Genomic DNA, 57,671 nt, shown 5'->3' on the forward strand with positions numbered 1-57,671 from the left:
TTGCCGAATCCTGAAGTTAAATATTCATATAATGTCATCTTTATAACCTCTTTTAATTATAATTTTTTAATCTATATTTATCTCTAAAACTTTATTAAGGCAGAACCCCAAGTAAGACCAGCACCAAAAGCAGTTAATAATACATAGTCTCCTTCTTTTATGGCTCCATTTTCAAATGCTTCTGTAAATGCTATACCAACACTTGCAGCAGATGTATTTCCGTATTTTTGTATATTCACATAAAATTTATCATCTGTAAGAGACAAACTTTTAGCAACAGCATTCATTATTCTAGTATTTGCCTGATGTGTTATTATAAGCGATAAATCTTTTAATTGTAAATTGGCATTTTGTATGGTTTTATTGATAGTATGATCAAAAGTTTTAACTGCTTTTTTAAATACTTCAGTGCCTTCCATATATATAGTATTTGTTTTATCTAAAACATTTTCTTCTGTAATAGGCGAAACACTTCCGCCTCCTTTTACTATAAGTATGTCCGGATTAGATTCTGAGCCTATATCAGTAGCTATAATACCTTTGCCGTCATCTGAAGCCTCAAGCAATGCACTGCTAACTCCGTCCCCAAATAGTATAGCAGTGCTTCTGTCTTCCCAGTTGAGTATATCCGAACATTTTTCTGCTGCTATTATCAAAACTTTTTTGCATTCACCGCTTTCTATAAGTGAAGCTGCAGTATTCAAAGCATATATATATCCAGAACATGCTGCGGATATGTCAAATGAAAGGCATGAGTTTTTTATATTAAATGCCTTTTGTATAAGTCCTGCTGTAGAAGGAAAAGTGTATGACTTTGTAGAAGTAGCAACTATTACAGCATCGGCATCTTCTATTACAGCTCCCTTTTCTTTAAGTTTTTCTACAGCTTTAACGGCCATATCTCCAGTGCTTTCATCTTTATCTGCTATTCTTCTCTCTTCTATTCCAGTTCTTGTAACTATCCAATCATTATTGGTATCAAGTGTTTTTTCTAAATCATAGTTTGTAACAACTTTTTCAGGCAAATATGATGATAAATATTTTATACTAGCTTTCATATTATTTTACTCTCTTAATTGTATTTTTTAATATAAAAATAAACAGCAATTAATTTTTATCTTTTACCAAATATATCATAGGTACACTTATTACAGTAACCGCATATTTTACAACAAAGTTAAATATAAATATTCCAACCAAAGCATCAAAAGGCAAAGCACCCCAAAATGCTATAATTACAAATACCAAGTTATCTACTGGTATACTGAAAGCATTACTTATTAATACTCTAAGCCATTGATATTTTTTTGTAATTTTAGTAACGAATAGATGATATATTTCTGTATCTACAAGCTCTGATAAAGTGGAACCTAGTATTGAAGCTATTGATATTCTAAGTACAGGACTTAATGTTGCTTTAAATGCTTCATTAAACTGCCAGCTTGCATCTGCAGGTATTTGAGAGACTATATAAAAATAAATAGGAGAGAAAATATTAATAATAGCGGATACTATTATTAGTTTCTGAGTATTTTTCTTTCCTATAGTTTTATGAGCCATATCTCTAATTGTAAAGGCTAAAGGATATAAAAAAGTTCCTCCGTCTACTGCAAGTTTAAGAACATTCGCTATTTTTACGCTTGCTATATTTGATATCATCTGACATGCTATATATGAGCAGATTACAAGTATGCTTATAAATGAAATATTATATTCTTCTTTTTCTGTATTCATAATTAAAATCCATCATTTTTTATTAATAAGATGATATATAATATATTAAAAATAAATTTTAGTCTATATGCATTTTATTAAGTTTTGACAAATTAATAAAATTAGTATATGATAAAGTCCGTCAAATTTTTTAGTGAGCATTTTAATATATTATGAAAAAACAAAAAAATGAAGAAGCAGTAAGACTTGTTAAAGTAATATTAGAATCTGGTTTTGCAAGCAGAAGAAACTGCGAGAAAGCCATAATGTCTGGAAGAATAAGAGTAAATAATGAGGTTATATTAGACCCTGCATATAGAGTAAAAGAATCTGACAGTGTTTCTATAGACAGAAAATTAATAGAAAGACAGAGAAAAAGATATATGGCATTATATAAGCCTCTAGGTGTTGTAAGCACTACAAAATATTTGCCAGGAAGAAGAATAATTACAGAGTTTTTTAAGGGTATAAAAGAAAGATTATTTTATGCTGGAAGGCTTGACTCCGAATCAAGAGGCATTATGATAATTACCAATGACGGAGAGTTTGCAAATATTATTACTCACCCATCTTATGAGATATTAAAAGTTTATGATGTTACAGTTAATGGAAAAATAGATTCAGAAAAATTATATGAAGCAAGCAAAGGTATTACAATAAAAAATATAACTTATTCGCCTTTTAAGTTTAAAATATTATCCAAAGGAAGAGTTCAGAGTAAAATACGTCTTACTATCAATGAAGGTAAAAACAGAGAGATAAGAAAGATATTTGATTATTTAGGATATAAGGTTATAGACTTGGAGAGAATATCTGTAGGCTGTGTAAGCAAGTATGATGAAACTTCCGGAACATTAGAGGCAGGTCATATTAGAGATCTTACAAAAAAAGAAATAGAGTTTTTCTTTAAACAGAAAGATAAAAAATTAAAAGATATAGAAAATATTTTTGCCAATGTTTCAGAATATGATGACAATATTATAGATGATGATTATGCAGAAGATAATACCTACTCTGATATATCTAACAAAACAGAACAAGATGAAAAAAAAGAAAAAAAGCATGATAAATCTAAATGGGCTAAAGCAAAGCCTAAGAAAAAAAGATTAGTTACAAAAAGGGAAAATACATATAAGGCTAAAACAAATAAATCAAAAACTCTGAAATCTGCTAATAAAAAAAATAATTTTAATAGTTTTGAAAATAAAGAGTATAAAAAGAATGATTCTAAAAAAAGAAGTTTTAATAAAGAGAGAACTGATAAAAGTTTTAATAAAAAACAAATTAATAAAAAGAATACTAACAAAAAAAGAATATAATATTACAGCTTAAAAAATTTATTATTTAAATATTTAAAAATTATTTTTTATAATCATTTTATATTATTTTCTGAAATAGAAATAAACTTTAATTTTTTTAGCTTTATCAATTCTTCCGGAATATCATCTAATTTATTTGAATCGAGTATAAGTTCTTTGAGTTTTTTTAAGTTTTGTATTTTTGTATCTATTTTTTTTATTTTATTAAATGAAGCGTCTATAAACTTTATATTATAAAGCTCATATATTTCATCAGGCAGATAAGAAATACTGCAGCCGCTTATATCAAGTTCTTCAAGTTTTTTTAGCATTTTTATATTTTTATTTAATTTATACATATTGTTATAAGAGATATTAAGAGATTTTAAGTTTGTAAGCTCAAAAATTTCTTTATTAAGATATTTTATTTTATTAGATGATATATCAAGTTTTTTTAAGTTTTTTAAATTAGCTATTTCTTTTGGAATATTTTTTATATAATTCATAGATAAGTACAGATTTTCTATATTTTCAATTTCAAAAAACTCCAAAGGAATATCAGTTATATCTAAATTGCTTAAATTTAATTCTTTTATATTATCAAAATCTTCTTTTTTTATATTTACTATATCATAAGCATCATTTTCTTTAGCCCATTTGATTATATATTTAAAATTACTTTTAGTCATATTAAAGCCGTATTATTATTTAATCATTTATTATTATATTAGCAGGCATATATGACAAAAATTGACGTATCAACACATATTTCATTATATTTTTTATATGTTTTCGGAATATAAAAACTCATAAAAATAAGAAGGATAATCAATCTCAAATTCAAGAACTTCATTGGTGATAGGGTGAGTAAACTCTATTTTTTTAGCAACAAGCATAAGGGATTTATATTTGTTTGAGCTTTTCGAGTATATTTTGTCGCCTGCTACTGGAAAGTTTTTGTATGATGAATGCACTCTTATCTGATGAGTTCTTCCAGTTTTTAAATCTATTTCTATAAGCGTATGATTTTTAAATCTTTTTAATACCTTTATATGTGTAAGAGCTTTTTTACCATCTTCTCTTACGGTCATTTTTTTTCTGTATACCTGATGCCTTCCTATAGGCAGATTAATTTCTAAATAATTATCTTTAAGCACTCCTATAACTATAGCATGATATATTTTTTTTATTTTTCTATTTTTAAATTGCTCTTGAATACTTGATACAATATCAGCATTTTTCCCTATAATCATAATTCCGGAAGTATCTTTATCAAGCCTATGTATTATTCCAGCCCTGCTTTTATTGCCTATAAAATCAAAGTCTTTTATATTATAAAGCAAGGCATTAACCAAAGTTCCAGTAATTTCTGAAGCCGAACAATGCACACTCATTCCTGCAGGCTTATTTATTACAAGAAGGTATTTATCTTCATATATTATGTCTAAACTTATATTTTCAGCTTTAGGATTTTCTATGTCTATTTCTTTATCGCTGTTTTTTATATCAACTTCTATTTTATCATTTATTTTAAGAGCATATGAAAGTTTTTTTTCGATTCCGTTTACTTTGACAGAGTTTAAATAATTTTTTACTTGGCTTCTTGATATATTTAATTTTTCGCTTATAAATACATCGAGTCTTTTTTTGGCATCTGCTTCTTCAATTATAAAGTATTTATTATTATCAGATTTTTCTCTGTTCATAATTGATTATTTTATCTTTATTCATTATTTTTATCTTTGTTTTTATCAAAATCTTCTTTAAAGAAAAACACTCCTATAGCTATTATACATATTCCTATAGTAATAGAAGCATCGGCTATATTGTAATTATAAGGAAATCTTATAGTTTCATTAAAGCCCATACTAATAAAGTCAGTAACATATCCTCTCATAATTCTGTCTATCAAGTTGCCCATAGCTCCTCCAAGAACCATAGTAAAACCAATCATAGAGAGTTTCTGCTTTTTTACATTTATAGATATCATTATGAAAAATACTACAATCATAGCCAAAAATACAATAACTTTGAGCAGTTCTGGTATTATATGCTGTATAGATTCTGGTACGCTGTTAAGAAAACCGAATGATACGCCGTAATTTCTAGTGTATATAAATATTAATATATCACCTATTACTCTTTGTACCATTATTTCCTGAAGGTATTTATCTATAAAATATTTTGATACTGTATCTGCTATAAATATTAGCAAAGCTGCTAAAAAATATATTTTTTTTTGTTTTATCTCTTGTGCTATTTTTTTTAATTTTATCATACGGCTTTAACTCTTTTAATATATTTTATTTTTACTGCAATATATAACTTGAATATAATATAAAAAGTGATTTTTTCAAAATAATAAACAATAATAATTTATATCAGCAAAAATTACAAGTTTGATTTATATATAATATGCTCATATATTTTACAATTATTTTATATCATTATTCTAAACATTTGTTACTATTTACAATTTTTTTTATTTTATGTTATAATATAATGAAAAATATATTTTATTAATGATTTAAGTATGGATTTAAAAATTAAAGCTAAAAAGATTAAATACTCTAAAGTTCTTGTTATAGGCGATTTAATGCTCGATAAGTTTACATACGGAGATGTTATAAGAATATCTCCTGAAGCCCCAGTTCCAGTGCTGCATGTTAATCATGAAGAAAATTATTTGGGAGGTGCTGGAAATGTGGCTAGAAATATTGCAGCTTTAATAGGGGAAGATAATAATGACAGCATTTTTATGATAGGCGTAATAGGAAAAGATAATTCTGCTGATACTATTATAAAAAGTATGAATAAAGCAAATATATCTACCAAAGGCATAGTGGAAGATGATTCCAGAGATACTATAACAAAAACAAGAATAGTAGCAAATACTCAGCAGATAGTACGTATAGATAATGAAAGTACAGAGCCTTTTTCAGCCAACATAATGAAAAAAATAGAAAAAAACTTTACTGATAATGTAGATAATTATAATGCTGTAATAATAAGCGATTATGCTAAAGGTATTATTACAAATAAGCTTGCAAAAAAGATAATAGATACATGCAATAAAAAGAATAAGCCTGTATTGGTAGATCCTGCTATAAAGCATTTTTCATTTTATAAAAAAGCCACACTTATGACGCCTAATTTGAAAGAAGCTGTTGAAGGTATGGACAGTAAATTTCCTTTTTATGAGTTTAATCCTGAAGCTATAAATATACTAGGAAATGATATAATAAAAAAATTATCCCTCTCAAAACTGATGATAACTTTAGGGGCTAATGGTATGGCTTTATTTGATAAAGATATAAAAGCACCTAATAAAAAAACTCCATTTATAATACCTACAAAGGCAAAAAGCGTGTTTGATGTTTCTGGGGCTGGAGACACTGTTATATCTGTACTTGCTATGTGTTTATCGGTGGGATTATCTTTTAAGGAGTCTTCTGAAATAGCAAATGCTGCTGCTGGTGTTGTTGTAGGAAAAAGAGGAACTTCTACTTTAACATTAGATGAGCTTATGGAAGTACTATAATAAGTTTTTTATATAAAAATTGGAAATATTATTTTATTATGAAGAGAAAAATTATATTATTATTATTTATACTATCATTATTTATTGTTTCCTGTCTGCCTAAGCCTTTAATAGTGCCTGCTAAGGTTGTTACAGAGATTACTCTGGGTAAGGATATAGGCGTTTACAGCAATGAGTTTGTAAATTTGGACAGCCCCAAAATATATAAAGTTGATAATGAATATTATTTCGGAGATTTTTATACAGTTAAAGATGATACTGTTTATGCTTTAGATGTATCTAATTCAAGAATGGTTATAGCTTCTGGAAGCAATGTAAGGTATTTTCCTTTGGAGTATAATAATCTTGAAACTTCAAAAATATCTCTTATAGATTCTAATGCTAATATTTATATAACAGGCTACAATTTAAGATATGTAGGAGATATAGTAGTAAGCAATGTTATGATGAGTCTTCCATCTGAAAGTCCTACAACTGAGGGCGATGATGCTCCGCGTATAGAAACCTATACCGTTAAAGTAACTAATACTAATTATACTAAAGTAGGTTTTGTATCTTTAAATAAAATATCTTCAAATGGTAATACATTATACAGCATAGATACCGTTATTGATAACGAATACGAATCTTTAGTCAAACTAATAACATTAACCAATCATAAATTTGCTCTTCTTAAAAGAGATAAAGATAAAGTTCCATTGCTAGATATATATGATATGAATACCGGAAAGATGGAAAAAAGATTTTCGCTTAAAGATGTTGAATACACTGATAAGGCAGCTATGTCTTACCGAGAAATAGTAGACTGCGTATATGTACCGGATAAAGAAGTTATAGCAATTCTTACTATGAATATCGCAGAAGGTAAGCATCAGGAGGATATTATATACACATCAAAGCTGGATAATTTTAATCTTAAAGAAACATATAAAATACCAAACAGAGATAACTCTCTTGCAGTAGGTATATCAAGTACTGGAAGAGTTACATATACAGGTATGGATAATGGAATGTATTTCTTTATACGTACTAATCCTTTTTTGTCGCAGAATTACAGCAAGGAATATTTAGGTACTGACGGATTTAATAAGTTACGCGGAATACATATGTTTGATGATTCTATTTACGGCTTTATGCTAGAAGACGGCATAATTAGATTTCAGAACTATTAATTATTATAATTATTTCAAAGCTAAATTAATTAGTATTAGCAATATTTTTATTGTTTTATTTTTTATAAAATTCTTAATTTAGATTATTAAACAAAGAAAAAAGCATTACCTAAAACAGATAATGCTTTTCTTAAATTTTGTATTTTATAATTTTTATATATTTTCTGATTCGCCTGAAGAGGTATTATTAGAATTAAATTTGTCCATATCCGCTTCTTTACATATTTTTCCAGTAACAGCAGCAGTAATCATACCATCATTAACATTAAGCATAGTTCTTCCCATATCGATAAGAGGCTCTATTCCCAAAAGTATAGCAACAAGCCCTACAGGAAAACCCAAAGCAGAAAGAGTTATCAAAGCAGCATTTGTAGCTCCTCCCCCCACTCCAGCAATACCGAAACTTCCTATAGCAATTATAACAACAGCTTTTATTAAAAATGATGGCTCAAGAGGATTAATACCTAAAGTAGGTGCTATCATAGCAGCAACCATAGCAGGGTAAATACCAGCACAGCCATTTTGCCCTATAGTAACAGCTAGGGAAGCAGAAAGATTTGAGACGCCTTCGGATATTCCCATTTTTTCCTTTAATGTAGAAACTGTTAAAGGAAGTGTTCCGGCACTTGTTCTTGATGAGAAAGCAAAAGCTAAAACTGTAAAAGCCTTAGAATAATATTTAATAGGATTATATCCAAATATAATAAGTATTATACTATGAACTATAAGCATTATTATAATAGCAACATAAGAAGCTAATAAAAATTGTCCTAATTGAGCAAATGCTTTTAAATCGCTTGCAGCCATAAATTTGGCCATAAGAGCAAGTACGCCGTAAGGAGTTAATTTCATAACAAATGCTACTATCTTCATCACAACATCATGCAAAGCCTGCATCATTTTTTGAAAAAATTCAAATACTTCTAGCTTTTTCTTTCTAAGTCCCAAAGCTGCAGAACCTACCAATGCCGCAAAAAATACAACAGAAAGTGTAGGAGATCCTCCCATACCAGCTAAAGCTGCAAAAGGATTTGTAGGTATTATTTCAAGTAATTGCTGAGGAACCGGTCTTGATGTGAATTGTTCTAATTTACCTTCATAATTAGAAGCTCCCTGAGATATATCGCCTACTATAGACTGAAGTTTTGAAGCATCAAGCCCAAAGCCTTTAGCTGTAAAAAATCCTACTAATGCTGATATAGCAGTTGTTACCATAAGAACAGCTATAATTATTAAAGTCATTTTTCCTACATTACTTCCGCCTTCTTTTATATTGATAATAGCCATAGTAATAGATACAAATATCAAAGGCATAACAAGCATTTGAAGCAGTCTTACATATCCGTTTCCTACAACATTATACCAAATAATTGTTTGATTAACTACTTCCATATCATAAACTTTTCTAAGTATAAAACCTAATATTAATCCAGCTGCCAAAGCTCCTAGTACTCTGTATGTGAAATTGACATGCTTTTTCTGCATTACATAAAGCACAGCAATTATAGCAAACAGCACAATGATATTAATTAAAACATAAAGTCCCATATATAATTACTTCCTTAAATAAATATTTTTTTAGAGCATATACTATAATATATATTTAAAAAAAATGATATATTTTTATCAGCAGTTTTATACACTTTCAATACAATAAATATTTATTGTCTCTATAAAAATATTAATTAAACTTTATTCATAATCTAATTAACCCGCCCGCCCGCCCCAAAAGTATTAAAAACGATAATTTTTTATTAAGTATAAAATTCTTTTTTAACAAAAAATATAAAATCACTAAATAATACCATAATATAGAAATTATAATGCATATGAAAAATCCCCGCCATTATAACATGACAGAGATTTTTATTATTTGTTTTTTAATTTCTATTTACTCATTCTTTTTAAATATTCCCTGAAGCATTAAAGCCAAAGCTCCGTCTCCTGTTACATTGCATGCAGTTCCGAAACTATCCTGCAAAGCAAATACCGCAAGTATCAAAGCTGTTCCATCATTATTAAAGCCCAAAACAGAAATAATTATACCCAAAGAAGCAACAACAGTTCCACCGGGTACACCGGGAGCACCTACAGCAAATATACCAAGAAGTATTACAAACAATATCATAGTTCCTACAGCAGGCAAATGACCGTATAATATTTTTGATATAGTCATAACAAAAAAAGTTTCTGTAAGCACAGAGCCGCATAAATGTATAGTTGAACCCATAGGTATAGCAAAGTTTACTATGTCTTTATCTAAAGCATCAGATTTATTTGCACATTTTAATGCCACTGGCAAAGTAGCAGCTGATGACATTGTACCTACTGCTGTAAGATATGCAGGTCCATAATGCTTGAATACTCTTGCAGGATTTTTTTTGGATATTATACCTGCTATAGAATATAATATAGTAAGCCATATAAAATGTCCTACTATAGCTATTAATATTACTATCAAAAATACAGGCACACTTTTTATAATAGTTCCTTCATATGCCAAAGTAGCAAAAGTACTTCCTATATAGAATGGAAGTATAGGAACTACAACTTTATTAACCAAAAATAACATTATATTATTAAGTTCATCTAATAAGTTCTCAAAATATTTTGACTTAGTTTTTACAACAGCAACACCTCCGCATATAGCCAAAAATAAAGCTGTGATTACTGGAAATACCGGATTGATATCTAATTTAAATATTATTTCAGGCAATTCTCTTAATCCCTCAACATTTGAAGGTATATTCAAATTAGGAATGATAATATATCCGGCAATAGTAGAAAATAAAGCAGCACCTACTGATGAAGTATAGGCAAGAGCAAGCATAACCCCAAGCATTTTATTAGCCTCACTTCCCATCCTGGTGATAGCAGGAGCAATAAATCCTAAAACTATCAAAGGCACCATAAATGATATTACCTGATTAAGCACATATTTAATAGACTGTATAACATTAATAATAGGAGCATTAGAATATGTACCTATTATAATGCCTATTACTATACCTATGAATAATTTAATTAAAAGATAGTCTTTTTTTGATTTTTGTTCTAACTCTTCCATAAAAAATATTTATCCTTGAATTTATTTTATAGTTATAGTATATGCAATTTGAAAGAGCTTTGCAAAAATATAATAATAATTTTATTAATTCTACAGAAATTAGAATCTGGCACTTAAATAAGGCATAGGGTTTTTATGGTCTCCGCCCACTCTTACCTCAAAATGACAGTGTATTCCAGTAGTACGGCCAGTATTTCCTATTAATGCTATTTTCTGACCGCGTTTAACTTTCTCGCCGTAATCTACTAACAATTTAGAATTATGCCCGTAAGCTGTCTGAAATCCATTAGCATGTGTAATAAGTACAAACCAGCCGTATCCGTTTCTCCAGCCTGAAAAAGTAACAGTACCATCAGCAACTGCTAATATAGGAGTTCCATAAGGACCTGCTATATCTACACCATAGTGATAGCTTTTCTCCTGATTAAAAGGAGAAAGTCTAGCTCCGAAACCGCTTGATATACGGCCGCCTCCTGCAACCGGCCAGCCTAATGGTATTTCTTTATGTATTCTAGGAGATACTTCCATAAATGCCAAAATATTTTTTTGATAGGCATCAACTTCTGTAAGCATTTTATTTATATTGGCAGATTCAGTATAATTAATATTATTGTTGTTATTAAATGCAGATGCATCATTATAATCTATTGCATAAGATATTGTTCTCATAATATTATTATAGTCGGATAATGCCTTTGAAAATCTAGTTAATGACTTTTTATAATCTTCTATAAGCGTATAAGTTTTAGCCTCTCTGGCAGAGAGAGTATTATAAAACTCTCTAGCCTGTTTCTGCTTATTATAGGCATCATATCCGGTATATACTAATGATAAAAAAACAAAAGTTAAAAACATTATCATGAAATTATTGATAGGAAGTCTTACAGCATGTTCCTCATCATCATAAAATATAAGTATGCTTCTTTCATGATTACCTTTTCTTTTTACTGCCTCTATAATTGAAGAAAAGAAATGCCTTATACCGTAAGTAGAATTATATATTTTTTGAAATAGTCTTTTACTTCTATTAAACTTTACTTTGGATTTAGGTGCTTTATATCTTGCCGTTTTTAATTTTACATTTTTTTTATAGCTTATATCAAAATGGGAAGTTTTATCATTTATAGAATCATTAGATGTAGTTTTGAAATTACTGACGAACTTATTTGCAAGTCCTTTCACATCTTTTGAAGTTTCTTCCAAATAGTATTTATCCAACTGAGCATTAGATTTTTTTTCTTTTATTGTATTATCATCTGCTATTAAAATAATACTCCTCCTTAAAAATCATCAAACAATCCCTTATCTAAATTATCGTCAAGTATTGATGAAAGATTTAAATATGAATAAGCCTTATTAGTTGCTACTCTTCCTTTAGGCGTTCTTTTTATAAATCCAGACTGTATCAAATAAGGCTCTATAACGTCCTCTATAGTTTCTATCTGCTCGGATAAAGAAACTGAAAGAGTATCAACTCCTACAGGTCCGCCGTTATAGTGTTTAATAATAGTATTTAAATAAAGTTTGTCAAGTGCCTCAAAACCATTTTTATCTATACCTAGTTTCTCTAAAGAATTACTGGCAAACTCTTCATCTATTTTTAAAACATCATGTACTGTAGCAAAGTCAAAAACACGCCTTAAAAGCCTATTAACTATTCTAGGTGTGCCTCTTGACCTTGAAGCTATTGAAAGAGCTGCAGAATCCGTTATATCTATATCCAAGAATTTGGAGCTTCTCTTTACTATATTTGCCAAATCTTCATTAGTGTAAAACTCAAGACGCTCTACTATTCCAAATCTGTCATAAAGAGGCGTACTTAATAAACCGCTTCTGGTTGTAGCTCCTATCAAAGTAAAATGAGGAAGTTTTACCCTAAAACTTTTGGCACTTGTACCTTCTCCAACTTTTATGTCTACAAAAAAATCCTCCATAGCAGAGTAAAGCACCTCTTCTACAACAGTTCTAAGACGGTGTATCTCATCTATAAAAAGTATATCCTTCTCGCCCAAAGTTGTAAGTATAGATGCCAAATCCCCCGGGCGTTCTATTATGGGGGCTGATGTAGCTTTGATACTGCTTCCCATTTCATTTGCTATTATTTGAGCAAGTGTTGTTTTCCCAAGCCCCGGAGGACCGTAAAATAATATATGATCCAAAGAAACATCTCTTTTTAAGGCACTCTTTATAAAAACTTTTAATTTCGATTTTATATTATTCTGACCCAAAAAATCATCAAAACCTTTGGGTCTTATAGAATTATTATCTTCCTTATCATAAGAAGTTTCTTCAGCATTAATTATACTTTCTTTATCCATAACCCTTTTACAATACAAAAATATAGCACTTATTATATACTAAAATCTATTAAATAACAAATTTATTTTATTTATGATTTTTAAAACTAATAAACTTATAAAAAACAATTTTTAATAAATATTTATCATTCTTTATTTATTATAATAGAAATTTCTTATATAAAAATATAAAGATAACTAAATATCAATTTTAGTAAACTTAAAAAGTGTTAATATATGCTTAAACAATATAGTTTGTCAAAAATAAATTGTTTAAATTTAAAATATAAAGTTCTTGCAATACATTTACAAAATATAATTATTTAGGTATAAACAAATAAAAATATTACAGTATTTTTTCTTCCTGCATCTTCTTTAATTTTTTTATTTCTCTGCTTACCAATATTACAGTTACTATCAAAGCAGCTCCGTCAGCAACAGGACCTGCATACATAACACCATCTATACCTAATATTCTAGGAAGTATTATAATAAGAGGAAGTAAAAATATTATCTGCCTTGTCATAGATATAAAAGCACCCTTAAATGCCTTACCCAAAGAAGTAAAGAATGTTCCAGTTACTGGCTGAATACCGTTGATAACCATTAATGCCATATATATACGCATATACTCTTCAGCAAAATGAAAATATAAATCGCTTCCGTCTCCGAATATTCCTACAATCTGTCTTGGAAATAATTGAAATAATAAAAAAGCTGTAAAAGCCATAATTGTAGTAATTGTTATAGTAAGCTTATATGTTTTTATAACTCTGTCATAATTTCTTGCCCCATAATTAAAACCTATTATAGGCTGGCTTCCCTGAGAAGTACCAATTATAAAAGCCATTACAAGCATATTAACCTTTGAAATAATACCGGCAACTGCCAAAGGTATATTGCCGCCGTATATAGAATTAGCACCGTAATAACTGAGTACATTATTCATTGTAATTTGTACTATCATCATTGCTAACTGATTAAAACCTGATGAGGAACCTAATGAAAATATTTTTAATATATTTTTAGGTTCAGCTAAAAAATTATCCCTCTCAAATTTTATGTGTTTGAATCTGAATAAATATCTGATAACTATAATAAAAGAAATAAACTGTCCTATGATAGTGGCAAGTGCAGCTCCAGACATACCCATATCAAATTTAAATATTAAAATGGGGTCTAATATCGTATTTATAACAGCACCCGCAAGTACAGACATCATAGAATACTGCGGACTTCCATCAGCTCTTATTATATGGCTCATCATTGTAGAAAATATAAAAGGGACAAATCCTAATGATGTTATATTTGTATATTCTACTGCATAAGGCAATACTTCTTGAGTAGAGCCGAACATTATCATAAAATTCTTATTAAAGACTTTAACTATTACTGTAAATACAAGTCCAAATATTAGAGCTGATACAATAGTATTTCCTATAATTTTGGCGGCCTTTTTATTATCACCTTGACCTAATAATATGCTGTAAAATGAAGAACTGCCAAATCCATGAAACAATGCTATGGACATACAAATAATAGTAAGAGGAAATGCTATATTAGTAGCGGCATTGCCATTAATACCTACGCCTCTTCCTATAAATATTTGGTCTACTATATTATAAAGAGAGCCTACAAGCATGGAAATAATACTTGGTGTGGCGTATTTAAATAAAAGTTTATATGGTTTCTCATAATAAAGCGGATTAGAAGTTACTGAATTATTATCCATAAAATTATCCCTATATACAATATTAATCTTTTAAGTATAATTTTATTTTATTATTTTTTCAAGCCATACATTTCAAACAATAAATTTTATTCTAAATCACGCCATTTTAGATTTAAAAGCTTTATTTTTTTATATTGGACTTAATCAAATCTATAAGTCTATATTTCTTAAAGTGCACCCGCCCAAAGTACGATTTAAATTTTCAGTTTACTCTACGCACGGAGCATGAAATATTTATATATAATACGAATTAGAATTAATAATAAATTTATATGTAAAAATGGATTAAACGTGCGTTGCAGAGCATTATAAATTTAAAAAGCACTTGGGTGGGCAGCTATAATAACAGTTAAAAATAAAAAAGATAAATCATTTAGAAATAACAGATAATATTAAAAAATTTAAAGGGTGGGGAATGTAAATATATTTTAAAAATTTATTTTAATCCCCGCCCTTTTAGATTTAAAAGTTTTATTTTTTTATATTGGACTTAATCAAATCTATAAGTCTATATTTCTTAAAGTGCACCCGCCCAAAGTACGATTTAAATTTTCAGTTTACTCTACGCACGGAGCATGAAATATTTATATATAATACGAATTAGAATTAATAATAAATTTATATGTAAAAATGGATTAAACGTGCGTTGCAGAGCATTATAAATTTAAAAAGCACTTGGGTGGGCAGCTATAATAACAGTTAAAAATAAAAAAGATAAATCATTTAGAAATAACAGATAATATTAAAAAATTTAAAGGGTGGGGAGTGAAAATAAATTTTTCAACTTTAATCCGCACCCTTGATAGTTTATATCATCATTATTTGTATAAAAATCTCTTTATTTTCTTTGTAGGATTTTTAATAAACTCCTCTTCTTGAATAGTAAAACCTGATATTCTTCCAAACTCTGGAAGAACTTTATTAACTTCTATTCTATTTTTCTCTATTAGTTTATTAATATCTTCATTACTTAAATTTTCGGCTTTAACTCTTTCATTATCCAAATATATAAGAGCATGAAGTTTGTTATCTCTTTGTACAACTAAAGATTCTGCTATATAAGGCATAGTATTTAACTTGCTTTCAATCTCTTCCGGATAAATATTCTGTCCGCTTGCCCCAAGAAGCATGTTCTTACTTCTTCCTCTTATAAATATTCTATTATTTTCACCAAGCACCCCCAAATCTCCAGTTCTAAGCCAGCCGTCTTTAGAAAGCACATCAGCAGTAGCCTTATAATTTTTATAATAACCAAGCATAACATTCTCGCCTCTTACCATTATCTCCCCTACTTCGCCTTCTTTTTCAGCATCGATTTTTACTTCAAGCGTGTCAATTATGCAGCCGCAGCTTCTAGCAACATGCTTATTCCAAGGTCCGTAGCTTATTAAAGGTCCGCATTCAGTCATTCCGTATCCTACTGTGAATTTAAAACCTATATCCATAAGAAACTTTTCTACATCAGCATTCAAGGCACTTCCCCCTATAATAAGCTCGTAAAAATTGCCTCCGAAAGCCTCTGTTAAATTATTTCTTATCTTAGATTTTAATAAAGATGATACTATCGGAAGTTTTAATAATTTTGATATTAAAGGTTTTTCTATAGTAGGAAGTATTTTTTTAAGATAAATTTTTTCTATAATAAGAGGTACCATAAGTATAAGATTAGGTTTAACCTCACTGAATGCTTTTAATAAAATATTAGGACTAGGTATAGCATTAAGCATATATATGCAAGCCCCTTTAGAAAAAGGAAACAAAAAGTCAAATAAACAGCCGAATACATGAGCAAGAGGAAGAAAAGAAAGGATATGATCATTTGCCTTTACTGGCATATTAGCTATGGCAAATCTTATATTAGCTGCAAGCGAATTATGATTAAGCATAACGCCTTTACTAAATCCAGTAGTTCCAGAAGTATATATTATAGTAGCTAAAGTATCATTTTCAAATATTGTAAGATTAAAAGTATCTTTAGTTAAATCATTTATCTCTATATCGTTAAAAATATTTTCTTTTTTATTATTTTTACTGTCTTCATTTTTTTGATTATCTGTATTTTTTTGAACAAAAGTATCAAAGTTTTCTAAATAAAAAGACTTGTTTATTAAAGATAACGTATTTTCATCAATGGCTTCTATTATACGCTTGTCTGCAAAAAGAAATTTAGAACCTGAATCTTTTATAATAGAAGCAATATCTTCTTTTGAAAAATCAACTAATATAGGCACAACAACTGCTCCATAGCTTACTATTGAAATATATGTTAAAGCCCAATGAACAGAATTAGCCCCGCATAAAGCTATCTTTTCACCTTTGTGAATATCAAGTTTTTTGAATGCTGTATGTATTTTTAATATGTTTTTAGCAACATCAGAGTATTTTAATATATTATCTGTACCGTAATCAGCTAATGCATTTATATCCCAATTTTCTTTAATGGTATTTAGAATATAATCACTTAATCTTTCTTTAATCATGTTTTTCTCCTAGTATTTATCATATATATTATAGTAATTTTAGAAGATATTAGCAACATATCTGAACATAAAAACCGCATGGCATATATTTGATATTATAAGAAGTGAATAAAATAAAGGCAGAAATAAAGTATATCTTTTATTTGATTCATACATAGCAAGTCTATAAAAAACCATAGCTACAGTAAGAAGAAGAAACCCAGTAAGATAAAGTATAGCCCCATATTCTCCTGCAGCAGATGAAATCTTTGATATTGCTATAAGCCATACCCAATTTAATATAAGGTAGTATATAGTCTCAGTAGCATCTCGCCATCTGTAGCCGAATACGCTTCTTAAAGTAATACCAAGCACGCAAAGTCCTGTAATAATACCGAAGAAACTCCAGCCCCAGCCATTTTTTAAAAGTATTAGACAAGGAGGAATATAAACTCCCCATATCATCATAATAAAAAATGCATGAGAAAGTATATAAAAAACTTTTTTAGCTTTATTATTAAACGGGAAAAAATGATATATAGAATTAATTATATAAAATATGATAAGAAAACTTGAATAAAGAGAAAAAGATGTTATCTCCCTTGCTGTATTGGAATTGATAATCAAAAGAACCAAAACAGCAACAGCAGAACTTGCACATATTATGCATATAACAGCACATATAGCAGATACTGATGTTCTTATATTATTATTTTTTTTAATACTATCCATAATAGTGTATATATTAACTCTTATTTATAATAAAGTAAATGGTGATTTGTAACTATATAATGAAAATAATTAAAAATATATTAAATCTCGTCATAAAACAACATTAATTAATATTACAAATTTAAAAAGCACTTGGGTGGGCAGCCATAATAACATTTAAAGCAAAAAATAAAAAACTAGGCAGAAATAACAGATAATATTAAAAAATTTAAAGGGTGGGGAATGAAAATAAATTTTTAAACTTTATTTAAATCCCCGCCCTTTTAGATTTAAATACTTATTCCTTTTAGTATTAATTTGATTAAATCTATAATACAATATTTCTAAAGCACACCCGCCCAAGCGTTATTTAAATTTGCACTTTACTCCACGCACGTAGAGCGGATTTTTTTATATAGATTAATTTTAAATCATGATTTTTATTTTATGTAAGAATTTCATTCTGCGTGCGTTGAAAGGTATTGTAAATTAAAGATGCACTTGTGTTGCACCACTTTATTTATAAAAAACAATATATATATATACTCTAATATAATAGATACAAAATCACAGCTTCTATATTGTAATTTTTATCATTGTGAATTATCATCTAATAAACTTTTTAATCCTAAATAATCACATAAAGAAAAAACTATGAAAAATGACATAAAAATAGGAGCTTTATTAATAATATTTTCTGCTTTATCATTTTCTATTATGGAGATAGCAGTAAAAATTTCTGGATCCAGAATACCAGTTATGGAACAGGTTTTTGCACGTAATTTTATCACATTATTTATAAGCGGATTTGTTATGATAAAAAACAGAGAGAAATTTTTTCCTGATAAAAAGAATATAGTTTCAATATTATGTAGGTCTGCTTCTGGGTATTTGGGTATTATAGCTTATTTTTATGCTGCTAATAATATGATACTTGCCGATGCTTCTGTGCTTCAAAAAACTTCGCCTTTTTGGTCTAGTTTATTTGCTTTCATACTTATTAAAGAGAAGATATTAAAAGTACAGTGGATTGGATTGATTATTGCGGCAATAGGATCTATTTTTGTTATAAAGCCTACTATGAACTCAAATGTTTTTCCAGCTTTAGTAGCATTATCATCTGCTATGTTTGCTGGAATATCATATGCTATAATAGGTTCTCTTAAAGGAAAAGAAAGTAATTCATTAATAATATTTTATTTTTCATTATTTTCATGCTTATTCTCATTATTTTTTATAAAAAGTTTTGTAATGCCTAATATATTTGAATTATTAATGCTTCTGCTTATAGGCATATTTGCAGGATTTGGTCAGTTCTTTCTAACAATAGCATACAAAAAGGCACCTGTTTCCGCTGTGAGTATATTTAATTATACTGGAGTAATATTTTCATATTTATTCAGTGTATTTTTGTTTAATGAGATTGCAGATATATACTCGGTAATAGGTATGATTATTATAATACTTGCTGCTGCATTAGTATACTATTATAAAAGAAAAGCATAATTAATGCAGTACAAATTTATTTATTGTTATTGCTAATAAAAATTGTTCGCTAAAAATATATAGCAAATGATGCTGTCCCCTTTGGCTGCTCACAATTTTTATATTTGGCTTTCTAATATTTAAAAATTACTATTTTATATAAAATTTAAATTATAAAATTATAGAATTATACGATAAATCTATAAAACTAATGGGATAAATAATATGATGATAAATGAAACATTAAGAAAAGATATATTAAACAGATTTAAAAATAAAAAAATAGCAGTTTTGCATGGCGGACAAAATGAAGAGAGAGAAGTTTCTTTAAGAAGCGGTAAAAATGTTTATAAGGCATTAACAAGTTTTGAGGAACTCAAAGATAATTGTATACTCATAGATGTTCAGGACGCTTATGATTTAGTAAAAACTCTTAAAGAAAATAATATAGAATACTGCTATAATATACTACATGGTACTTCTGGAGAGGACGGAACTATACAGGGACTTTTAGAAAGCCTTAATATAAAATATACAGGCGAAAACATTTTGGTTAGTGCCGTTTGTATGAATAAAGTTTATACTAAAAGAATATGGAAATCTTCAAATGTATCTACTTCCGATTTTGTACTTCTTAAAGATGTAAAAGATGTTAATAACACTTCCGCTGGCGGATTAAACTTCCCTATTATAATAAAGCCTATATCAAGCGGTTCTAGTGTGGGAGTATCTTTAATAAAAAATAAAGAAGAGTTTGATAATACTATAAAAAAAATAGAAGATATTAATAATTATTTTTTAGAGCCTTATATAAAAGGTAAAGAAATAACTGTAGGTTTGGTAAAAGAAGAAGATGATATTTATGTATTTCCTATACTAGGCATTAATTCAAAAAATGAAATATACGATTATGATGCAAAATACACACCGGGTAAAACAGAATTAGAAGTTCCAGCAAAAATATCAAAAGATATTGAAAAAAAAGTTATAGAAACTTGTAAAAGAGCATATACAGTTTTAGGCTGCGGAGGACTTTCAAGAATAGATGCTATTATTGCTAATGATGAAGTTTATCTGATGGAAGTTAATACTCAAAGCGGTATGACTGATACTTCTGATGTACCTGCTATGGCAAAAAACTGCGGCATTGAATTTGCTGATCTTGCTTTATATATTTTAGGACTTCTTAAATAAAATAAATTATGGGGCATTTAGCTTATAAAATTATCTATCTCTTTTAAGATATTTTTCTTTAAGGCTTCTCTTTTCTTTTTTATATTTTTTAGAATATCTGAAGCTAATTTTGCATCTTTAAGAGATTTTCTTATCTGCCAAAAACCGCTGTCCCATAAAGTTATTTTAAACTTATCAGTGTTTATTTTATCTATATTAGAATAAAAATATTTATAAAGCTCTTTAGAAGCATTTATAAGTTCAAATGCTTCATTTGAAATATATTTTTTATTTTCTTTAATATAAATAAAAGCAAACCGTTTCTCATTATTATATTCAAAGCTACTGCAATTAAAACATACTTCTTTATAATCAAAAGGGTAAAAATGGTTAATTATTCTGTAACAATTATCTTTATAAATAATATTATCCATAGCAGAGCTTTGATTTGAAGTAGAAAATAAAGTCCATACTACACAGTCAAGTATAAAAGTTTTTTCTAATTCTTTTTTGGGTATAGAGAACTGATCGCTGCCGTTAAGCCAATCAACTTTTGTACATCTTCTTACAGCATGTATAATCATAGCCTTTTCAAAATTTTCTTCTGTAATAGAGAGAGACCCTGCCGAAGCCTGAGGAGCTGAAAATATGGCAGTAAGATTTTGTTTCTGCAAATCACTTCCGCAGCTCATAAGAGAGCCTATAAAACCGTCGCATACTTTATCTCTTATATCTTTGCCGTCTATTTTTACTTTTATAGCCGATGATAAAGGTACAAAAGTTTTTGAAGTTCTTACTCTATTTATCCATTTATTGAGAAGTCTGCTGCTGTCTACTACACTATAATTCTTTTTGTATAAAAAATTGCTGTCATCATCTAATACATCTAATATTATATCCTGTGTTTTTATATTTTCCTTTTTATCTATTTTCCATATTATAAAACTTACTGGAAAAGGAGTTGTTTTTGATGTGTTGTCAAAATTTGAAGATGAAAATATAAAACCTTTTTTAAACTTATAACTGCATACTTTATCTCTAAACTTTTCATTGTTATTGTATTTTATATAATTAGTCTTTGAAAATAAAGCAAGATAAACATTATCATTATTTTCAAACTCTTTATGTATTCTAAACAAAAATTGGGTATAAAGTTCTCTTGAGGCATCGCCTAATTTTTCTTTATGCATAATATTTCTTATTTTACTTATACTTACACTTTTTTTGCTTTTAGAATTAGCTCCTGCAACTTGGCTTGTAGCATAAGGCGGATTTATTAGTATAAGCCATTTTATATTTTTATTATTCAAATCATTCTGAAGTTTTTGAGGAAGTTTTTTATAATTAAAAGAATTATCTTCTATATCATCATTTAAATAATCATACTGAAATAAATATGAACAATCAAAATTATTTCTGCAATAATCTATATCATCATTATCTATTGTAGACATATATAAATATTTATAGCATTCTTTATCAAGATAATATTCTAAATTACCTTTTCCGCATGCCATATCCCATATTCTGTATTTACCGCTTTTAAGTTCTTTTTTATCTATCACATCGTAAATATAATGCATGGCTTTATTAGCAAAATTAAGCGGCGTATAAAATTCTCCAAGATATCTTTGTTTAGAGTTATGTTCGTTCATAGTTTTAATTTATATAATTTTTTATTTAATATTTTACAGCTAATAATTTTTTATTGCAATTTCAAGTATTCATTTTATGATAAATTAATCAAAACAGATTTTTTAAATGCATTTTATATGCAAGGAGGAAAGTCTTAAATTTAAATAACGCTTGGGCGGGTGTATTTTTTGAAGTAAAGGATTACAAATTTTATCAAAGCCTATATAAAAAATAAAGCCTTTAAATCTAAAAGGGCGGGAATTTAAATAAAGTTTTAAAATTTATTCTCACCCCCACCCTCTAAATCTTTTAATACTATCTGTTATTTATAAATGATTTTTCTTCTTTAGCTTCAACTGTTATTCTGGCGGCCCACCCAAGCGGTTTTTAAATTTATAAAACTCTTCAACGCACGTTTAACTTTATTCTTATAAATAATAAAAATTAGAATTATAAATTAATTAATATTTTAAAAATTCGTTCTGCGTGCGTAGAGTAAGAGGAAATTTAAATAATGCTTTAGGCTAGCATACACAATAGTTTTGATAAACTTTTTAGAAAGCCTTTATTTTCAATATATCATGTATATGAACTACACCGATAGGTTTAGCATTTTCTTTATCTAGTACAACAAGATTTGTGATTTTACCTTCCATCATATGCAAAGCCTCCCCTATTAAAGTATCTTCATAAATAACTTTAGGAGAAGTATTCATAATATCTTTAACTTTTTTAGAGAGAATATTTTGTATATCATTATCTTTTACAAGAAGTCTTTTCAAATCTCCATCTACTATTATACCTTTTAATATATTATTATTATCAACAGCAATAGCTACACCAAGTTTGCATTCTATTATTTTAAATAGAGCGTCTTGTAAAGTAGCATTAATAGATACTATAGGCAAATTTTCAGTATGCATAATAGATTTAACTTTAGCTAACTGTCTTCCCAAACTTCCTCCGGGGTGAAAAACAGCGAAATCTTCTGCTCTAAATCCTCTAATCTCCATTAAAGCAGTAGCAAGAGCATCAGATAATGCCAAAGAAGCAGTAGTACTGACAGTAGGAGCCAATTTTAAAGGACAGGCCTCTTCTTTAACATATGTCAGAAGAACAATTTTTGCATTTTTGGCAAGAGTGGAATCTATTTCATTTGTAACAGCAATGTATGAAATATTCTGTCTTAAAAGCCAATTAACAAGCTCTATAATCTCACGCGATTCTCCGCCTTTAGAATATAGTATGCAGTAATCATCTTTAGTAATCATACCAAAATCTCCATGCATACATTCGTTAGGGTCTACAAAGAAACTTGGCGTTCCAGTAGAGGCAAAAGTGGCAGCAGCCTTTCTTGCTATATGCCCGCTTTTACCTACTCCGGATGTTATCACTCTTCCCCTAATTTTAAAAAGCTCTTTCACAGCATTTTCAAAATTAATGTCAAGTTTATCAGATAAATCTCTCAGATTCTCGCTCTCTAATAAAAGAGTAGTCTTTCCTCGTTCTATTATATTCATTACTGCCTTTCCAATTTATATTAATCTATTACATAACTTATCAAGTTTCCTGCAAGTCCTTCTATAGCTTTATCAATATACTTTTTATCTTTTAGCTTTTTCTTATATAGGTCTATTTTTTCTGGATTAATTTTTACAGCTGTTTTCATACAATACCCCTAAATAAATATATCTTCAATAAAAGATATTTCACGCTTATAATGGGTATCGTCTATTAGAACTGCCCCAAAGGAACATTTTTGATTAAAACTTAATCCTTTTTCAATTAAGTATTCTTCAGCTGTTTCGTATAATTTTCTTTTCTTACGTTCAGATATTGAGTAAGCTGCATATCCAAAACTTCCTTGTCTTCGATATTTTACTTCTATAAACACAATAACAACTCCTTTTGTCATTACTAAATCTATCTCTCCTCTTGTCTTCTTTCCTCTAAAGTTCCGCTCTAAAAGAGAAAAACCAAGTTTTTCGAGATATTTTAAGGCGATATCCTCTCCTAGACTGCCTATCGCTTTTTTGTCAGCCATTTTTTAATATTATTTCTCTTCTGCTGTATCTAATATCTTTGTCTTTACCTCCTCTAAAAAATTATTATCTTTATCTACACCAGCTATGAACAGTTGATTAGTTTCTAATAAATTAATAGTTTCTCCGTCTTCTACAAACTCTCCATTTTCATCGGATACTATTTTTATTATAGGCCTTATTGGGAAATTGGGATTAGCAGCAAAAACAAATCCTTTTCTTTTATCATTAAGAAGAACTATACAGCCTATAGGATATACTGTAAATATGCTTACAAATGTTTTTGATATATTAGGATCATATTTAGTATTTGCCCCATGTATAATTTCTCTGACTGCATCTGAAAGGAAAATATCTTTTTTACTATTTTCCATGTTCTTTTCAAGCATGAGATTAAACGTAGATTTATGTTCATGAGTTTTAGATTTTGATAATGATATTCTTTTATGCTTAAGTATTTTTTCTACTGCATGTGCTATAGAAACTATTTTAGTATAGAGGTGTATTTGATTGCCGGCCAATCCTCTGGGATAACCTTTGCCGTTATAAAGTTCATGATGAGCTAATGATATAAGAGCCACTTCCTCTTCAAAGCGGAAACTATTTTTCATTATTTTATATCCGTAAACAGTATGCTTTTTTACTTCATTGTACTCTTCAGTAGTAAAGCGTCCTAATTTATTTAATATTTTATCAGGTACTTTGGTTAGTCCTATATCATAGAGCATAGCACCTACACCTAATTTTTTTACTCTGTTTTCAGAGAATTTCATAGCACGCCCTATTATCATAGATATCATTGATACATTCAAGGACCTTATATAGTATTCATCAGCTTTAGGAAGATTTGAAAGATTAAAAAGTTGAAGCACGCTATTTAAATTCCTGCCTACTATATCCAAAATTTCATCTATAATTTCATTAAGTTCATTAATATTTACTATATTATTATTTTTATAATTACCCAAATTTGTTTTTACTTTCTTAATAATATTAAAATATATTTTTTTAAATACTTTATACTCTCTTATAAACTTGTCAAAATCTGCACTAACCTGCTGCATATCCATAGAAGCTGCTTCCTCAACAAACACTTCCTCTATATCCCATTTCTTCAATCTCATTATATCATCTTCTTTAATATCTATATATCCAGTAGATGCTATAAAATCATTGTATAGGTATATATCTTTTTTTTCTGCTTTAGTTTTAATATCTTGAACGTTTATTTTATTAAATTTTCCCATAGCTTTATTCTGCCTTTAATTTATATATATATTTTAATATTATACTTACTGCTTCATATAGTGAATATGGTATCTCTTCGCCTATTTCTAACTGCATCAAATGATGAGCGGTTTTTTCATCAGAGACTACAGGAACTTTGTTTTTATGTGCTGTCTCTGCCATTCTTTTTGCCAAATAATGCCTGCCTTTTGCTATAACAACTGGGGCATTATGTATATCTCTATTATATAATATGGCAGCTGCCTCTTCAATATCTTTATTTTTCATTATTATTTCCTGCTAAGTTTATTTCTATTTTTATATTATCAAAATCCTTTATCAGATGCATAATCTCTTCTGATTTTACCTTATTATACAGCTTTTTATCAAATAATTGAATATCAAATAAATATTTATTAGTCTCATATTCAGATATTTTTATTTCACATAACTCTTTATCATTATCATAAAAAACAAAACTTAATTTATTTTTCTTTTCGCTTTCTTCTTTGTTTATATATAGAAGAAGTTCTTTTACCTCTCCGTTTATGATAAAAGGGATTGGAAGCATAAAAACTGTTTCTTTAAAATTTCTATTCTTCTTATTAGAAGAAAGTATTTTAAGAACAAGCATAAGCATATTAGAACTATCAGAAGATAATTCACCCTGAAGCATATCAAAGAGCATAAACCATGCATTAAAATTAGCATTGGCATGTATATATTTATCTAAATTTTCTGCTAGATTATTATTGCTGTTTAAGGCAGCAGTATTTAAAAGCATTAGTAATATTTCGGTTGTTTCAGTATTTTTGTTAGAGTTTTTTATAATGCTAAGAATGTCATTGAAATGTCTGAAAATATTTCCTAAAGAATTTATTTCTTCTACCGTTAAATATACCCCGTTAGACATTGCATTTAATATAAACTTCTTCTTATTGATATCCAAGTCCGGAAGGTATTTTAATATAGTCTCCAAATATCTGATATTTTCATGGCTTGGTTTTATTCCTTTTTCTAGTAATATATTAGAAATTTCGGAATTATCTCTAGTTATGTTAACTAAAATATCTTTTTTTGTACTGATATTTTTTAAATTTTCTCTAGCCTCTTTTAGGCTTGAAGCATCTTTTAATAATGTTAATGTTATCTCGCCGTTCTTTTTTCCTACTAAAGCAAAGCCTTTTTCTGTCATGCCGTTTTTGAATAATGCTGTAACCTTATTTCCCATTATATTTATTAAAGCTCTCTCAGAATCAAGCTTACGCATTACAGAATATCTTACTATATCCCCATCTTTTATATTTACAGAATTATTTTTGTTTGTTATATTATTAAAATATTTACCTACATTAAGCATGTAATTATTATATGATGTTTTATAAATTTGTTAATAGTAAGTATTAATTTTAACTTTAATTAAATAAAAACATAACTTTATTTTTTGACAAATTATAATTATTTAGATATATAAAAATTTATTCAAAAATTATACACTCACATCTATAAACTTAAACTCTTTTACATCAAATAATCCGTTTGTAGTAAGTTTTATTTCTGGTATAACTGGAAGTGCCATAAATGATAAAGTCATAAAAGGGTCTATATCTCTATTAACATTAAGTTCATTATAAGCTAATTCATGCATAGAATATATTTTTTTTACTATATCGCTTGGCGTTTCATTTGACATAATGCCGGCTATTTTTAATTCTAAAGTATCAAGAACTTCACCATTCTTTACTATGGTAATGCCGCCAGAACATTTTTCTATTTCTTTTATAGCAAGTATTATATCTTCATCATTATCTCCAACTGCTATTATATTATGAGAGTCATGAGAAACACTTGCTGCTATTGCTCCGTTTTTTAATTTATAATTTTCTATTAAACCCAAACCTATTTTACCAGTTCTTTTATGCCTTTCTGCCACTACCAATTTTAATATATCAACACTCTTTCTGTATTTAAAATATCCGTTTTCAAAGCCCACTATTCTCACACTTTTTTCTGTTATCAAATCTTTATTAACTATTCTTATAACATTAGCCTCATCTGTTTTTAATTTTATCTGTATATCATTAACCGTAATAGGAGCGATATTTACCGTATTAAAAATATTATCATTATAATCATCTTTATCTGTTTTAAATAAAGCATGTCCGTTTTCAGAAACCAATTTACCATCTATAAATACTTTATTAGCCTTAAAATCTTTCAAATCATCAAATAAAACAATATCCGCCTTATATCCGGAAGCTATCAAACCAATATTTTTAAGCCCGTAGCATTCTGCCGCATTAATAGTAGCCATAGCAATAGCATTAAATACATCAAGACCATGTTCAACTGCTATTTTTAAATTATGAGATATATGCCCGTATTTCATTATATCGTCCAAATGCTTATCATCAGTACACATAGCACATCTTCTGGCATTGCTTTGATTAACTCCCTGTAAGAGCGAAGCTAAATTCTGAGCAGCAGACCCCTGCCTTAAAAGTACATACATTCCGTTAGCTATTCTTGCCTTTAAATCTTTAGCAGATACGCATTCATGGTCGGTATAAACTCCAGCAGCCCTATAAGCATTAAGCGTTTTTCCTCCAAGCATTACTCCATGCCCGTCTATAATCTTACCTGCATTAATAGAAGCAATAAGTTTTCTAATAACTTCCCTATCAAGTGATAATACACCTTGAGCATTCATCATCTCGGCAAGTCCTAATATATCATCATCATTTATAAACTCTTCTATAATATCTGCATCAAGTATAGCTCCGGAATCTTCAAAGCCCACAGCAGGTACGCATGAAGAAAGCATAAACTTGCATTTTAAAGGACTCTTTTTAGCAGAGTTAATCATAAACTTTATGCCTTCAATACCGCATACATTCGCTATTTCATGAGGGTCTGTTATTATTAAAGTAGTACCGAAAGGAATAACCACTTCTGCAAAACTAGCCGGAGTACATAAAGATGACTCTATATGCACATGCGAATCTATAAGTCCGCTTGCAGCATAAGAGCCTTTAGCATCTATAACTTCTTTTCCATTATAAGAACCCACGCCTACAATATAGTCATCTGAAATCGCAATATCCGCATCAGTAATTGTTGAAGATATTGGGTCTACTACCTTGCAGTTTCTTATTACCAAATCAGCTAAAACCTTACCGCTTGAAATTTCTATCATCTTTGATAATTTTTCTATAGTCATGAATAGTCCTTATCATTAATATACATATTTTAATATTATAGTAAATTATAATAATATTTTCAAATTTATACTTGATTATATAAAATTGTAATATATTCCATTTATAAATTTATATATTTTTGATAAATTCATTGTCAGTTTTTCACAAGCTGATGCCTAAAAGTAGTTATTATGAAATTTATATTATATAAAAGATTAAATTATAGTTGTGTATGAAACTGCAAGAACTTTAATTAATTTTTTATAATGCATATATTTAATAATAAAAAACTTTGACAAAAAAACATATTTTAAGTATAAATTAATACAAACAAAAAATATATTAGGATGAAGAATAATGAATAATCTAATCAATTTTAAAATTAAAGACAAAGACAATTATTTTGAAAGCATAGAAGATGCCTATATAAAGCCTCCAAAGAAAATACCTCTATTTTTAAAACTTCCAATGCGGATAGCAAAAAAGAAAGTAAAAAAAGACCTGCTCCTTCCAAAGATTTTAGCTTGGAATCCTAAAACCGCAATAAGCTCTGGTATAATGGAGGCATTAATTACACATGATGATAAGGAAGTGCCTAAAAGACTTTTAAAACTCATAAGAATACAAATCTCAATAGACATAGCCTGCCCATTTTGTATAGATATGAACAGCTTTGAATATGATAAAGAAAATGTAACCGAAGAAGAAATAAAATATTTACAAAATAAGGATATAGATTCATGCCATACAATGTCAAATAAAGAAAAGATTGCTTTAAAATATATTTCAGCCATTACAAAAACACCAGTAATAATATCTGAAGCATTAATAACGGAAGTAAAAAAAGAGTATTCAGAGAGAGCAATATTAATATTAGCCTCTACTGCCGCACAGGTAAATTATTGGGCTAGACTTATAAGGGCTTTGGGAGTACCTACTGCTGGATTTACAAATATTTGCAAAATTAATAAAAATAACTAAAGATTTATTTTTGAAAAAATCATACAAAATATTATAATGATATTTCAAGATAACTATACACATAAAAATATAACAGATATAATATTATGAACATAGAAGTTAAAGTAACAGCGGGAGCTAAATCCAATAGTTTTAAATTTGAAAATGGTGCTTATTATGTTCGCATTATGGCTAAGGCTATAGACGGCAAGGCTAATAAGGCTATAATTGAATTTTTGGCTGATGAGCTTAATATTAAAAAAAAAGATATTGATATACTTAAAGGTGAGAAAAGCAGCAAAAAAATTATAGCTATTAATATCGAAGAAAATAAACTCAAAGAGTATTTTAGTAAAAATTAGATTTTATTACGATATAAACTGTTAAATTTTTTGTATTATTTTTTTGCATAAAACTCAATTTTCAGTATAATATTTAAACTAAAATAATAAAAAACTATTACTTTCGGATTTTTATTTATGGGCATATTCTTACTTATCGGAGTTACGGCATTATCAGCATCAGCAATATTTGTTAAACTAGCTAATGCCCCGTCATCTATAATGGCATTTTACAGAATATTTATTTCATTCTGGTTTATTTTTATTATTACAATGTCAAAAAAAACAACCAGAGAAGAAATATTTTCTCTTACAAAAAAAGAAATTATACTAGGCTTAATATCTGGTGTTTCACTTGCTCTTCATTATTTTTTATGGTTTCATTCACTAAATCTCACATCAGTTGCAAGTGCTACTGTAATAGTAACACTTCAGCCTTTATTTGCATTCGTGGCTGGATATTTCTTTTTTAAAGAAAGATACACAAAACTAGCAGTATCTGGTTTTATCATAGCGGTAATAGGATCTATTATCATAGGCTGGGGAGATTTTCAATTAAGCGGAAAAGCTCTGATTGGAGATTTGCTTTCATTTATATCGGCTGGGTTTATAAGCAATTATTTTATTATAGGACAGTATACAAGAAGAAGATTATCCGCATTCAGCTGGATAAGCCTCACATACTTTTTTGCTTTTGTATTTTTAGGTATATTATCATATATAATGCATATACCTTTTACTGGCTACTCATCAAAAACTTGGTTTAATATATTAGGGCTTACTTTGATATCAACTATGCTTGGTCAAATGGTATTTACTTGGCTTTTAAAATATTTCTCTGCCACAGTTATATCTATGACTATTTTAGGAGAGGCTGTAGGAACATGTATACTAGGATATTTTATACTTCATGAAACTGTAAGCCTTCAGCAGTTTGTAGGGATAATAGTAATACTGCTTGGTATAGGAATATTTTTGTGGGAAAAAAGAAAAACTATTTCATAATATAATTTTTATATAATTAAAAAAAAGAGGATAACATTTTATGGATAAAGATAAAATACATCAAAAACCCTTAATGGAAGAACTTTATAAAGATGAACTTGATGCACTTAAAAAAGAAGATAAAAATAAAAAACCAAAAAATTGGCTTCTTTCTCCGCAGGCAGTAAGAGACTTTATACTAGGCAAAGAATTAAAAGACGGCACTGTTATAAAAAGAAAATTCTACGGTGATGATGCCTTAGTAGAAAGAGCAATAATAACATTAGCAGGCAACAGAGGATTAATGCTTGTAGGAGAACCCGGTACTGCCAAAACTATGCTAAGCGAATTATTATCAGCAGCTATCAGCGGAAACAGCACTATAACTATACAGGGAACGGCTGGAACTAATGAAGATAATATAAAATACTCTTGGAATTATGCTATGCTTTTTGCAAAAGGTCCTGTAGAAGAGGCACTTATACCATCTCCTGTTTACAGCGGTATGAGCAAAGGGATTATTACAAGATTTGAAGAGATTACAAGATGCCCGCTTGAAATACAGGATTCTCTTATAAGTATATTAAGCGATAAAATTATGAATATACCCGAACAAAACAGAGTATTATTTGCAAATGCTGGGTTTAATATTATAGCTACTGCCAATACCAGAGATAAGGGTATAAATGAGATGAGCAGTGCCTTAAAAAGAAGATTCAATTTTGAGACCGTTGAGCCTATCAAAAATCCTAAACTTGAAGGCGAAATAATAACAAATCAATGCCAAACTTTATTAGAGCTTGCTGATATCGATATTGATATAGATTATGATGTTGTAGACATTCTTGCTTCTACATTTAATGAACTTAGAAGCGGAAAAAGTTTTGAGAATACTAAAATACAGGAGCTTAACTCTGTTATGAGTACGGCTGAGGCTGTTTCTGTATATTATCAGTCTGCTCTTCATTCATATTATTACGGAGATAAAAAAATAAAAATGGAAACTGTAGTTGGCAGCTTGATTGGAAGTGTGGCTAAAGAAAATAAAGATGATATTCCTAAATTAAAAAACTATTTTAATAACTCTGTCAAAATAAAAGCTGAAAAAATGGGGAAAAGATGGAAAGAGTATTATGAAAGCAGAAATTTGATTAAATAAATATTTTAACTCTATTTGTTTCACCGATATTTTAAATAATAAAAATTAAATTTAATAAAAAATATTGTTCTCAAATACTAATTTAATATTAAAAATAAAAATATAAATTAAGAACAATAACTATTTTTTTATTTTTTTTACTGCTTTACTATTGACATATAAAAATAAATTTACATAATATATATCATACAGTTTAAATACATTAAGGGAGTATATCATATGTTTGTAAATAAAGTATATTCAATATATTACAGTGCAACAGGCACAACACAAAAGATAGTTTCTTTTATAGGAGAAAATATCGCAAAACAGTTAAATGTCCCTTTTGAAAAAATTAACTTTTCTTTACCAAAAAACAGAGAAAAAGTATTGGAGTTTAAAGAAGGAGACCTTGTAGTATGCGGAAGTCCTACATATGCAGGAAGAATCCCTAATGTTATGCTTCCTTTTTATAAAAATAACATCAAAGCTAGCGGAGCTTTGGCTATACCAGTAGTTTTATATGGAAATAGAAACTTTGACGATTCTTTAATAGAGCTTAGAAATACTATGGAGGAAAACGGTTTTCATACAATAGCTGGTGCCGGATTTATAGGGGAACATGCATTTTCGTATGTGCTTGCTGCCAACCGACCTGATGAAAAGGATATGGAAATAGCTTTAACATTTGTTAATAAGGCTGTAGAAAAAATAAAAAATAATGAAGAAATACCTTCTGAACCTATAAAGGTAAGAGGAAATGAACCTATACGTCCTTACTATATTCCTAGAGATGAACATGAACATGCTATTGATATACTTAAAGTAAAACCAAAAGTAGACACTTCTAAATGCACCAACTGTAAAACTTGTGCTCATGTATGTCCGCTTGCTTCTATAGATTTTGATGATATTACAAAATATGTAGGTAAATGTATAAAATGCGGTGCCTGCATAAAAAAATGTCCAGAACATTGCAGATATTATGATGATGAAGGTTTCCTATATCATCAGCATGACCTTGAAAAACAGTTTGAAAGAAGAGCTGAACCAGAGCTATTCTATTAATTATAATTAAATTTTGAAACTTCCTATGATTATAATATATTAATGAAAAATACCCAATGGATTTTTATTTATTCATTGGGTCATTTATTATATTATTTCCATGTTTTATGATGATTAATTAAGAATATTATTACAAATACTTAAATATAATATATTTGTCTATTTATAATAAAATTAAAAACAAATAATAAAAAAATCATTATTCTTCTGAAATATCACTATCCTCTTCTTCTGTATTTCCAGATGCCTCTCTTAAAACCTGCTTTATAGCATCAAATATCTCTCTAGCTTTGACCTTAGTTATTTCTGAAGTTTTAGTTTTTTTAGTTATTGATGCCTTTTTTAGTATCATATCCCCATATACATTGCCTATGCCGCTTAATATTAGAGGATTTTTTATTAACTTCTCTACAGTGGTATCATTATCTGCAAGTAATTGACAGAATAAATTATAATTAAACTGCTTAGTAAGAGGATCATAACCTATTTGAGGCATTGTAGTAGAATCTTTCCATATAGGAATTATTTTAGTCATTTCTTCTTTATTTTTACCATCATCTACAACAAAAAAATTTCCATGATCTGTTTCTAATTTAATAATACTATTATCATATGTATCATCTTCTGTAAGTACAAAAGAACCATTAGGACCTAAATCTACAAGCATAGCATCCTGAGAAAACTGAAAATGCATATATCCTCCGTATCTTAGTACATCTATAATCTTCTGACCCTCTACATCTTCCATTTCTTTATATTGTTTATCTATAGCTACTATTTTATTGATATAAGAATAGCAAATCTCCCCTTTAATAGAGTTTATTAATGTAATTAAATTTGGTAGTTCTTTCATTTATGATTTATTCCTATTTTATATTATGTTTACTTATATTTTAGCATGAAAGAAAAAAAAATCAAATTTACAATCGTACTGCTAATTGATTGTAAATTTGATTTACATATTTTTAAAAATCTTATTTATTTTTTAAATAATTGTCAAAATACTCAATAGTTTTTTTAAGCCCTTCTTCTAGTTTATAATTAGGTGTCCAATCAAGTTTTTCTTTAGCCAAAGTTATATTAGGCTGTCTTTTTACAGGGTCATCTTTAGGAAGCTCTTTAAACACTATTTTAGATTTTGAATTAGTCATCTCTATTATTTTCTTTGCAAACTCTAAAACTGTCATCTCATAAGGATTACCCAAATTTACAGGTCCTATAAAGTTTTCACTGTTCATCATACGTACAGCACCGTCTATTAAATCATCACAGTAGCAGAAACTTCTTGTCTGGCTTCCATCTCCGTAAACTGTTATATCCGCATTCTTTAATGCCTGTATAACAAAATTTGACACTACCCTTCCGTCATTTTCATTCATTCTTGGTCCGTAGGTATTAAATATTCTTATAATTTTTATATCTGTATTATACTGTCTATGATAGTCCATCATCAAAGTTTCAGCACTTCTTTTACCCTCATCGTAACAGCTTCTTATACCATTAGGATTCACATGTCCCCAATAACTTTCCTTTTGAGGATGTTCTAAAGGATCTCCGTATACTTCGCTTGTTGAGGCTTGAAGTATTCTGGCATTACAGTCTCTTGCCAAATCAAGCATATTAAGTATTCCAAAAACACTTGTTTTAAATGTATGTACTGGGTTTCTTTGATAATGTATAGGTGAAGCAGGACAGGCAAAATTATATATTTCATCGCATTCTATATGTATAGGTTCTGTTATATCATGTCTTATACTTTCAAAATTTTTATTATCTGCTAAATGCTTTATATTTTCATTAGATCCTGTAAAAAAATTATCAATAGATATTACATAATTGCCTTCATTTAATAATCTTTCGCATAGATGAGAGCCTAAAAAACCAGCCCCGCCTGTTACAATAATTCTTTTCATTAAATTATTCCTCTTAATATATTTTACAACTATAATATAACAATGTATAAATTTTTCAATAAAAAACACAATTAATATTCATACTATTTTTATAAAAAATCATTTTGTTTAGTAAAACTATTTTTAATACTTAAGTTTAATAAAAATATGAACTATATATTGATTAAGCTATATATAATACAATATTATAAAAAATTATACTGTATTTTTATTGACAATAGTATTTATTTTTACTATATTAGTTAATTAGTTACTGATATTTTAAGTAAATAATAACATATTAATAACTTAAAGGATATTTTTATGCGTATAAATCTTAATTTTGAGCTTGAAAATAATATAATAAACAAAGAATACAGATTAACAATTATAAGCTTCATTAAAAATGCATTAAAAAATTATTTGCCAAATACATATGATGCAATTTATAACAATAACACAAAGATGAAGGCATTTACATTCGGAGTGTATTTGCCAGATGCCAAAATCAATAATGATAATATAGAACTTTCAAGCAGATATATAAATGTAACTTTTTCTATATTTGATAATCAATTATTTATAGAGCTTTATAATTCTTTTAATAATATGATAAACAAAAAATATCCTAAAGATGAAAATACAAAAAGCCAAATGATTATGACATTAAAAAAAATAACTATGCAAAATGAAAAGCCTATAAAACAAAATAGAATAATAATAAAATTTTTAAGCCCATTAGTATTACGCAGTCATAACAGAGAAACTAATAAAGATATATATGTAACATTTAAAGATGATAATTTTAATGACATTCTCAATCAATCGGTAGAGAGGCTTGCAAAAGAGTTTGATTTTGAAATATCTCAAATAAAATTAACACCATTAAATCTAACAGATGATAACGGCAATATTATACAGGAAGAATCCAAAACAACAGTTGTACCTTTCAAAGAATTGTTAATAAATGTTTCCTACGGCAAATTCTGTTTGGAAGGCGGCATTAAACTACTAAACAATCTCTACAAAACAGGTATAGGAAGCAGAAGAAGCGAAGGTTTCGGATTATTTGAAGTTTTATAATTAAGGAATTTTTATTATGGCAAAAACAAAAAAATCTAGTCAGCATGAATTAAATTTAGAAGATAATCAAAACAATAACATTAAAAAAAAAGAAGAATATTTTGAAATTAATCTTGATACTTTTCTTTTTAATGCAGGTGTTATAGGTTTTATTGAAGTATTGGAAAAGTCAGAAGCTCATAAAGGTACAAGTTTAGATGACAAAAAAGATTTTTACTATGAAGGGCAAACACTATATATTAATAAAAAATTTTTACTTAATGCTGATTTATCTCAAATATACATTGATGCTATGATAAAAAAATTTTCAGATAAAACTAATATATCAGAAAGCATTAAAAAAATTGATATTATATTAAATGATAAAGAAAATAAAGATTTTAAAGATGATATAAAAAATATAATAGATTATTTTTCAGCCGCAAGTATAAAAACAGGATTGGAAACTTTAATATCTAAAGGTATTTCAGTAAATATACAAGATAATATTGAGAAAATAAAAGAAATAATAAAATCAAAAAATCCTAATACAGAACACATAAAAAATTATTTAAAAGAAATAAAATCAGATTTTGAAAACAGCAAAGAAGTAAGAGATACTCTTTTAATGAAAAATATAATGTATACTAAAATAAATCCGTTTTGGGAAAATAAAGCCTTTTTACTTCCTGCCAATTCTAAAAAGGATATAAAAGAAATGTTTTACAAATCTTTTGAAGAGCCTTTAAAAGAACTAATAAATAATAAAAAGAAATTTAATTATAACTGCATAGTCTGTAATGAAAGCATAAATAAAGATATTGATACTACTTTTTTATTTGAAGTTGGTGTTGATACTAATAGAAAAAAATCTGCATTTTGGAACTATAATGCTGACAGCTTTATATGTGCTTTATGCAATTATATATATGCATGTACTCCTTTAGGTTTTATAGACATGTCTAATTTAATGCTTTTTGTTAATCAAAATGACAGCATAGAAACTTTAATAAAGATGAATGAAAAAATAGATTTTGTAAATAACGAAGATAATAAAACATACACTGCATATAATGAAATAATTAGAAGAATACTTTCAGAAAAGACTAAAGAGTTAAAATCTATTCAGGTTATAGTAAGAGATAAAAATCATTATTTATTTAACACTATAGGAAAAGATTCGCTTCAAATTATTGAATCAATGAAAGACGAACTTAATGATATAGCAAAAATAAAATCAATAAAAATAACTGATGATTATTGGATTGATATTTATAAGGATTGTTTGGAAAATATTTTAAACTTTAAAAATCAATGGAACTTAATATTTAAACTTCTAAAAATAGAAGATAATAAATTTATATTAAATACAATATTCAATATACTAAAAATACAAATAGCAAAAGATATTATATTTCTGAAGGAGGATAATAATATGCAAAAACAATTTGATTTAGCATATATAGCCTATAAAAACGGCAATGAAATAAGGGCTAAATTAATCGGGGCAAACAGCAGTGCCAATTTAAATAGCGAACAAAATAAAGAAGCTGATAATAAATTGAGGGGGTTAGTATATCAGTTAATAAATTATGTTCATACTTCAAACAGAGATTTATTTTTAAGTAATATTACAAGACTTTATGCTGGAATGAATTTGAGCATACCAAGTATATTTTTAAATATTTTTAAAAGCGATGAAGAGTTTAAAGTAATAGGAAATGCTTATATACTAGGGCTTAAAGGTTCATTTTATGATAATGAAAATAGCAAAAATAATGATAAAAAAGATAATTAAATAATTTTAAGGAGAATAAAAATATGGAAAATAAAGGTTTAACATTAAGTATAATATTTGAAGCAGAAAGTGCAAACTATGGGGAGAGTTTCGGAAATATAAGCTCATTAAAAAAATTAAGCAGAGGAGACGGAAACAGCTATAGTTATATATCAAGACAGGCATTGAGATATAATATTATAAATCAATTAGGCTGGGATAATACAAAAGTTTCTAATGCTGATAAAGTTGTACAGTTTGAAAAAGATGCTTCTATAAAAGACTATCCAGAAATAGATTTTTTTGGATACATGAAAACAGGAAAAAACAGCGTTAATGGTTCTTCAAATACTAGAAATGCAGTTGTACGATTGAGTAATGCTGTTGCTTTGGAAAGTTATAATTCTGATTTGGATTTTCTCACTAATATGGCACTTGCTAAAAGAGGAGCTATGGATAATGCTATTGCTCAAAGCGAGATACATAAGTCATACTATGCATACACTGTTACCATTGATTTGGATAAAGTGGGAATAGATGAAATCATAAAAGATAAAGAAAATAACAAAGAAATACAGGAAATAGATAATAAAGAAAAAGCGAAAAGAGTTAAAGAGCTTTTAAAAATATTAAAAACTTTATATAGAGATATAAAAGGAAGAAGAGAAAATTTAAGTCCTTTATTTATAATAGGAGGAGTTTATAATATTAAAAATCCATTCTTTGAAAACAGACTAAAAGTTAATAAAAATAATTTGGAAATAAAAACTATAAAAGATGTTCTTGATTTGGACAGTGAAATAAAAAATAACACTATATGCGGATTGGTAGATTCAATATTTGCAAATACTGAAGAGATAAAAAAAGAGTTGGATGCAAAAACTGTATCATATGTTATAGACGAATTATCCAAAAAGGTTGACGAATACTATGTATGATAATATAACAAAAGCAATAAAAATAGAATGCTATCAAAATATGCCAAATTATAAAAGACCGTCAAGCATACAATTTCAGGAAAGCTTTAAACTTCCTCCATACTCTACAGTTATAGGAATGATTCATAAAGTTTGCAGCTGTAAAAGCGGAGAATATATGCCTATGAAAGTAAGTATTCAGGGAGAAACAAAAAGTTCATTAACTGATTTGTACACTAGATATTTTTTCGGAATTAAATACGATCCTTCAAGACATCAATTAAAAGTAAAAAATCCTGACGGAAGTTTTGACGGTATTACTAAAGGACTTGGATATGCTGAAGTGATAGTTGATGTTAATTTAATTATTCATATTGTTCCTGAAGATGAAAGTTTATTTGATTTTATATTAAAAGGACTTAAAAAACCTTGTGTATATCCAGCTTTAGGGCGTCATGAGGATATTTTAAGAATCGATAATGTAAGCATTGTAGAAACAGAAAAAACTGATGAGATAGAAATGTTTTATGATGCTTATATACCTTATAGTATGATTGATAATATCATAAATAAAGAAGAGCTTATAGGTACTATTTATAATTTAAATAAGGTTTTTGATATTAATAAAAAAACTAATATACGTTATTGGAAAGAAAAAGTTAAGGCAAAGTATATAAACAAAGGAAGTGTTATAGCTTTTAAAAAAGAAGTTATTCAGGAAAAGGAAAGTAAATTAGGTTTATTTTTAGCATGATTAAAAAAGAAGATTTTTTAGCAAAAAGCAACAAATATAATAATTATTATAATACAGAAAGTATTGAAAAACATACAAAAAACCTTATAAGGCTATTTGAAGATTTTAAAACTTTATATAAAAAATATTTTACTGAAAAAGAATTAGAGCTTATAAAGATATCATTAGAAACTCATGATTTAGGAAAAATGAATTCAAGATTTCAAAAAAAGATTTATAAAAGCATAGATAAAAATTTTGAATTTGATGAATATAATAATGAATTAGAAAAATTATATAAAGAATTAAATATTGATGAAGTTCCGCATGGAATTTTAAGCTGTGCTTTTTTAAATATTAATGAACTTGAAGAGAAATTTTCTGAAAATGAAATAAAGGCATTAGTAAGTTCTGTTTATAATCATCATACAAGAAAAGCTTTAAATAATAATGGTTTGGAAATAAGTGCATCTGATATAAAAAAAATAATTGAAAAAGATGTTTCCTTTTATAAACAATACTATGATGATAAACTTAAATGCAAATATATTGGCGTGTCAATGAATGTTATAAAAGAAAATTATAATACATCATATGATATTTGGAAAAATTATATTATCATAAAAGGAATGCTAAACAAAATAGATTATGCGGCTAGTGCTTATGATGATTATATTGAAATAGGAAGTGATGATGCTTCTAAAAAAGTGTTATCGAGATTTGAGCCTAATGAATGCCAAAAATATATGCTTGAAAATAAAGATAAAAATATTATAGTTATTGCTTCTACAGGTATTGGTAAAACTGAAGGGGCTTTGCTTTGGGCTAAAAAATCAAAAACTTTTTATACTCTTCCTCTTAAAGTTTCTATTAATGCTATTTATGAGAGAATAAAAAATAATTATTATGATAAAGAAAAAATAACTTTCCTACATTCAGATAGTATTAATGATATGCTTGATAATGATTTGTCTATTGATGATGTGATTGATAAATATAATAAAAGTAAAAAATTATCATTTCCTTTTACAGTTTGTACTATAGATCAGCTTTTTTATTTTGTGTTTAAATCTTTAGGTACAGAAATTTTTCCTGCTGCTTTGAAATACAGCAAATTAATTATTGATGAAATACAATCATACACTCCGGAAATAACAGCTTTTATAATTTACGGACTTAAAGTGATAAATGATATAGGCGGTAAGTTTTGTATAATAACTGCTACTTTTCCTCCTATAGTAAAAAAGCTTATGGAAGAAAATAATATTAATTTTGAAATGCCTAGCAAAGCATTTTTAAAAAAAGATAAAAATAATGAAAGTATAAAAAGACATTTTATTAAATTTATTGATGAAGATATTTTTAATTATGATAATATAATAAAAAGTGCTGAAAATAAAAAAGTGCTTGTAATATGCAATACAGTAAAACATTCACAGGAAGTTTATAATATTTTAAAAGAGTATAATATCAAAAATATTAATCTTCTTCATTCAAGATTTCTAATGAAAGACAGAAAGAAAAAAGAAGATGATATAAAAAACTTTGCCCCAAATGATATTAGTAAAAGAGAAGAAACTTATGGCATATGGATATCAACTCAAATAGTAGAGGCTAGTCTCGATATAGATTTTGATGAGCTTCATACTGATATGTCTTCAGCTGACAGTTTGCTTCAGAGAATGGGGAGAGTTTATAGAGATAGAGCTTATAATAAAAATGAGCCTAATATATTTATTTATAACACTAAAGATGGATACGGCAGTGTATATGATAAAGAAATATATGATAACTCAAAAATGTTTTTAAAATATTATGATAATAAAATATTTACTGAAGAAGATAAACAAGATTTTATTAATAAAGTTTATGATGAAGAAATATTAAAAGAAAGTAATTATCTGAAACAAATAAAAAATACTCTGAAACAAATAAAAGATCTTCCTCCTGCTTCTGTAGATAAAGGCGACTGCGAGAGGCTTTTTAGAAAAATAGATAATGTTACAGTTATGCCGTCAATTATTTATAATGATTTGATAAATGAAGAAAATAATATTATAGATGAGTATAGAAAATTACTTAATATGGATAAGTTGAGTAAAGAAAATTATGAAAAATTATTAAAGAAAAAAAATGAATTACTTAAGTTTACTGTGCCAATAAAAACTTATAAAAAGATAAAAAATTATTCTGGTATTGAAATAAATTTAAATAAAAATATTAATAAGAATAAAATATTTATTGTAGAATTGGAATATGATAAAGAATTAGGACTTCTTGATAAAAAAGATAATTCTATTCTTATGGATTAGTTTTATTATGATGAGAGAAAATATAAATTATGTAACAGGTACAATTTATTCTTATAGTTTTTTATGTATGAGAAAGGTTTGGCTTTCTTATCATAATTTATCTTTTGAGGGAGAAAGTGAGCTTGTGAAGATTGGAAAGTTTATTGATGAGAATACTTATGCTAATCAAAAACATAATTTTATGATAGATAATAAAGTTAATATAGACTTTTTAAAAAATAATGTAGTGCATGAAATAAAAAAATCAGACAAAGAAAAACAAATGGCTATTAATCAAATAAAATATTATTTATTTATATTAAAGCAGTACGGATTTGATGATATAAAAGGAGAATTAAATATACCGTCAAAAAGATACAAAGAAGAAGTAATCCTTGAAGAAGGAGATGATGAAAAAATTTTAGAAAGACTTAGAACTATAAATAAAATTATAAAAGAAAAAAATATACCAGAAGTTATTAATAAAAGTGCTTGTAAAAAATGTGCTTATTATGAGTTTTGTTATATATGAGAAATATAAATTAACGGAGTTATTTTTATGAGTAAATCTTATTATTTATTTTCAAGCGGAGAGCTTAAAAGAAAAGATAATACGCTTCAGTTTATCAAATCAAACGGCGAGAAAAGAGATTTACCCATACAGATAATTTATGATATATATATTTTTTCTGAGGTTACAATAAATACTAAACTGCTTAATTTTTTATCGCAGATTGGAATATGCGTGCATTTTTTTAATTATTATGAGTTTTATTCTGGAAGTTTTTATCCTAGAGAAAAATTAGTTTCTGGGGATTTGCTTGTTCATCAGGTTATGCATTACAGTGATTATGATAAAAGGGTATCACTTGCCAAAAAATTTGTTTATGGAGCTTCTGATAATATACTAAGAAATTTAAAATATTATGATAATAGAGGACGTGATTTGAAAGAGGAAATCAAAAGCATAGAAAAATTAAAATCAAGTATAGATTTGTATTATAATATTAATGAAATAATGGGAATAGAAGGCAATATTCATAAAGTTTATTACAGTTCTTGGAAAAAAATTATTAATCAGGAAATAGATTTTGAAAAAAGAGTAAAACGCCCTCCTGATAATATGATAAACTCGCTTATAAGTTTTTTGAACTCTGTACTTTATACAAAGGTGTTATCTGAGATTTATAAAACACAATTAAATCCTACTATAAGTTATTTGCATGAACCGTCTGTAAAAAGATTTTCATTATCACTTGATACAGCAGAAATTTTTAAGCCATTAATAGTTGACAGACTTATATTTTCATTATTAAATAAAAAGATGATAAGCGAAAATGATTTTGATAAAGATAGCAATTTTTTAAGACTAAAAGATAAAGCATTAAAAACAATAATGGAAGAATTAGAGAAAAGACTTACCACTACTGTTAATCATAGGAGTTTGAAAAGAGATGTATCGTATAAGCATTTGATTAGATTAGAACTTTATAAAATCTCTAAACATTTGCTTAATGAAAAAGAATATAAACCTTTTGTAATATGGTGGTAAGCAATAATGTATTTAATATTAGTTTATGATATACAAACAGATGACGAAGATGGTGCTAGAGCTGCAAGAACAGTTTTTAAGACTTGCAAGGCATATCTTAATCATATACAAAAATCTGTCTTTGAGGGTGAACTCTCAAAAGTACAGTATTTGGAATTAAAAAATAAGCTCTTTGACATTTTAAGAAAAGAAAAAGATTCTTGTATAGTTTTTAAAAGCCGTAATGAAAAATGGCTTGATAAAGAGTTTTTAGTAGAAGAAAGCATTGACAAAACATCTAATTTTATATAAAATAAGTTTATTGTCGAAGTGTAATTGTTATAAAATTGTGCTTAATCGACAGAAGATTTTTGCCAAAAATATATTTATTAACTGTTTTTTCATTATGTATTTGTGCATTTAAGCAAATTAAATATGTAAATTAGAAAAATAGTTTTGGATATACGGATTTCTAATCTAACCATACTGGAATGTAAAACAAAATGCAGGTGTTACTGGCACTAGAGAAACACTAATTTCTAATCTAACCATACTGGAATGTAAAAGTATCTACAGTTTTACATTCACAATGCATATTTTCTATTTCTAATCTAACCATACTGGAATGTAAAATGCAAAACAATCTAATATTATATCATTCTCATTTGAATTTCTAATCTAACCATACTGGAATGTAAAATTTTTTGACTTAAATTGTACCAATTTAAATTAACTTATTTCTAATCTAACCATACTGGAATGTAAAATTTTTGGAGTTTGACAGCTATAACAAAAAAGTGATTATTTCTAATCTAACCATACTGGAATGTAAAATTATGAAAAGCGGGCTCAGTCAAATATAAACAATTTATTTCTAATCTAACCATACTGGAATGTAAAATTTATACTTACTAATTCCCAAGTTTCTTTTTTTATATATTTCTAATCTAACCATACTGGAATGTAAAATTAACATTCTTAAAATATCTTTCAAGTTTCTTTACTATTTCTAATCTAACCATACTGGAATGTAAAATAAGCTAGCTATAAAACAACCGAGTTCTAATTCACTATTTCTAATCTAACCATACTGGAATGTAAAACTCTATTAATTAAAGCATTATTTAATAATTTATTTTTATTTCTAATCTAACCATACTGGAATGTAAAATCCTCTGAAGTAGAATATATTACATCATATTTAATTATTTCTAATCTAACCATACTGGAATGTAAAAGTTGTTTTTGTTGTAATTCTAATGCTTTTTGCTGTTTATTTCTAATCTAACCATACTGGAATGTAAAAATGTATAATACTGTCAAAGTTAATATTATACAGCGTATTTCTAATCTAACCATACTGGAATGTAAAAGCATTTTTGCGGGCTTTTCTATTGACAAATAATTTATATTTCTAATCTAACCATACTGGAATGTAAAATTTGACAATATATAAAAACTTTCATGTCGTCTAGGTATTTCTAATCTAACCATACTGGAATGTAAAAAGCTATCATTGATGCACAAAATGAATTGAATGAGTAATTTCTAATCTAACCATACTGGAATGTAAAAGTTTTGTATAAAAATAGAGAACTTGATACAGTCGGTATTTCTAATCTAACCATACTGGAATGTAAAAAAAAACATTTAATGAGTTTATAGACTTTATAGAACAATTTCTAATCTAACCATACTGGAATGTAAAATATGCAAAACCCGATATCTTAATTATAAATATTAGTATTTCTAATCTAACCATACTGGAATGTAAAAGACAGTCTCAATTAATTTAGTCATCTTAGTAATACTATTTCTAATCTAACCATACTGGAATGTAAAATAAGTATGATCCATAAGACCGGGATCGGAAATAGTAGATTTCTAATCTAACCATACTGGAATGTAAAACAAATGGTAAAGTAGTAAATCAAGTAACTAGCTTAAATTTCTAATCTAACCATACTGGAATGTAAAATACAAAAAATATCGTAAATATAATGTTAGTATAGGTATTTCTAATCTAACCATACTGGAATGTAAAATAGCATAAAAAGATATTACACGCCTCAAGAGTTAGCATTTCTAATCTAACCATACTGGAATGTAAAACGAAATTACTTTCAACTCCAACGTCTTGATACTCAAATTTCTAATCTAACCATACTGGAATGTAAAACACTTTGAAAATAAAAAACTTGTAATATTAGATAGATTTCTAATCTAACCATACTGGAATGTAAAAGAAAATCTGTTCGGCGGTGTTTGGGAAGTACAATATATTTCTAATCTAACCATACTGGAATGTAAAATTCTTTTTTACTGCGACCTAACCAGTCATAAAACGATTTCTAATCTAACCATACTGGAATGTAAAAGCATACAACTTATTTTTACTAAAAATATTTATTCTTAATTTCTAATCTAACCATACTGGAATGTAAAAACAAGCAACTGCAAACTGGTATAACACTAATCAACATATTTCTAATCTAACCATACTGGAATGTAAATGTAATATCCATAACCTCATCACCTACTATCTCACTTATTTCTAATCTAACCATACTGGAATGTAAATTTAAAAGACATATAAGCATTATATTTATATTTTAAAATTTCTAATCTAACCATACTGGAATGTAAATTATCATAAAAGGCAAATATGTAAGTACAACTGCAAATTTCTAATCTAACCATACTGGAATGTAAATCTGTTTGATGATACATCAGGAACACCGCCACCATAAGATTTCTAATCTAACCATACTGGAATGTAAATTTAAAAGACATATAAGCATTATATTTATATTTTAAAATTTCTAATCTAACCATACTGGAATGTAAATGTAATATCCATAACCTCATCACCTACTATCTCACTTATTTCTAATCTAACCATACTGGAATGTAAATTTAAAAGACATATAAGCATTATATTTATATTTTAAAATTTCTAATCTAACCATACTGGAATGTAAATGAGTTTTTTTATACTGGGAATGATGTTGATAGTTTTAATTTCTAATCTAACCATACTGGAATGTAAATTATCATAAAAGGCAAATATGTAAGTACAACTGCAAATTTCTAATCTAACCATACTGGAATGTAAATCTGTTTGATGATACATCAGGAACACCGCCACCATAAGATTTCTAATCTAACCATACTGGAATGTAAATATATAGTTCCTATCATTCTTTATAGCTCCAAGAAGTATTTCTAATCTAACCATACTGGAATGTAAATATTTCCCATTTCGATAATATTTTATTAAACTTATTTATTTCTAATCTAACCATACTGGAATGTAAATAGCTATCATTGATGCACAAAATGAATTGAATGAGTATTTCTAATCTAACCATACTGGAATGTAAATAATAAACAAACAACATCATTATTAATTATGCCAACTTATTTCTAATCTAACCATACTGGAATGTAAATCAAGAGGAACATATCCTATAGTGTTGTTATTTTTTAATTTCTAATCTAACCATACTGGAATGTAAATTTATTTGAGTATGAGACTGTAATAACTGATAGTAATAATTTCTAATCTAACCATACTGGAATGTAAATGCGTTTGCTACAGGTACGGCTGGTTATACTTTAGAAGATTTCTAATCTAACCATACTGGAATATAATTTTATATTTAACATGCTTGACTAGCATCATAAATATTATAAAATATTTATAATTAATAAATAAATAATATATACTGCTCTTAAAAATCACATTAATTTTTTATATTGACATAATAAAATAAATATATTATAATACAGCCGTAATTATAATTTATGGTATAGAAATGAGCGTTATCCGTTATCCGTTATCCGTTATCCGTTATCCGTTATCCGTTATCCGTTATCCGTTATCCGTTATCCGTTATCCGTTATCTATCTATCTATCTATCTATCTATCTATCTATCTATCTATCTATCTATCTATCTATCTATCTATCTATCTATCTATCTATCATCTATGATACTATTACTCTAACATCATTTTTAAAAAAATACAATAAGGGGTCTGTAAATGATGATAAATTACAACAAAATTAATTTTAAAAAATCATCAACATTATTTATATCTGGACAATATCCAGATGGAAAATTTTACATCATAAACAAAGGTAAAGTAATATTTGAAAGTTATTTTGCTGATAATTTTAAATACGAACATAAAAAAGGAGATATTATAGGTATAGTAAGTGCTGTTATGAATGAACCATATTTCTCCACTTCTAAAGTAATAGAAGATACTGAAGTAATAGAAATAGATGTAAGAGAAATAGAAAAAATAGACAATGTAGAATTAATGAATAAAATATATAAACATCTAATAAATACAATGGAAGTTTGGGTAAAAAAATATTATTATTTTCTATATAAATACTCAAAAGTAGATTCATCTGAAAAATTAAATATTACGTATATATGCAAATCATATATAGATAAAGGTTTTTTATATGCTGCCATAAAAATATATGAAAATAATCAAGAAAAAATAAATGATAAAAATGTAGTAAATAAAATATCAAAAATAGAGCCTATAGAAAGTCCTAAAGAAATAACAAAAGGTGTATTTAGTTTTAAAAAAGGAAGCTGCCTATTTGAAGAAACAAGTCAGAATAATTACATATACTTTGTAAAATCAGGAATAGTAGGAGTATATAGTTATTTTAATCATAAGCCTGTAACAAGAATGAAGTATTATGATAATGATATTTTCGGATATAAAGATTTATTAGGAAAAAAAGTAATAGCAAATACAGCAATTGTATTAGAAGATTCTATTATCAAAATAATGGATAAAAAAGAGTTTGAAAATATGATCATTGAAGATAAAGCCACAAGAGTTTATTTGATAAAAATGATGTCTGCAAGAGTGTACAATACAATAGCAAGAATCAAAGCTATTAATATCAATAATGTAATACTAAAAATTTTAACTGTAATAGAAGGTTTAATTAAATTAGATCTGATGTTTAAAAAAACAAATTATATTGCATTATTTTATACTATAGATGATATATTAAGTATGGTATTTATAGATCATACAGACTATGTTGAAAGAGAAATAAAAAAAATAAAAAGCATAAAAATTACTGATGAAAAGAATATCGTAATAAGTAATATCAACAATTTTTTTAAGGAATATCAAATATATTTTAAAAGAAACTCTGATAAAATTAACAATGAAGATTTTGGAGATGATATATGATAAAATATAATAAAATAGAGTTTAAAAAATCATCTATAATATTTATATATGGAGAAAATGCAAAAAATTTCTTTTATATAATATCAAAAGGAAGTGCTGTTTCATACAATTATTTTGATGAAAATTATAATATATATCATAAAAAAGGAGATATTATAGGATTAGTTAATGCGGCTGTAAATGTACCATACTTTGAAACCGTAAAAGCAGAAGAAGATACGGAGGTTATGGAAATTAATATAAATGAGTTAGACAAAATAACAAATATACATCTAATAAAAAAATTATATGATCATTTAACAAATGTAATGGAAATACGTTTAAACCAATATTTCTATATTTTCAGTAAAGAAAAAAATATACCTTTTAAAAAAGAAAGTGATATATTAAAAATCGCAGAAGTATATAAAAACAACGGATACGATGATGCCGCTTATAAAATGTACAATAAATACATAGAATTAAACGGCGAGAGTAAAGAAATAAAAAAAATAATGTCTAAAATAAAACCATCTAATACTGCAAGTTTAGTAATAGATGGTATATATAAACTAGAAAAAGGAACTTGTATATTTACAGAACTTGAAAGTGCTGATAAACTTTACATAATATTATCAGGTAAAGTAGGAATATATACTATGTTCAATTCCAAAATCATTACCAGAACAATATACACAGATAATGAAATAATTAACGGATATAATTCATTAGCAAATAATAAAATGCTTATAACAACTGCAATAGCCATTGAAGACACTATAATAAAAATATTTAAAAAAGAAGATATGCTTGAACTGGTAAAAACTGATAAAGAATTAAGAGTACGATCCATTAAATTTCTTTCTATGAGAATATACACCATTATGAGATCTATAAACACTTTCAGTATAAACGGCATAACAAGTAAAGTGCTGTTAATTTTGGAAAGCTTTATAAGAATGGAAAGACTTTTTAAAGAAACCAATACAATAAAGTCAAAATATAATATTTATGATATATTTAGCATGATAGGTGTAGAAGAAAATGAATATTCTTTAAGAGAAATAAAAAAAATAAAAAGTATAGATATAGATAAGAACGGAAATATAATATTTCCTGATATAAGAAAATTTATGAGGGAATATAAAAAATACAAAAATATAAACTCAAGTAAAACCGAATGATAAATTAACAAAATCATTTTGTTAATTTTATAAACATATATGATTTTTAAAAAAATTAAATATTTTAATATATGCCTATTATTTTATATTGATAAATAACAGTCATAATTTTACCATATTTAAAAGCATATTATAATCATTTTAATAATATTTTTTTATTAATTTTATTATTTTTATATTTTATAATTAAGTTTTGCACTGCTGAACAAACAAAATAAGCATTTTAAGCCATATAAAATAATAAATGAACAAAATATAATATGTACATATAATTTATACTTTACTCACTGGAAAAAAATAAAAATTATAATATACTATTATTTAATTATTTATGAAAAAGTATATTTTATTTCTTACTTTAATATTTACTATAAGTGTAAATCTATACACACAGGTTTTCAAACCATTCAGAAAGTTATATACCATACAAACAGAAAAGTTTGAAATTATCTTTCCTATAGAATCCAGAAGAACAGCTGAAAACCTTGCAAAAGTTGCTGATGATATATACGAAAAATATTCTAAAATTTTAAACAGTACAGTACGAGGAAAAATCCCCATAACAATAACCCCCGATTTTAATCTGTTTAATTCGGCAGCAATGATAATACCTGCTTCAAGCCTTATACTTTATGATACCAATCTGGACGAAAATTTTACAAGTTTCAGTAATAACTTTGAAACAGTATTTATACATGAACTTACTCATCTGCTGACTATGGCTTCAGAAAATACAGGGCTTGCAACTAAGGTAATGGGAAACTGGGCTTCTTTTGTTCATATTAACGCAATGCCTTTTATGATAGAGGGTGCTCCTGTTAGTATGGAAAGTTTTACAGGTTTTGGCAGGGCTAATGATCCGCTTGTTAAAGAGAGATTGAGACAGGATATTTTTGAAGGAAATTTCAGGACTCCAATTCAAGCCTCCTATGTATGGACAAAAATGCCATACGGAAATGTATACTATGAATACGGCGGATTATTTTCAAAATATTTGCAAGACAGATTCGGAATGGAAAAGTATAATGAGTTTTGGAATAGAATGCAGACAAGACTTCATTTTTCATTTTTGGTTTATAATTCTGGAGTATACGGAGCTTTTAAAAAAGTTTACGGAATAAAATTTACTGAAGTATGGTCAGACTTTCAAAACTATTTGGTGCTTACAGATATTAATCCAAGCGAAGAATTGAGAGTAAATGATAAAGAAACTTTTATTAATGATATCGCCTCATACAATGACACTCTATACTATATAGACGGAGATATAGGAGCATTGTATTCATATAAAGAAAAAAGAAATAATGAAAATAATAAAAAAGATTTGAAATTAGAGTTTTTAATAGACAGAAGCTCTGAAAGTTTGGATATATCAAAAGACGGAAGCAATGCTTTGATAGTGTCATATATGTTTAACGGAGGACTTTATAAATATATTGTAAAAGAATATGATTTAAATAAAAAAAGAAGAACAAAAAGAAAATGGTTTGACCTGCAGTATGCAAGATATTTTAAAAATGGTATTATAGGAATATCAAAGGATTTGCATAACTCTGTTTTAGTATACATAAATGAGAATAATGAAAAAGAAATTTTATTACAAGCCAATGATAATTTCGGATACAGTTCTCCTACAGTTATTGATGATAATAATATAGCATTAATAGTTACAGATAACGGAATAAAACATATAGCAATATTTAATTATAATAGTAAAACATTAAAATATATTGATACAAAGGATAACACTTTTAATTATGTACGTTATTTAAAATACTCAAATAACAAACTTCTTTTTTCGTATAATAATAATGACAGATTTTATAAGCTAGGCGAAATTAATTTAAATAATAATAGTATTAAGCTATACACAAAAGACTATTCAGGCGGGGTATTTTCTGCTGTATATGCTGGAGAGAGCATTTATTATAAAGGCAGATTTTCAGAGTTTGACAGGCTTATGAAGTACACAGACAATTCATCTCAAACAAAAAACTTCGCATATACTGATAAAACAATTAATAAATACGAGTTTACTCCTCAAATGGATATGGGAAATTATAATGCATTTAAATATTTTAAGCCTTGGACTATGTGGGTGCCTCTTCCTCAAGTAAATGATACTTTTCCTTTTCTTGTAAACGGGCTTGGAATATTATCTGTAATCTCTTCACCTTCTGCAAATAATTTGGCGTTAATATGGCTTGGGTACGATATACCTTCCAACTTTCTTCAAACTGAACTCACTGTTACTTCTTTTAGCATGCTTTATCCTTTATACTTTGGGTTTAAAAGCGATGTAGTATATTCTACATACAATTATTGGAGATTAAATACATACCTTGCTATGCAGTTTTTAATTAATACAGAAAGCGACAAAGTGCATTTCTTATTAGAGCCTTCGATATCTGGTGCTTTATTTTCAGAATTTGTCAATCCTCAAACTAATACATCATCAGCATTTACATGGAAATATTCTTCATATACTTTTAATATTTCTCTAAAGGCATCAATGATATTCAGAGTGCAAACTGATAAACCATACAGAGATGATTTAGTTGATATAACTATATACCCTACATACTCTATAAGATATAATAAATTTGCTATAGACTTTAATACAAAATTCCAAACAAGATATGTTCCTATAAGAGCAAGTTTTTACGGTTCTTATGCATTCGATACAAATACAGCATTTGATGGAAACTCTGCAGTATTCGGAGCTAGAGAAGTAAAAGCTCCGGAAGAGTTTTATTCATATGTACAAAATAAAAAATATAAATCAAATTATTTTTTAGGCGGTGATGTTGAACTTTTAGGTTATTTAAGTTCTCATTTTAATTTAAGCCATATATACTTTGATAATTTCTTTGCTTCGCTTTCATATAGATTTGCTTATTACTCAAAAGAATATATGCATTCTGCGGCTTTAAAAGCAGGATTTGATGCGAGCATTCCTGTATCAGGATATCAGAATATTGTTACAGGTGAGCCTTATTTACTTTTAGCTTTAAGACTTCCTAAGAGCCTTGATAAAAGTATAATTCAAAACTACCCTACTCTGAATGATATATATATAGGCTTTGGCTTTCAGATGTCTTGGTAATAATTATAGTATTTTTAAACAATAGTATTAAATAATACTAAAATACATAACCATACTACCCTATAAATCTCTATATATATTTTTTTTAAAACAATAAAAATATCAATAACTTATAAAATTTTATAAAATTATATTTTTTTGTATGTAATTACCTAATTGATAAAATATTTTTTTTATAATTTGTATTGAAAATATTGACTTTTTATAAAAATTATGTAGACTAATAAGTAGAGGATCTTTATGGTGTCTATTGAGTTACTTAAGCAATCTCTCAGTAGGCACTGTCAAAAGACTATAAAAATATTAGGAGAATCAAAAATGAAAAAGGTTTTATTAACCGCTATGGCTCTTTTAACCATAGCAACTGCCTCAGTGTTTGGTATGTACGGTGCAGATGGTAATGACTGGATTAACTTCCTTGTACATGGCAACCAGTTTAGAGCAAGAATGGATCAGTTAGGTTTTACGCTTGGAAACGGAACTATTAAGGGTACATTAGGTTTCAAAGCTGACGGCGGCTGGATGGGACAAATCCTTTCTGGAAATAACAGCGGTGTTCAATTAGATGCTACATTATCAGCAGGTATAGGATACACTTCTGATATGTTCGGTATAGGTGTAGGATACAACTTTACTTATATAGATAAATATTTACAGGTACATACTCCTACATTACTACTTAATGCTTTAAATGACAGCTTGAGAGTAGCAATACCTGTACAGGTTGCTGTAGCAGACAATGCTTATGGTAATGGTACGAAATTTACTGGTGTAGGTTTCAATCAGATAGAATTAAGATATTATACCGGAATAGATGCTTTTAATTTAATAAGGCTAGATTTGAATTATAAAAACGGTACTTGGGAAAATAATTCAAGTAAAAGTACTGTTGAAACTTTCGGTATGCAGTTAAGATTATACTTCTTGAATACTCAGGTAGGTAATGTAACTGTTAATCCTTATATCAGAATAGATTATCATCAGGCATTAAAAGGAAATTATTTAGGTAATGATTTTTCACGTGATTATTTGACAATAGGTGATATGTATAGAAATGAACGAGGTTATGCCTTAGGAGAAAATCAGTCTCAGTCAGATATATATGATGTTAGTCCTTTCTATTTGTCTATCAAACCAGTATTATCTTTAGCAGCAAGCAGTGATACAGTATCTCTTTATTTTGAGCCTGCTATAGGTTATGCTGTAGCTTCTCAAAAACAAAAAGGAGCAGCACAGCAAACAAGCCATGCATTAACTTGGGCTGCTTATGCTGAAATGTATGTAACTCCGGTTAAAGATTTAGAATGGTACTTCGAGATGGATGTTAATGGTAATGTAACTGGTAAAACAGGTTCAGTTGCTAATGTTAATCTTCCTCCGGTATTATTTGAAACTACTACTGGTATTACTTGGTATCTTCCTTCTTTTGGTGCAAATGAGTAATTTTTGCTAATTCATAAAGGTTTTATTTTGGGGCTTAGACTTTTATAGTTTAGGCCTCTTTTTTATTCATTAAAATGCTTTTTAATAAAATTATACTTTAAAACAAAATCATTTATTAAATTATTTTATATATAAAAGTTTGTATTTTATTTTTCTTGTAATTATTATAAAGTTTATATTATATTTTTTTATTATAACTTTATTTAATTATTTAGTTTATAGTCTCAGTAACTAATAAATTATATCTAAAATGTTAGTAAGCAAATATACCGTCAATCATAATTCCATAAAATTATTTTCATTAAAACTATAAAAAAATTCTTAAATTTAGGCTTATTATGCATAAAAAATTTGTTTAACTAATATTTATATATTTTATTTACTTATAACAATTTTGGAGTATAATAATGATGCGTAACATAAACAGAATGAACGACTATTTTGTACGCTATCTTTTAGGCTCTTTGGGTAATGAGGATATATTAGAAAACATAGTAAATGCTGTACTTGAAGATTTGGGCTTTGAAACGGTACATAATTTACAAATAATTAATCCGCATAACTTACCAGAGAATATTAACCTAAAAGAATCCGTACTTGATGTAAAGGCAGTTACCAAAGACAGCAGAAAAGTTATTATAGAAATACAGCTTTCCGGAAATATAGACTTTTTGAAGAGAATATACTATTATATATCTAAGAATATAGTAAGCGAAGTAGAAGAAAAAGAGCCTTATGATATAATAAGCGAGGTAATAAGTATTAACTTTGTAGACTTTTATATGGATTTTAATGATAAGGGTAAGCCCCACAGATGTTTTAAGCTCATAGATACAGAAAATCAAGAGATTGTTTTGGATATGGTTCAGATGCATATAGTTGAAGTACCAAGGTTTATAAAGGTTGTAAATAATGCTGACATAGAGTATATAAAGAAAAATAGAATACTATCTTGGATAGAGTTTTTTACGGCTAAAGATTTAGATAAAGTTAAAGATAAATTAAAGGAGGTAAATATGATTATGCCTAAAGTAATTAATAAATATGAACGTTTTATATCCAGTGAAGATGAGATGGAAGTTTACAATGCGAGAGATGCTTTTTTATACGGACAGACTTTAATGTTAAGAAGAGAACGTGAAGAGGGCTTACAGGAAGGAATAGAAAGAGGAATGGAAAGAGGAATGGAAAGAGGTTTAGAAGAAGGAAGGAGAGAAGGTATGCAGGAGGGTATAAGAAAAGAGCAAATTACTATAGCCAGAAGTTTAAAAAATGCTGGTATAGATATAAAGATAATCAGTGAGAATACAGGTCTTAGTGTAGAAGAGGTATTGAAATTGTAAAATAAAAATGCAGCTTATAATTTTATTAATCAGTTATAAACTGCATATTTATAAATTTAATAAAATATTAATGCTAAACAATCAGTCCTAAAGATTTAGAGAACTTAAAAACTCTAATTTTCTCTCGCTCTGCTCATTATCTCCTCCCTCATGTCCATTAAATGTATAAACATTAATAGATTTATCTCCTGCATAATTATTATAAGCAGCAAACACAGTTGAAGGAGGACATAAAACATCCATAAGACCAACTGAAAATAACGCTTTAACTTTAGACCTTTTTGCAAATAAAGCCCCATCAAAATATGATAAAGTGTTAAAAACAGTTTTTTCATGCATTCTGTTTGTTTTGCAGAACCTTGCTATTTCATTATAAGGCAAAGTATCAGTAATAGTGCATGCTCTTTTATAGTCGCATAAAAAAGGAACATCTATCATAGCAGCTTCGATTTTTTCTTTGGTAATAGATGATAAACCCAAAACAGCAAGAGATATGCCTCCGCCCTGACTTGTACCGTTTATAGCTATTTTTCCAGTCAAAGAATGTTCTTTTGCAGCCTCTAATGATTTAACAGCATCAATGAAAACTCTTTTATAATAATAGTCTTTTTTATCGAGTATACCCATAGTAAGAAATCCGTCTGCATGAGGAGTTGAACCTATAGGGTCTGGAGTTAATGCCCCATTTCCTCCTTCTGCCCCCTGCCCTCTTACCTCCATTACAAATACACTGTATCCTGCTGAAGGAAAAAGCAAATGTTTAATAGGATAATCTCTTCCGCCGCCGTATCCGGGGTAGCACATTATGCATGTTAGCTTTTGATTGTTTTCTGAAGCATATTTAGGTGCTATATACCAGCCGTTTATCTTATGCTTTAAATATCCGTTAAAACTTACATTCCAAACATCAAATAATTTTAAATGTGTATCTATTAATGTATATTTAGCCTCTGTATTATGATTGTTTTCTTTTAAAGTATTATCCCAAAACTCATCAAAGTCTTTAGGCTCTTCGGATACACCTTTATATTTATAAAGTTCTTCCAAACTTAAATCAAAAAAAGCCATAATTAAAATCCTTATTAATTTTATAAATGATTGATTTTTAGTATAGTATAATTTCTTTTTTTTTCAATTATATTTTTAGTATATACATAAACAAATATAGTTTGCCAAATTTTTTAAATATGTGCCCGCTTTTTTGTGCCTATACTAACAGGCACATCTGGAAAAGTCTATATTTTAGGCTAAATTTAATCATTTTATTATCTAAATATAAAGCATAGTTAGTACAATTTAGGATTATTTTTACATTTTCACTTTCGGAAACTTTTGGGAAGGCTTGAAAAAGCTTAAGCTTAAAAATTTTAGTATATAATAAACAAATATAGTAAAAAAACATGTTAAACAAAAAATTATTTTTTATAGCATTATTTTTTATATTATATTTATAAATAAAGTGTAAAATTAATAAAAAAAATATAAAAAAATTAAAAATAGCTATATCAATTTTTTTTAAAAGATATATAGTATTTTACAAAAGGGACACCATAAAGAGTGTCCCTTTTTTTACTTTTAAAAAACTATGTGATAAAAAATAATATTTGTTAGGGTGTAAAAATGATAATCTTAATTTATTCTATGCCGTTTTTAATCTATTTATGTTCAAGTATATTCAGCACCGTTTTAGTTATTAATGCCTCAAAAATGGGAGCTGCTCCTTTTTTTATATCTATGCTTGGAGTCTCTTACGGTATGGGCATGATGATTACAGCTGGAATATTTTCTAAAATAAAAATACCAAAAAAATACTATACCAATTTAATATATATAGAAGCTGTAATGCAAATGATAATATCTGCTTTATGTCTTATATTTATGCCTATGGAAATGTCTGTTTTTTATTCATTTTTGTACGGCTGCAGTACTACAATATT

Annotated in this window: 48 protein-coding genes and 1 CRISPR repeat array (2 of these 49 only partly in view); of the genes, 24 read left to right on the forward strand and 24 right to left on the reverse strand. The window is 27.4% G+C overall.

Annotated elements, in window-relative coordinates; genetic code table 11:
• The 3 genes in view from BMUR_RS06010 to BMUR_RS06020 are tightly spaced (at most 49 nt apart) and all read right to left on the reverse strand, a layout consistent with a single transcriptional unit that may run on beyond the window.
• A protein-coding gene (locus BMUR_RS06010) for a C-GCAxxG-C-C family (seleno)protein (RefSeq protein WP_013113708.1) crosses the window boundary here: on the reverse strand, positions 1 to 38 show its 5' end (the start). It extends 385 nt beyond the left edge of the window; only the first 38 of its 423 coding nucleotides appear in the window; the start codon lies at positions 36 to 38; its stop codon lies beyond the left edge, outside the window.
• Positions 39 to 83: 45 nt separating this feature from the next.
• Entirely contained in the window at positions 84 to 1,058 is a 975-nt protein-coding gene (locus BMUR_RS06015) for a beta-ketoacyl-ACP synthase III (protein ID WP_013113709.1), read from the reverse strand.
• Between the two features lie 49 nt (positions 1,059 to 1,107).
• Positions 1,108 to 1,734: a queuosine precursor transporter gene (locus BMUR_RS06020; RefSeq protein ID WP_013113710.1), complete on the reverse strand. Its 627-nt coding sequence runs from the start codon at positions 1,732 to 1,734 to the stop codon at positions 1,108 to 1,110.
• A 152-nt stretch (positions 1,735 to 1,886) separates the two neighbouring features.
• Between BMUR_RS06020 and BMUR_RS06025 the strand changes: the two genes are divergently transcribed.
• Positions 1,887 to 3,032 carry a pseudouridine synthase gene (locus tag BMUR_RS06025; RefSeq protein ID WP_013113711.1) on the forward strand — a complete coding sequence of 382 codons (1,146 nt, stop codon included), beginning with the start codon at positions 1,887 to 1,889 and terminating at the stop codon, positions 3,030 to 3,032.
• Between the two features lie 53 nt (positions 3,033 to 3,085).
• On the opposite strand, the gene BMUR_RS06030 is transcribed toward BMUR_RS06025, so the two are convergent.
• The 3 genes from BMUR_RS06030 to lspA all read right to left on the reverse strand — a co-directional run bounded on the left by BMUR_RS06030 (position 3,086) and on the right by lspA (position 5,289).
• Positions 3,086 to 3,700 carry a leucine-rich repeat domain-containing protein gene (locus BMUR_RS06030; protein ID WP_013113712.1) on the reverse strand — a complete coding sequence of 205 codons (615 nt, stop codon included), beginning with the start codon at positions 3,698 to 3,700 and terminating at the stop codon, positions 3,086 to 3,088.
• 93 nt (positions 3,701 to 3,793) lie between these two features.
• Positions 3,794 to 4,717: an RluA family pseudouridine synthase gene (locus BMUR_RS06035; RefSeq protein WP_013113713.1), complete on the reverse strand. Its 924-nt coding sequence runs from the start codon at positions 4,715 to 4,717 to the stop codon at positions 3,794 to 3,796.
• A gap of 17 nt (positions 4,718 to 4,734) precedes the next feature.
• Positions 4,735 to 5,289 (reverse strand): signal peptidase II, encoded by a 555-nt coding sequence (lspA, locus tag BMUR_RS06040; RefSeq protein WP_013113714.1) that lies wholly within the window; start codon positions 5,287 to 5,289, stop codon positions 4,735 to 4,737.
• Positions 5,290 to 5,544: 255 nt separating this feature from the next.
• Here lspA and rfaE1 point away from each other — a divergent pair, with 255 nt between their 5' ends.
• Positions 5,545 to 6,552, forward strand: coding sequence for a D-glycero-beta-D-manno-heptose-7-phosphate kinase (gene rfaE1, locus BMUR_RS06045; RefSeq protein WP_013113715.1), 1,008 nt, complete (start codon positions 5,545 to 5,547; stop codon positions 6,550 to 6,552).
• A gap of 38 nt (positions 6,553 to 6,590) precedes the next feature.
• Positions 6,591 to 7,724: a glycoside hydrolase family protein gene (locus BMUR_RS06050; protein WP_013113716.1), complete on the forward strand. Its 1,134-nt coding sequence runs from the start codon at positions 6,591 to 6,593 to the stop codon at positions 7,722 to 7,724.
• A gap of 153 nt (positions 7,725 to 7,877) precedes the next feature.
• On the opposite strand, the gene BMUR_RS06055 is transcribed toward BMUR_RS06050, so the two are convergent.
• The 7 genes from BMUR_RS06055 to trhA form a co-directional block, all read right to left on the reverse strand.
• Entirely contained in the window at positions 7,878 to 9,272 is a 1,395-nt protein-coding gene (locus BMUR_RS06055; RefSeq protein ID WP_013113717.1) for an L-cystine transporter, read from the reverse strand.
• A 343-nt stretch (positions 9,273 to 9,615) separates the two neighbouring features.
• Entirely contained in the window at positions 9,616 to 10,791 is a 1,176-nt protein-coding gene (locus BMUR_RS06060) for a dicarboxylate/amino acid:cation symporter (RefSeq protein WP_013113718.1), read from the reverse strand.
• A gap of 99 nt (positions 10,792 to 10,890) precedes the next feature.
• Positions 10,891 to 11,994 carry a M23 family metallopeptidase gene (locus BMUR_RS06065; RefSeq protein ID WP_013113719.1) on the reverse strand — a complete coding sequence of 368 codons (1,104 nt, stop codon included), beginning with the start codon at positions 11,992 to 11,994 and terminating at the stop codon, positions 10,891 to 10,893.
• 77 nt (positions 11,995 to 12,071) lie between these two features.
• Positions 12,072 to 13,109: a Holliday junction branch migration DNA helicase RuvB gene (ruvB, locus tag BMUR_RS06070; RefSeq protein ID WP_013113720.1), complete on the reverse strand. Its 1,038-nt coding sequence runs from the start codon at positions 13,107 to 13,109 to the stop codon at positions 12,072 to 12,074.
• Positions 13,110 to 13,434: 325 nt separating this feature from the next.
• A complete protein-coding gene (locus BMUR_RS06075; protein ID WP_013113721.1) occupies positions 13,435 to 14,820 on the reverse strand; it encodes an MATE family efflux transporter in 1,386 nt (461 codons plus the stop codon).
• Positions 14,821 to 15,638: 818 nt separating this feature from the next.
• On the reverse strand, positions 15,639 to 17,300 hold the full coding sequence (locus BMUR_RS06080; protein ID WP_013113722.1) for an AMP-binding protein: 1,662 nt from the start codon (positions 17,298 to 17,300) through the stop codon (positions 15,639 to 15,641).
• Positions 17,301 to 17,339: 39 nt separating this feature from the next.
• Positions 17,340 to 18,011 (reverse strand): PAQR family membrane homeostasis protein TrhA, encoded by a 672-nt coding sequence (trhA, locus tag BMUR_RS06085; protein ID WP_013113723.1) that lies wholly within the window; start codon positions 18,009 to 18,011, stop codon positions 17,340 to 17,342.
• A gap of 633 nt (positions 18,012 to 18,644) precedes the next feature.
• Between trhA and BMUR_RS06090 the strand changes: the two genes are divergently transcribed.
• Positions 18,645 to 19,496 (forward strand): DMT family transporter, encoded by an 852-nt coding sequence (locus BMUR_RS06090; RefSeq protein ID WP_013113724.1) that lies wholly within the window; start codon positions 18,645 to 18,647, stop codon positions 19,494 to 19,496.
• Positions 19,497 to 19,700: 204 nt separating this feature from the next.
• The gene (locus BMUR_RS06095; protein ID WP_013113725.1) at positions 19,701 to 20,669 is read left to right on the forward strand and encodes a D-alanine--D-alanine ligase family protein; all 969 of its coding nucleotides are present in this window, start codon (positions 19,701 to 19,703) and stop codon (positions 20,667 to 20,669) included.
• Positions 20,670 to 20,686: 17 nt separating this feature from the next.
• On the opposite strand, the gene BMUR_RS06100 is transcribed toward BMUR_RS06095, so the two are convergent.
• From BMUR_RS06100 to ade, 8 genes are all read right to left on the reverse strand, one after another.
• Positions 20,687 to 22,303, reverse strand: coding sequence for a hypothetical protein (locus BMUR_RS06100; protein WP_013113726.1), 1,617 nt, complete (start codon positions 22,301 to 22,303; stop codon positions 20,687 to 20,689).
• A gap of 534 nt (positions 22,304 to 22,837) precedes the next feature.
• The gene (locus BMUR_RS06105) at positions 22,838 to 23,803 is read right to left on the reverse strand and encodes a KpsF/GutQ family sugar-phosphate isomerase (protein WP_013113727.1); all 966 of its coding nucleotides are present in this window, start codon (positions 23,801 to 23,803) and stop codon (positions 22,838 to 22,840) included.
• A gap of 20 nt (positions 23,804 to 23,823) precedes the next feature.
• Positions 23,824 to 23,952, reverse strand: a complete 129-nt coding sequence (locus BMUR_RS15175) for a hypothetical protein (protein ID WP_013113728.1) — start codon at positions 23,950 to 23,952, stop codon at positions 23,824 to 23,826.
• A 9-nt stretch (positions 23,953 to 23,961) separates the two neighbouring features.
• Positions 23,962 to 24,327 carry a YraN family protein gene (locus tag BMUR_RS06110; RefSeq protein WP_013113729.1) on the reverse strand — a complete coding sequence of 122 codons (366 nt, stop codon included), beginning with the start codon at positions 24,325 to 24,327 and terminating at the stop codon, positions 23,962 to 23,964.
• Positions 24,328 to 24,336: 9 nt separating this feature from the next.
• A complete protein-coding gene (locus BMUR_RS06115; protein ID WP_013113730.1) occupies positions 24,337 to 25,572 on the reverse strand; it encodes an HD-GYP domain-containing protein in 1,236 nt (411 codons plus the stop codon).
• A 4-nt stretch (positions 25,573 to 25,576) separates the two neighbouring features.
• On the reverse strand, positions 25,577 to 25,840 hold the full coding sequence (locus tag BMUR_RS06120) for an EscU/YscU/HrcU family type III secretion system export apparatus switch protein (protein ID WP_013113731.1): 264 nt from the start codon (positions 25,838 to 25,840) through the stop codon (positions 25,577 to 25,579).
• On the reverse strand, positions 25,830 to 26,912 hold the full coding sequence (locus BMUR_RS06125; protein WP_013113732.1) for a hypothetical protein: 1,083 nt from the start codon (positions 26,910 to 26,912) through the stop codon (positions 25,830 to 25,832). Before BMUR_RS06125 ends, BMUR_RS06120 begins: the two co-directional genes overlap by 11 nt.
• 129 nt (positions 26,913 to 27,041) lie before the next feature.
• Positions 27,042 to 28,772, reverse strand: a complete 1,731-nt coding sequence (gene ade / locus BMUR_RS06130) for an adenine deaminase (RefSeq protein WP_013113733.1) — start codon at positions 28,770 to 28,772, stop codon at positions 27,042 to 27,044.
• 337 nt (positions 28,773 to 29,109) lie between these two features.
• Between ade and BMUR_RS06135 the strand changes: the two genes are divergently transcribed.
• The 5 genes from BMUR_RS06135 to BMUR_RS06155 all read left to right on the forward strand — a co-directional run bounded on the left by BMUR_RS06135 (position 29,110) and on the right by BMUR_RS06155 (position 33,243).
• The gene (locus tag BMUR_RS06135) at positions 29,110 to 29,733 is read left to right on the forward strand and encodes a carboxymuconolactone decarboxylase family protein (protein ID WP_013113734.1); all 624 of its coding nucleotides are present in this window, start codon (positions 29,110 to 29,112) and stop codon (positions 29,731 to 29,733) included.
• 86 nt (positions 29,734 to 29,819) lie between these two features.
• Entirely contained in the window at positions 29,820 to 30,074 is a 255-nt protein-coding gene (locus tag BMUR_RS06140) for a DUF167 domain-containing protein (RefSeq protein WP_013113735.1), read from the forward strand.
• 117 nt (positions 30,075 to 30,191) lie between these two features.
• On the forward strand, positions 30,192 to 31,058 hold the full coding sequence (locus BMUR_RS06145) for a DMT family transporter (RefSeq protein WP_013113736.1): 867 nt from the start codon (positions 30,192 to 30,194) through the stop codon (positions 31,056 to 31,058).
• Between the two features lie 40 nt (positions 31,059 to 31,098).
• Positions 31,099 to 32,196, forward strand: a complete 1,098-nt coding sequence (locus BMUR_RS06150; protein WP_013113737.1) for an ATP-binding protein — start codon at positions 31,099 to 31,101, stop codon at positions 32,194 to 32,196.
• A gap of 219 nt (positions 32,197 to 32,415) precedes the next feature.
• Positions 32,416 to 33,243 (forward strand): EFR1 family ferrodoxin, encoded by an 828-nt coding sequence (locus tag BMUR_RS06155; RefSeq protein WP_013113738.1) that lies wholly within the window; start codon positions 32,416 to 32,418, stop codon positions 33,241 to 33,243.
• Between the two features lie 199 nt (positions 33,244 to 33,442).
• Here the strand turns inward: BMUR_RS06155 and BMUR_RS06160 are convergent, their stop codons facing one another.
• Together BMUR_RS06160 and BMUR_RS06165 are read right to left on the reverse strand one after the other, a co-directional pair.
• The gene (locus tag BMUR_RS06160; protein WP_013113739.1) at positions 33,443 to 34,096 is read right to left on the reverse strand and encodes a DNA-formamidopyrimidine glycosylase family protein; all 654 of its coding nucleotides are present in this window, start codon (positions 34,094 to 34,096) and stop codon (positions 33,443 to 33,445) included.
• A gap of 121 nt (positions 34,097 to 34,217) precedes the next feature.
• Complete coding sequence (locus tag BMUR_RS06165) at positions 34,218 to 35,156, reverse strand: UDP-glucuronic acid decarboxylase family protein (protein ID WP_013113740.1); 939 nt, start codon at positions 35,154 to 35,156, stop codon at positions 34,218 to 34,220.
• Between the two features lie 303 nt (positions 35,157 to 35,459).
• On the opposite strand from BMUR_RS06165, the gene cas6 reads away from it, so the two are divergent.
• The 13 genes from cas6 (at position 35,460) to BMUR_RS06230 (ending at position 55,734) form a co-directional block, all read left to right on the forward strand.
• Complete coding sequence (gene cas6, locus BMUR_RS06170; RefSeq protein WP_013113741.1) at positions 35,460 to 36,218, forward strand: CRISPR-associated endoribonuclease Cas6; 759 nt, start codon at positions 35,460 to 35,462, stop codon at positions 36,216 to 36,218.
• Between the two features lie 16 nt (positions 36,219 to 36,234).
• On the forward strand, positions 36,235 to 37,995 hold the full coding sequence (locus BMUR_RS06175; protein WP_013113742.1) for a Cas8a1 family CRISPR/Cas system-associated protein: 1,761 nt from the start codon (positions 36,235 to 36,237) through the stop codon (positions 37,993 to 37,995).
• A 23-nt stretch (positions 37,996 to 38,018) separates the two neighbouring features.
• Positions 38,019 to 38,912 (forward strand): type I-B CRISPR-associated protein Cas7/Cst2/DevR, encoded by an 894-nt coding sequence (cas7i, locus tag BMUR_RS06180; protein ID WP_013113743.1) that lies wholly within the window; start codon positions 38,019 to 38,021, stop codon positions 38,910 to 38,912.
• On the forward strand, positions 38,905 to 39,645 hold the full coding sequence (gene cas5, locus BMUR_RS06185) for a CRISPR-associated protein Cas5 (protein ID WP_013113744.1): 741 nt from the start codon (positions 38,905 to 38,907) through the stop codon (positions 39,643 to 39,645). The genes cas7i and cas5 overlap by 8 nt, the downstream gene beginning before the upstream one ends.
• Positions 39,642 to 41,936, forward strand: a complete 2,295-nt coding sequence (locus tag BMUR_RS06190) for a CRISPR-associated helicase/endonuclease Cas3 (protein ID WP_013113745.1) — start codon at positions 39,642 to 39,644, stop codon at positions 41,934 to 41,936. Before cas5 ends, BMUR_RS06190 begins: the two co-directional genes overlap by 4 nt.
• 7 nt (positions 41,937 to 41,943) lie before the next feature.
• Positions 41,944 to 42,447 (forward strand): CRISPR-associated protein Cas4, encoded by a 504-nt coding sequence (locus BMUR_RS06195; RefSeq protein ID WP_013113746.1) that lies wholly within the window; start codon positions 41,944 to 41,946, stop codon positions 42,445 to 42,447.
• 27 nt (positions 42,448 to 42,474) lie between these two features.
• Positions 42,475 to 43,467 (forward strand): type I-B CRISPR-associated endonuclease Cas1b, encoded by a 993-nt coding sequence (cas1b, locus tag BMUR_RS06200; RefSeq protein WP_013113747.1) that lies wholly within the window; start codon positions 42,475 to 42,477, stop codon positions 43,465 to 43,467.
• 6 nt (positions 43,468 to 43,473) lie between these two features.
• The gene (gene cas2 / locus BMUR_RS06205; protein WP_013113748.1) at positions 43,474 to 43,758 is read left to right on the forward strand and encodes a CRISPR-associated endonuclease Cas2; all 285 of its coding nucleotides are present in this window, start codon (positions 43,474 to 43,476) and stop codon (positions 43,756 to 43,758) included.
• 156 nt (positions 43,759 to 43,914) lie between these two features.
• Positions 43,915 to 47,102: a CRISPR direct-repeat array (repeat unit 31 nt; unit sequence ATTTCTAATCTAACCATACTGGAATGTAAAA).
• Between the two features lie 389 nt (positions 47,103 to 47,491).
• Positions 47,492 to 48,679, forward strand: coding sequence for a cyclic nucleotide-binding domain-containing protein (locus BMUR_RS06210; RefSeq protein WP_013113749.1), 1,188 nt, complete (start codon positions 47,492 to 47,494; stop codon positions 48,677 to 48,679).
• Positions 48,676 to 49,842, forward strand: coding sequence for a cyclic nucleotide-binding domain-containing protein (locus tag BMUR_RS06215; RefSeq protein ID WP_013113750.1), 1,167 nt, complete (start codon positions 48,676 to 48,678; stop codon positions 49,840 to 49,842). Before BMUR_RS06210 ends, BMUR_RS06215 begins: the two co-directional genes overlap by 4 nt.
• Before the next feature lie 331 nt (positions 49,843 to 50,173).
• Entirely contained in the window at positions 50,174 to 52,948 is a 2,775-nt protein-coding gene (locus BMUR_RS06220) for a hypothetical protein (protein ID WP_013113751.1), read from the forward strand.
• 318 nt (positions 52,949 to 53,266) lie between these two features.
• Positions 53,267 to 54,391, forward strand: coding sequence for a serpulina hyodysenteriae variable surface protein (locus BMUR_RS06225; protein WP_013113752.1), 1,125 nt, complete (start codon positions 53,267 to 53,269; stop codon positions 54,389 to 54,391).
• Between the two features lie 410 nt (positions 54,392 to 54,801).
• Positions 54,802 to 55,734 (forward strand): Rpn family recombination-promoting nuclease/putative transposase, encoded by a 933-nt coding sequence (locus tag BMUR_RS06230; RefSeq protein WP_041750077.1) that lies wholly within the window; start codon positions 54,802 to 54,804, stop codon positions 55,732 to 55,734.
• Between the two features lie 87 nt (positions 55,735 to 55,821).
• On the opposite strand, the gene BMUR_RS06235 is transcribed toward BMUR_RS06230, so the two are convergent.
• A complete protein-coding gene (locus BMUR_RS06235; protein ID WP_013113754.1) occupies positions 55,822 to 56,802 on the reverse strand; it encodes an acetylxylan esterase in 981 nt (326 codons plus the stop codon).
• A 552-nt stretch (positions 56,803 to 57,354) separates the two neighbouring features.
• On the opposite strand from BMUR_RS06235, the gene BMUR_RS06240 reads away from it, so the two are divergent.
• On the forward strand, positions 57,355 to 57,671 hold the beginning of the coding sequence (locus BMUR_RS06240; protein WP_013113755.1) for an MFS transporter. It continues 883 nt past the right edge of the window; the window shows 317 of its 1,200 coding nt (coding positions 1-317); its start codon is at positions 57,355 to 57,357; its stop codon lies off the right edge, out of view.

This window comes from Brachyspira murdochii DSM 12563 (assembly GCF_000092845.1).
GTDB lineage: Bacteria > Spirochaetota > Brachyspiria > Brachyspirales > Brachyspiraceae > Brachyspira > Brachyspira murdochii.

Bases quoted from the DNA above. Each gene is read 5' to 3' on its own strand.
- BMUR_RS06195 (WP_013113746.1), top strand. From the start codon at position 41,944: ATGATGAGAGAAAATATAAATTATGTAACAGGTACAATTTATTCTTAT.
- BMUR_RS06100 (WP_013113726.1), bottom strand. From the start codon at position 22,303: ATGAACGAACATAACTCTAAACAAAGATATCTTGGAGAATTTTATACG.
- BMUR_RS06060 (WP_013113718.1), bottom strand. From the start codon at position 10,791: ATGGAAGAGTTAGAACAAAAATCAAAAAAAGACTATCTTTTAATTAAA.
- cas1b (WP_013113747.1), top strand. From the start codon at position 42,475: ATGAGTAAATCTTATTATTTATTTTCAAGCGGAGAGCTTAAAAGAAAA.
- BMUR_RS06165 (WP_013113740.1), bottom strand. From the start codon at position 35,156: ATGAAAAGAATTATTGTAACAGGCGGGGCTGGTTTTTTAGGCTCTCAT.
- cas6 (WP_013113741.1), top strand. From the start codon at position 35,460: ATGCGTATAAATCTTAATTTTGAGCTTGAAAATAATATAATAAACAAA.
- BMUR_RS06135 (WP_013113734.1), top strand. From the start codon at position 29,110: ATGAATAATCTAATCAATTTTAAAATTAAAGACAAAGACAATTATTTT.
- BMUR_RS06075 (WP_013113721.1), bottom strand. From the start codon at position 14,820: ATGGATAATAATTCAGTAACTTCTAATCCGCTTTATTATGAGAAACCA.
- ade (WP_013113733.1), bottom strand. From the start codon at position 28,772: ATGACTATAGAAAAATTATCAAAGATGATAGAAATTTCAAGCGGTAAG.
- BMUR_RS06095 (WP_013113725.1), top strand. From the start codon at position 19,701: ATGATGATAAATGAAACATTAAGAAAAGATATATTAAACAGATTTAAA.
- cas2 (WP_013113748.1), top strand. From the start codon at position 43,474: ATGTATTTAATATTAGTTTATGATATACAAACAGATGACGAAGATGGT.
- BMUR_RS06160 (WP_013113739.1), bottom strand. From the start codon at position 34,096: ATGAAAGAACTACCAAATTTAATTACATTAATAAACTCTATTAAAGGG.
- BMUR_RS06055 (WP_013113717.1), bottom strand. From the start codon at position 9,272: ATGGGACTTTATGTTTTAATTAATATCATTGTGCTGTTTGCTATAATT.
- BMUR_RS06210 (WP_013113749.1), top strand. From the start codon at position 47,492: ATGATGATAAATTACAACAAAATTAATTTTAAAAAATCATCAACATTA.
- BMUR_RS06090 (WP_013113724.1), top strand. From the start codon at position 18,645: ATGAAAAATGACATAAAAATAGGAGCTTTATTAATAATATTTTCTGCT.
- BMUR_RS06225 (WP_013113752.1), top strand. From the start codon at position 53,267: ATGAAAAAGGTTTTATTAACCGCTATGGCTCTTTTAACCATAGCAACT.
- BMUR_RS15175 (WP_013113728.1), bottom strand. From the start codon at position 23,952: ATGAAAACAGCTGTAAAAATTAATCCAGAAAAAATAGACCTATATAAG.
- ruvB (WP_013113720.1), bottom strand. From the start codon at position 13,109: ATGGATAAAGAAAGTATAATTAATGCTGAAGAAACTTCTTATGATAAG.
- lspA (WP_013113714.1), bottom strand. From the start codon at position 5,289: ATGATAAAATTAAAAAAAATAGCACAAGAGATAAAACAAAAAAAAATA.
- BMUR_RS06125 (WP_013113732.1), bottom strand. From the start codon at position 26,912: ATGCTTAATGTAGGTAAATATTTTAATAATATAACAAACAAAAATAAT.
- BMUR_RS06030 (WP_013113712.1), bottom strand. From the start codon at position 3,700: ATGACTAAAAGTAATTTTAAATATATAATCAAATGGGCTAAAGAAAAT.
- BMUR_RS06020 (WP_013113710.1), bottom strand. From the start codon at position 1,734: ATGAATACAGAAAAAGAAGAATATAATATTTCATTTATAAGCATACTT.
- BMUR_RS06080 (WP_013113722.1), bottom strand. From the start codon at position 17,300: ATGATTAAAGAAAGATTAAGTGATTATATTCTAAATACCATTAAAGAA.
- trhA (WP_013113723.1), bottom strand. From the start codon at position 18,011: ATGGATAGTATTAAAAAAAATAATAATATAAGAACATCAGTATCTGCT.
- BMUR_RS06035 (WP_013113713.1), bottom strand. From the start codon at position 4,717: ATGAACAGAGAAAAATCTGATAATAATAAATACTTTATAATTGAAGAA.
- BMUR_RS06150 (WP_013113737.1), top strand. From the start codon at position 31,099: ATGGATAAAGATAAAATACATCAAAAACCCTTAATGGAAGAACTTTAT.
- rfaE1 (WP_013113715.1), top strand. From the start codon at position 5,545: ATGGATTTAAAAATTAAAGCTAAAAAGATTAAATACTCTAAAGTTCTT.
- cas5 (WP_013113744.1), top strand. From the start codon at position 38,905: ATGTATGATAATATAACAAAAGCAATAAAAATAGAATGCTATCAAAAT.
- BMUR_RS06050 (WP_013113716.1), top strand. From the start codon at position 6,591: ATGAAGAGAAAAATTATATTATTATTATTTATACTATCATTATTTATT.
- BMUR_RS06235 (WP_013113754.1), bottom strand. From the start codon at position 56,802: ATGGCTTTTTTTGATTTAAGTTTGGAAGAACTTTATAAATATAAAGGT.
- BMUR_RS06120 (WP_013113731.1), bottom strand. From the start codon at position 25,840: ATGAAAAATAAAGATATTGAAGAGGCAGCTGCCATATTATATAATAGA.
- BMUR_RS06155 (WP_013113738.1), top strand. From the start codon at position 32,416: ATGTTTGTAAATAAAGTATATTCAATATATTACAGTGCAACAGGCACA.
- BMUR_RS06145 (WP_013113736.1), top strand. From the start codon at position 30,192: ATGGGCATATTCTTACTTATCGGAGTTACGGCATTATCAGCATCAGCA.
- BMUR_RS06025 (WP_013113711.1), top strand. From the start codon at position 1,887: ATGAAAAAACAAAAAAATGAAGAAGCAGTAAGACTTGTTAAAGTAATA.
- BMUR_RS06175 (WP_013113742.1), top strand. From the start codon at position 36,235: ATGGCAAAAACAAAAAAATCTAGTCAGCATGAATTAAATTTAGAAGAT.
- BMUR_RS06140 (WP_013113735.1), top strand. From the start codon at position 29,820: ATGAACATAGAAGTTAAAGTAACAGCGGGAGCTAAATCCAATAGTTTT.
- BMUR_RS06220 (WP_013113751.1), top strand. From the start codon at position 50,174: ATGAAAAAGTATATTTTATTTCTTACTTTAATATTTACTATAAGTGTA.
- BMUR_RS06105 (WP_013113727.1), bottom strand. From the start codon at position 23,803: ATGAATATAATAGAACGAGGAAAGACTACTCTTTTATTAGAGAGCGAG.
- BMUR_RS06015 (WP_013113709.1), bottom strand. From the start codon at position 1,058: ATGAAAGCTAGTATAAAATATTTATCATCATATTTGCCTGAAAAAGTT.
- cas7i (WP_013113743.1), top strand. From the start codon at position 38,019: ATGGAAAATAAAGGTTTAACATTAAGTATAATATTTGAAGCAGAAAGT.
- BMUR_RS06115 (WP_013113730.1), bottom strand. From the start codon at position 25,572: ATGGGAAAATTTAATAAAATAAACGTTCAAGATATTAAAACTAAAGCA.
- BMUR_RS06110 (WP_013113729.1), bottom strand. From the start codon at position 24,327: ATGGCTGACAAAAAAGCGATAGGCAGTCTAGGAGAGGATATCGCCTTA.
- BMUR_RS06230 (WP_041750077.1), top strand. From the start codon at position 54,802: ATGCGTAACATAAACAGAATGAACGACTATTTTGTACGCTATCTTTTA.
- BMUR_RS06215 (WP_013113750.1), top strand. From the start codon at position 48,676: ATGATAAAATATAATAAAATAGAGTTTAAAAAATCATCTATAATATTT.
- BMUR_RS06190 (WP_013113745.1), top strand. From the start codon at position 39,642: ATGATTAAAAAAGAAGATTTTTTAGCAAAAAGCAACAAATATAATAAT.